Origin of the sequence: Natronococcus pandeyae, from assembly GCF_008122205.1 — an archaeon.
Taxonomy (GTDB): domain Archaea; phylum Halobacteriota; class Halobacteria; order Halobacteriales; family Natrialbaceae; genus Natronococcus; species Natronococcus pandeyae.
Map to the genome: position 1 here is coordinate 113,526 of NZ_PHNJ01000006.1, position 56,983 is coordinate 170,508.

General features: G+C 62.9%; 53 protein-coding genes and 2 pseudogenes (2 of these 55 only partly in view). 23 read left to right on the forward strand and 32 right to left on the reverse strand.

Annotated features, from left to right (window positions below; all coding sequences use genetic code 11):
* Nucleotides 1-796: the 3' portion of a tryptophan synthase subunit beta gene (gene trpB / locus CV102_RS12975; RefSeq protein WP_148858440.1), read on the forward strand. The gene continues 356 nt to the left of window position 1, outside the view; only the last 796 of its 1,152 coding nucleotides appear in the window; its start codon lies beyond the left edge, outside the window; its stop codon occupies nt 794-796.
* 37 nt (nt 797-833) lie between these two features.
* On the opposite strand, the gene CV102_RS25980 is transcribed toward trpB, so the two are convergent.
* Nucleotides 834-1,010: a hypothetical protein gene (locus CV102_RS25980; RefSeq protein ID WP_187432970.1), complete on the reverse strand. Its 177-nt coding sequence runs from the start codon at nt 1,008-1,010 to the stop codon at nt 834-836.
* A 99-nt stretch (nt 1,011-1,109) separates the two neighbouring features.
* On the opposite strand from CV102_RS25980, the gene CV102_RS12980 reads away from it, so the two are divergent.
* Both CV102_RS12980 and CV102_RS12985 read left to right on the forward strand, forming a co-directional pair.
* A complete protein-coding gene (locus CV102_RS12980) occupies nt 1,110-1,508 on the forward strand; it encodes a hypothetical protein (protein ID WP_148858441.1) in 399 nt (132 codons plus the stop codon).
* A gap of 220 nt (nt 1,509-1,728) precedes the next feature.
* Nucleotides 1,729-3,864: a hydrogenase iron-sulfur subunit gene (locus CV102_RS12985; protein ID WP_148858442.1), complete on the forward strand. Its 2,136-nt coding sequence runs from the start codon at nt 1,729-1,731 to the stop codon at nt 3,862-3,864.
* 34 nt (nt 3,865-3,898) lie between these two features.
* On the opposite strand, the gene CV102_RS12990 is transcribed toward CV102_RS12985, so the two are convergent.
* The 7 genes from CV102_RS12990 to CV102_RS25985 all read right to left on the reverse strand — a co-directional run bounded on the left by CV102_RS12990 (nt 3,899) and on the right by CV102_RS25985 (nt 11,051).
* Entirely contained in the window at nt 3,899-4,273 is a 375-nt protein-coding gene (locus CV102_RS12990) for a hypothetical protein (RefSeq protein ID WP_148858443.1), read from the reverse strand.
* A 162-nt stretch (nt 4,274-4,435) separates the two neighbouring features.
* Nucleotides 4,436-5,227: a DUF7124 domain-containing protein gene (locus CV102_RS12995; RefSeq protein ID WP_148858444.1), complete on the reverse strand. Its 792-nt coding sequence runs from the start codon at nt 5,225-5,227 to the stop codon at nt 4,436-4,438.
* A complete protein-coding gene (locus CV102_RS13000) occupies nt 5,220-7,001 on the reverse strand; it encodes an aldehyde ferredoxin oxidoreductase family protein (RefSeq protein WP_148858445.1) in 1,782 nt (593 codons plus the stop codon). The genes CV102_RS12995 and CV102_RS13000 overlap by 8 nt, the downstream gene beginning before the upstream one ends.
* Before the next feature lie 88 nt (nt 7,002-7,089).
* Complete coding sequence (gene yqeC, locus CV102_RS13005) at nt 7,090-7,830, reverse strand: selenium cofactor biosynthesis protein YqeC (protein ID WP_148858446.1); 741 nt, start codon at nt 7,828-7,830, stop codon at nt 7,090-7,092.
* 212 nt (nt 7,831-8,042) lie between these two features.
* Nucleotides 8,043-8,918, reverse strand: a complete 876-nt coding sequence (locus CV102_RS13010) for a twin-arginine translocation signal domain-containing protein (RefSeq protein WP_148858447.1) — start codon at nt 8,916-8,918, stop codon at nt 8,043-8,045.
* Between the two features lie 272 nt (nt 8,919-9,190).
* Nucleotides 9,191-10,252, reverse strand: a complete 1,062-nt coding sequence (locus CV102_RS13015; RefSeq protein ID WP_148858448.1) for a glycosyltransferase family 4 protein — start codon at nt 10,250-10,252, stop codon at nt 9,191-9,193.
* Between the two features lie 121 nt (nt 10,253-10,373).
* Entirely contained in the window at nt 10,374-11,051 is a 678-nt protein-coding gene (locus tag CV102_RS25985; RefSeq protein WP_187432959.1) for a hypothetical protein, read from the reverse strand.
* 273 nt (nt 11,052-11,324) lie between these two features.
* Here CV102_RS25985 and CV102_RS13025 point away from each other — a divergent pair, with 273 nt between their 5' ends.
* The 4 genes from CV102_RS13025 (at nt 11,325) to CV102_RS13040 (ending at nt 16,178) form a co-directional block, all read left to right on the forward strand.
* A complete protein-coding gene (locus CV102_RS13025) occupies nt 11,325-13,166 on the forward strand; it encodes a S9 family peptidase (RefSeq protein WP_148858449.1) in 1,842 nt (613 codons plus the stop codon).
* 107 nt (nt 13,167-13,273) lie between these two features.
* Entirely contained in the window at nt 13,274-14,215 is a 942-nt protein-coding gene (locus CV102_RS13030; protein ID WP_148858450.1) for an ABC transporter ATP-binding protein, read from the forward strand.
* The gene (locus tag CV102_RS13035; protein ID WP_148858451.1) at nt 14,212-15,060 is read left to right on the forward strand and encodes an ABC transporter permease subunit; all 849 of its coding nucleotides are present in this window, start codon (nt 14,212-14,214) and stop codon (nt 15,058-15,060) included. Before CV102_RS13030 ends, CV102_RS13035 begins: the two co-directional genes overlap by 4 nt.
* Before the next feature lie 89 nt (nt 15,061-15,149).
* On the forward strand, nt 15,150-16,178 hold the full coding sequence (locus tag CV102_RS13040; RefSeq protein WP_148858452.1) for a lysylphosphatidylglycerol synthase transmembrane domain-containing protein: 1,029 nt from the start codon (nt 15,150-15,152) through the stop codon (nt 16,176-16,178).
* 36 nt (nt 16,179-16,214) lie between these two features.
* Here CV102_RS13040 and CV102_RS13045 read toward each other — a convergent pair whose 3' ends face one another.
* A complete protein-coding gene (locus CV102_RS13045) occupies nt 16,215-17,276 on the reverse strand; it encodes an NAD(P)-dependent glycerol-1-phosphate dehydrogenase (protein ID WP_148858453.1) in 1,062 nt (353 codons plus the stop codon).
* Between the two features lie 103 nt (nt 17,277-17,379).
* Nucleotides 17,380-18,369: an NAD-dependent epimerase/dehydratase family protein gene (locus CV102_RS13050; protein ID WP_148858454.1), complete on the reverse strand. Its 990-nt coding sequence runs from the start codon at nt 18,367-18,369 to the stop codon at nt 17,380-17,382.
* Between the two features lie 60 nt (nt 18,370-18,429).
* Here CV102_RS13050 and CV102_RS13055 point away from each other — a divergent pair, with 60 nt between their 5' ends.
* The 4 genes from CV102_RS13055 to CV102_RS13070 all read left to right on the forward strand — a co-directional run bounded on the left by CV102_RS13055 (nt 18,430) and on the right by CV102_RS13070 (nt 20,881).
* Nucleotides 18,430-19,032: a hypothetical protein gene (locus CV102_RS13055; protein WP_222863694.1), complete on the forward strand. Its 603-nt coding sequence runs from the start codon at nt 18,430-18,432 to the stop codon at nt 19,030-19,032.
* A 41-nt stretch (nt 19,033-19,073) separates the two neighbouring features.
* On the forward strand, nt 19,074-19,499 hold the full coding sequence (locus tag CV102_RS13060) for a GIY-YIG nuclease family protein (protein ID WP_148858456.1): 426 nt from the start codon (nt 19,074-19,076) through the stop codon (nt 19,497-19,499).
* Nucleotides 19,500-19,541: 42 nt separating this feature from the next.
* Nucleotides 19,542-20,138, forward strand: a complete 597-nt coding sequence (locus CV102_RS13065; protein WP_148858457.1) for a peroxidase-related enzyme — start codon at nt 19,542-19,544, stop codon at nt 20,136-20,138.
* A gap of 272 nt (nt 20,139-20,410) precedes the next feature.
* The gene (locus CV102_RS13070; RefSeq protein ID WP_148858458.1) at nt 20,411-20,881 is read left to right on the forward strand and encodes a hypothetical protein; all 471 of its coding nucleotides are present in this window, start codon (nt 20,411-20,413) and stop codon (nt 20,879-20,881) included.
* Between the two features lie 261 nt (nt 20,882-21,142).
* Here CV102_RS13070 and gltB read toward each other — a convergent pair whose 3' ends face one another.
* Both gltB and proS read right to left on the reverse strand, forming a co-directional pair.
* Nucleotides 21,143-25,690 carry a glutamate synthase large subunit gene (gltB, locus tag CV102_RS13075; RefSeq protein WP_148858459.1) on the reverse strand — a complete coding sequence of 1,516 codons (4,548 nt, stop codon included), beginning with the start codon at nt 25,688-25,690 and terminating at the stop codon, nt 21,143-21,145.
* A 401-nt stretch (nt 25,691-26,091) separates the two neighbouring features.
* Nucleotides 26,092-27,573, reverse strand: coding sequence for a proline--tRNA ligase (gene proS / locus CV102_RS13080; RefSeq protein WP_148858460.1), 1,482 nt, complete (start codon nt 27,571-27,573; stop codon nt 26,092-26,094).
* Nucleotides 27,574-27,757: 184 nt separating this feature from the next.
* On the opposite strand from proS, the gene CV102_RS13085 reads away from it, so the two are divergent.
* Nucleotides 27,758-29,533 (forward strand): alpha-amylase domain-containing protein, encoded by a 1,776-nt coding sequence (locus tag CV102_RS13085; protein ID WP_148858461.1) that lies wholly within the window; start codon nt 27,758-27,760, stop codon nt 29,531-29,533.
* Between the two features lie 176 nt (nt 29,534-29,709).
* Here the strand turns inward: CV102_RS13085 and CV102_RS13090 are convergent, their stop codons facing one another.
* The 3 genes from CV102_RS13090 to CV102_RS25990 form a co-directional block, all read right to left on the reverse strand.
* Nucleotides 29,710-29,994: a hypothetical protein gene (locus CV102_RS13090; protein WP_148858462.1), complete on the reverse strand. Its 285-nt coding sequence runs from the start codon at nt 29,992-29,994 to the stop codon at nt 29,710-29,712.
* 50 nt (nt 29,995-30,044) lie between these two features.
* The gene (locus CV102_RS13095; RefSeq protein ID WP_148858463.1) at nt 30,045-30,890 is read right to left on the reverse strand and encodes a hypothetical protein; all 846 of its coding nucleotides are present in this window, start codon (nt 30,888-30,890) and stop codon (nt 30,045-30,047) included.
* 406 nt (nt 30,891-31,296) lie between these two features.
* Nucleotides 31,297-31,470 carry a hypothetical protein gene (locus CV102_RS25990; protein ID WP_187432960.1) on the reverse strand — a complete coding sequence of 58 codons (174 nt, stop codon included), beginning with the start codon at nt 31,468-31,470 and terminating at the stop codon, nt 31,297-31,299.
* A gap of 268 nt (nt 31,471-31,738) precedes the next feature.
* On the opposite strand from CV102_RS25990, the pseudogene CV102_RS26585 reads away from it, so the two are divergent.
* Nucleotides 31,739-31,849, forward strand: a pseudogene (locus CV102_RS26585) (IS5/IS1182 family transposase); the annotation flags it as partial.
* 95 nt (nt 31,850-31,944) lie between these two features.
* The gene (locus CV102_RS13100) at nt 31,945-32,916 is read left to right on the forward strand and encodes a quinone oxidoreductase family protein (RefSeq protein WP_148858464.1); all 972 of its coding nucleotides are present in this window, start codon (nt 31,945-31,947) and stop codon (nt 32,914-32,916) included.
* Between the two features lie 93 nt (nt 32,917-33,009).
* Here CV102_RS13100 and CV102_RS13105 read toward each other — a convergent pair whose 3' ends face one another.
* The 5 genes from CV102_RS13105 to CV102_RS13125 all read right to left on the reverse strand — a co-directional run bounded on the left by CV102_RS13105 (nt 33,010) and on the right by CV102_RS13125 (nt 40,921).
* Entirely contained in the window at nt 33,010-33,330 is a 321-nt protein-coding gene (locus tag CV102_RS13105; RefSeq protein WP_148858465.1) for a hypothetical protein, read from the reverse strand.
* 101 nt (nt 33,331-33,431) lie between these two features.
* Entirely contained in the window at nt 33,432-33,941 is a 510-nt protein-coding gene (locus CV102_RS13110) for an 8-oxo-dGTP diphosphatase (RefSeq protein WP_148858466.1), read from the reverse strand.
* Nucleotides 33,942-33,989: 48 nt separating this feature from the next.
* On the reverse strand, nt 33,990-37,664 hold the full coding sequence (locus tag CV102_RS13115) for a UvrD-helicase domain-containing protein (RefSeq protein WP_148858467.1): 3,675 nt from the start codon (nt 37,662-37,664) through the stop codon (nt 33,990-33,992).
* Complete coding sequence (locus CV102_RS13120) at nt 37,657-38,700, reverse strand: PD-(D/E)XK nuclease family protein (RefSeq protein WP_148858468.1); 1,044 nt, start codon at nt 38,698-38,700, stop codon at nt 37,657-37,659. The genes CV102_RS13115 and CV102_RS13120 overlap by 8 nt, the downstream gene beginning before the upstream one ends.
* Nucleotides 38,693-40,921: a hypothetical protein gene (locus CV102_RS13125; RefSeq protein WP_394349485.1), complete on the reverse strand. Its 2,229-nt coding sequence runs from the start codon at nt 40,919-40,921 to the stop codon at nt 38,693-38,695. The genes CV102_RS13120 and CV102_RS13125 overlap by 8 nt, the downstream gene beginning before the upstream one ends.
* 122 nt (nt 40,922-41,043) lie before the next feature.
* On the opposite strand from CV102_RS13125, the gene CV102_RS13130 reads away from it, so the two are divergent.
* Nucleotides 41,044-41,451, forward strand: a complete 408-nt coding sequence (locus CV102_RS13130) for a CBS domain-containing protein (RefSeq protein ID WP_148858470.1) — start codon at nt 41,044-41,046, stop codon at nt 41,449-41,451.
* A 45-nt stretch (nt 41,452-41,496) separates the two neighbouring features.
* Here the strand turns inward: CV102_RS13130 and CV102_RS13135 are convergent, their stop codons facing one another.
* Nucleotides 41,497-42,975: an APC family permease gene (locus CV102_RS13135; RefSeq protein WP_148858471.1), complete on the reverse strand. Its 1,479-nt coding sequence runs from the start codon at nt 42,973-42,975 to the stop codon at nt 41,497-41,499.
* 296 nt (nt 42,976-43,271) lie between these two features.
* Here CV102_RS13135 and CV102_RS13140 point away from each other — a divergent pair, with 296 nt between their 5' ends.
* Complete coding sequence (locus tag CV102_RS13140) at nt 43,272-43,886, forward strand: hypothetical protein (protein ID WP_148858472.1); 615 nt, start codon at nt 43,272-43,274, stop codon at nt 43,884-43,886.
* Between the two features lie 228 nt (nt 43,887-44,114).
* On the forward strand, nt 44,115-45,446 hold the full coding sequence (locus CV102_RS13145; protein WP_148858473.1) for a S8 family peptidase: 1,332 nt from the start codon (nt 44,115-44,117) through the stop codon (nt 45,444-45,446).
* A gap of 1,069 nt (nt 45,447-46,515) precedes the next feature.
* Here the strand turns inward: CV102_RS13145 and CV102_RS13155 are convergent.
* Complete coding sequence (locus tag CV102_RS13155) at nt 46,516-46,764, reverse strand: hypothetical protein (protein ID WP_148858475.1); 249 nt, start codon at nt 46,762-46,764, stop codon at nt 46,516-46,518.
* Nucleotides 46,765-47,114: 350 nt separating this feature from the next.
* Here CV102_RS13155 and CV102_RS13160 point away from each other — a divergent pair, with 350 nt between their 5' ends.
* Together CV102_RS13160 and CV102_RS13165 are read left to right on the forward strand one after the other, a co-directional pair.
* On the forward strand, nt 47,115-47,546 hold the full coding sequence (locus CV102_RS13160) for a type IV pilin (RefSeq protein ID WP_148858476.1): 432 nt from the start codon (nt 47,115-47,117) through the stop codon (nt 47,544-47,546).
* Nucleotides 47,547-47,548: 2 nt separating this feature from the next.
* Nucleotides 47,549-48,055, forward strand: coding sequence for a type IV pilin (locus CV102_RS13165; RefSeq protein ID WP_148858477.1), 507 nt, complete (start codon nt 47,549-47,551; stop codon nt 48,053-48,055).
* Nucleotides 48,056-48,125: 70 nt separating this feature from the next.
* On the opposite strand, the gene CV102_RS13170 is transcribed toward CV102_RS13165, so the two are convergent.
* Nucleotides 48,126-48,311 carry a hypothetical protein gene (locus CV102_RS13170; RefSeq protein WP_148858478.1) on the reverse strand — a complete coding sequence of 62 codons (186 nt, stop codon included), beginning with the start codon at nt 48,309-48,311 and terminating at the stop codon, nt 48,126-48,128.
* 88 nt (nt 48,312-48,399) lie between these two features.
* Here CV102_RS13170 and CV102_RS13175 point away from each other — a divergent pair, with 88 nt between their 5' ends.
* The 3 genes and pseudogenes from CV102_RS13175 to CV102_RS13185 all read left to right on the forward strand — a co-directional run bounded on the left by CV102_RS13175 (nt 48,400) and on the right by CV102_RS13185 (nt 49,790).
* Nucleotides 48,400-48,774, forward strand: coding sequence for a hypothetical protein (locus CV102_RS13175; protein ID WP_148858479.1), 375 nt, complete (start codon nt 48,400-48,402; stop codon nt 48,772-48,774).
* Between the two features lie 30 nt (nt 48,775-48,804).
* A pseudogene (locus tag CV102_RS13180) lies at nt 48,805-49,122 on the forward strand (hypothetical protein); the annotation flags it as partial.
* A gap of 74 nt (nt 49,123-49,196) precedes the next feature.
* Complete coding sequence (locus CV102_RS13185; protein ID WP_187432961.1) at nt 49,197-49,790, forward strand: PH domain-containing protein; 594 nt, start codon at nt 49,197-49,199, stop codon at nt 49,788-49,790.
* 222 nt (nt 49,791-50,012) lie between these two features.
* Here CV102_RS13185 and CV102_RS13190 read toward each other — a convergent pair whose 3' ends face one another.
* Together CV102_RS13190 and CV102_RS13195 are read right to left on the reverse strand one after the other, a co-directional pair.
* Entirely contained in the window at nt 50,013-50,267 is a 255-nt protein-coding gene (locus CV102_RS13190) for a DUF7692 domain-containing protein (RefSeq protein ID WP_148858481.1), read from the reverse strand.
* 327 nt (nt 50,268-50,594) lie between these two features.
* Entirely contained in the window at nt 50,595-51,005 is a 411-nt protein-coding gene (locus CV102_RS13195; RefSeq protein WP_187432962.1) for a helix-turn-helix domain-containing protein, read from the reverse strand.
* A 306-nt stretch (nt 51,006-51,311) separates the two neighbouring features.
* Between CV102_RS13195 and CV102_RS13200 the strand changes: the two genes are divergently transcribed.
* Complete coding sequence (locus CV102_RS13200) at nt 51,312-51,587, forward strand: hypothetical protein (protein ID WP_148858483.1); 276 nt, start codon at nt 51,312-51,314, stop codon at nt 51,585-51,587.
* 10 nt (nt 51,588-51,597) lie between these two features.
* On the opposite strand, the gene CV102_RS13205 is transcribed toward CV102_RS13200, so the two are convergent.
* The 7 genes from CV102_RS13205 to CV102_RS26590 all read right to left on the reverse strand — a co-directional run.
* A complete protein-coding gene (locus CV102_RS13205; RefSeq protein ID WP_148858484.1) occupies nt 51,598-52,563 on the reverse strand; it encodes a hypothetical protein in 966 nt (321 codons plus the stop codon).
* Between the two features lie 469 nt (nt 52,564-53,032).
* Nucleotides 53,033-54,652 carry a DUF7845 domain-containing protein gene (locus CV102_RS13210; protein WP_148858485.1) on the reverse strand — a complete coding sequence of 540 codons (1,620 nt, stop codon included), beginning with the start codon at nt 54,650-54,652 and terminating at the stop codon, nt 53,033-53,035.
* Nucleotides 54,653-54,892: 240 nt separating this feature from the next.
* Complete coding sequence (locus CV102_RS13215) at nt 54,893-55,186, reverse strand: hypothetical protein (RefSeq protein ID WP_148858486.1); 294 nt, start codon at nt 55,184-55,186, stop codon at nt 54,893-54,895.
* A gap of 166 nt (nt 55,187-55,352) precedes the next feature.
* Nucleotides 55,353-55,874 (reverse strand): hypothetical protein, encoded by a 522-nt coding sequence (locus tag CV102_RS13220; RefSeq protein ID WP_148858487.1) that lies wholly within the window; start codon nt 55,872-55,874, stop codon nt 55,353-55,355.
* 301 nt (nt 55,875-56,175) lie between these two features.
* A complete protein-coding gene (locus tag CV102_RS27010) occupies nt 56,176-56,304 on the reverse strand; it encodes a hypothetical protein (RefSeq protein WP_267903122.1) in 129 nt (42 codons plus the stop codon).
* Nucleotides 56,301-56,900, reverse strand: a complete 600-nt coding sequence (locus CV102_RS13225) for a J domain-containing protein (protein ID WP_148858488.1) — start codon at nt 56,898-56,900, stop codon at nt 56,301-56,303. Before CV102_RS13225 ends, CV102_RS27010 begins: the two co-directional genes overlap by 4 nt.
* Nucleotides 56,893-56,983: the end of a DUF7563 family protein gene (locus CV102_RS26590; RefSeq protein WP_148858489.1), read on the reverse strand. 149 nt of this gene lie beyond the right edge of the window; 91 of the gene's 240 nt are visible here — the last part of the coding sequence; its start codon lies off the right edge, out of view — the gene reads right to left on this strand; its stop codon occupies nt 56,893-56,895. The genes CV102_RS13225 and CV102_RS26590 overlap by 8 nt, the downstream gene beginning before the upstream one ends.

Here is a 56,983-nt window from a genome sequence, read left to right on the forward strand (position 1 = left end):
CGGCGCGCTGCTGGGCCTCGAGACGGAGATCTACATGGGCGAAAAGGACGTCGAGCGCCAGGAGATGAACGTCTTCCGGATGCGGTTGATGGGCGCCGAGGTCAACGAGGTCGAGCGCGGGAACGCCGGTCTGGCCGACGCCGTCGACGCCGCACTCGAGGACTTCGCCGAGAACGTCGAGGACACCCACTACCTCGTGGGCAGCGTCGTCGGTCCCGATCCGTTCCCCCGAATGGTCCGGGACTTCCAGTCGGTCATCGGCGAGGAAGCCCGCGAGCAGTTCCAGGAGCGGACGGGCGGACTCCCGGACGCCGCGGTCGCCTGCGTCGGCGGCGGGTCGAACGCGATCGGGCTCTTCCACGCCTTCCGCGACGATGACGTGGAGTTCTACGGTGCCGAGGGCGGCGGCGAGGGGTCGGACTCGAGTCGCCACGCGGCCCCGCTCGCGAAGGGGAAAGACGAGGTCATCCACGGCATGAAGACCCGCGTCATCGACGACGAGGTCGACGTCCACTCCGTTTCGGCGGGGCTCGACTACCCCGGCGTCGGTCCCGAGCACGCCATGTTCCGGGCCGTCGGCCGCTGCGAGTACACCGGCGTCACCGACGACGAGGCGCTCGCCGCGTTCCGGGAGCTAAGCGAGACGGAGGGAATCATTCCGGCACTCGAGTCCAGCCACGCGATCGCTCGAGCGATCGAACTCGCCGAGGCAGGCGACCACGAGACGATCCTCGTGAACCTCTCCGGTCGCGGTGACAAGGATATGGAGACCGCGGCGGCGAAGTTCGACCTCTGAGCGGTCTGGAACCTCTCGGTTGCGGACACGCTGGGCCTTACAGAATCGAGGGGCCGATGGTGGCGGCGGCGAAGCCGAGTGCGACGATCGCGAGCACCGCATCGCCCGCGGTTCCGAAGCCGCTAACCGTCTCTTTCGTCGTCGCGACCAGGGCGATCATGCACGCGCCCATCGCGAGCAACACGAGCGTCGCGTACACGAGATAGATCGACAAAAACCATATTTCGGTACAGTTTTCTTATCATACTAAACGCTTGAGGGCGGATGATCGGTGATCGAACGATTATAATGCGTTCGTTTGTTATAGACTTCCATGCGGATGGAACTGCGGGTGTGTAAGCACTGTTACAACGGCGACCACGGGAATCCCCAAAAAACGGCGGTCACGGAGGACATGGTCGCCTGCGCAAAGCGAATCCGTGAGTACAAAGACCTCATCGGCATCGACTCGCTGTACATCTCGATGGTCGAGGAGGGCGACCGCGGCGGCGCCGAGGCGCTGACCGTCTACGTCGCGAACATCGAGGACAATCAGATCCAGATGAACGACACGCAACTGGTGATGGAGGACGGCGACGGCAACACTCTCGTCTACCCCGAACCGGACGACATCCTCGAGGTGCTCACGCGAAACATCGACCAGATTTCGGAACAGACGCGACAGGACGTCACCGTCGAACTCTCGCCGGATAGCGCGGAGATCCTCTCCTGACGGTCCCGGCGCTTCGGTCCCGATCAGGAGCCGGTCCGAACACCATCGGTGAGCGCGAAACCGCACCCACCGGAGGCCGGCCGAACGTATCCGGATTCCGGGGCGAAAGGGCGACCGTGAACACACGTCTCGAATTCGTCCGGAATGATCTGGTTTCGGAAGTGGTATCTCCCGTTCATGCCGGAAAACATCTTTTATAATCGCCACAAATACGTACTCTGTGAACGTCGGGGCTTTCATCTGCTCGTGCGCCGGGACGTGCGATATCGACCTCGAGGAAGCGCGGGAAGGGATCGACGACGTCGAGGTCGCGGCCAGTTCCCGGCTCCTCTGCCAGGACGGACTCGACGGACTGGAACACGTCGTCGAGGAGTACGACCTGCAACAGCTCGTCGTCACCTGTCCGGAAGCGAGCGCCCAGGAGAAGATCACGGAGGCGGCGACGGAACTCGGGCTCCATCCCGACGCCGTCGCGTTCGTCGACCAGCGCGAGAGCGCCGGCTGGGTGCACGACGAACCGCAGGCGACCGCGAAGACCGCGCGGCTGGTCAACGCACGCAACGCCGGCCTCGAGGAGGAAGCGATCCACCAGTCGCTCAGCCACGAGACGGGCGACGCCGTCGCCGTCGTCGGCGACCCCGAGACGGCGGCCGGACTCGCCGAGAGCGCGGACGTAACGCTGATCGCCGACGGGAACGACTTCGCCGACACCGAGTACGATCTGGACGACGTGACGATCGAACGCGGTCGCGTCGTCGCGGTCGACGGGAGTTTCGGCGAGTTCGAACTCACGCTCCGGAGCCGCGTCACCGAGGACTGCATCTCCTGTATGAAGTGCGTTCACGAGGGGCCGCCGGGGAAGGTCACTCGACACCCGGTCGACATCGACCCCGACGTCGAGGACGAGTCGCTGCCGGAACTCTGTCCGACCGACGCCATCGACCTCGAGGGTGTCGAGCGAACGCTCGAGGCCGACCAGGTCGTCTATCCGGACGCGACCGACTCGGCTCGCGGCGGCCGGATCGGCTTCTACACCGCGCCGCTGACCGCCTCGAAGATCGCGGCGATCGAGCGACAACTGGGCGGAATCACGAAACCGGAGTTTCTCGACCTCGAGATGGACGTCTGTGCCGCCGGCGACTCGAGCCAGGCGGGCTGTAACGAGTGCGTCGAGGCCTGTCCACACGGCGCCGTCGAGCGCTCGCGGATCGACGAGGTCGAGTTCCACACCGAACTCTGCCAGAACTGCGGCGCCTGTACGAGTTCCTGCCCGACGGGCGCGACCATGCTCCGGGAGCCGAGCAACGAGCGCATCGCTCGCGAGGTCGAGGCGCTGCTCACCCCAGACGAGGTCGAGCGGAGCTGGATTCCGGGTCGATCCGGGTCTGGCATCGACGAGGCCGTCGTCGCCTTCGTCTGTTCGGAGAGCGCCGAAGACGCCCTCCAGGAGTACGGCCGTCTCGCCGCGGCCGGCAGGGCCGAGGTCGACTACCCGCCGATTCTGCCGGTCCGGGTCAACTGCACCGACACCGTCGGCGAAGCCCACGTCATGCACGCGCTGGCCGCCAGCGCGGACGGCGTCGCCATCGTCGGCTGCGGCGGGAGCTGTCTGCACTCCGGCCCGGACCCGAAGGCCGAACTCGTCGACCGACTGAATCGGGCCACCACGGATCTCGACCTCGGCCAGCGCGTCGAGTTCTTTGCGCCCTCGCCCGACGCCCCCGACGAGTTCGTCGACTCCGTCTCGACGTTCGTCGACGGCCTCGAGGACTCCCCCGTCCCCGCGGGCGAGCACGAGGCGACCGGCGGCATCGACGATCCGGACCGCGAGAACCCCGCTTTCGACAGTCACGGCTGGACGCTCGAGAGCGTCCGCACGATCCTCGAGCACGTCGAGCCCGAACGGGAGGTGATCCGCGGACTGAAGGACTTCGGCCAGGTCGAGGTGGACGACGCCTGTACGCTGACGCCGACGTGTTCGAACCTCTGTCCCACGGACGCGCTCCGCCGGACGAAGACCGGCCTCGAGTTCAACCACGAACGCTGCGTGAGCTGTGATCTCTGCGAGGAGGGCTGTATCGAAGACGCGATCACCGTTCACGACGGGCTCGACCTCTCGCTGCTCCCCGAAAACCGCCCCGACGAGGACGACCCCGCGTGGACGACCGTGTTCGAGGGGTCGATGCTCGAGTGTCGAAGCTGCGGGAAGGAGTTCACGAGCGAGCGCTCCGCGGAGCGAATCAAGGGCGAGGTCGGCGACCTCGTCGCCGGGATGGCGCCCCACGCCGACGGCAGCATCTTCGACTACTGTTCGGACTGTCGATCGAAGTTACTGTACCGCCGGAGCGGCGAGTGATCGCGCGGGGGCGGGGAACCGGCTCCGTCAGGCGTCAGGGGCGATCGTCCGGCCGCTGCGTATCCTCGTCGAGGAACGCGCGAGCGAACAGCTCCACGTGGAGTTTCAACACGCGCCCGGGCTCGAGGCCCGTCTCCGCGCCCTGGGCCTCGAGAAAGGCCGCGAGGCCGTCGCTCGGCTCGTAGTACACCGTCGTCTCCTCCTCTCCGAGTTCGAACTCGACGTCGACGGCGCCCGAGACGAGGTGTTCGATCTCGAGCAGCGCCTGCTCGACTTTCGCCTCGACCGCGGCCGACTCGGTCATGACGCGTGACTCGCCCCACCGCGCGGCGGCCTCGAGGAACCGATCGCTCAGTTCGACGGTCAGTGCGTCCGATTCGTCGCCCGCGTCCGGTCGTTCGTCGGACATGATTCGTACTCACCCGGTGGGAGTTCCGGCGACCGAGACGTCCGGCGGCCGCCGATCGTCGTTTCGCCGTGATCGTCGCGTTCGAACTTCCATTTCGATCCTGTAATCGGTGCGGACGGTATTAACGCTCCGACGGATCGAGCCGGACTCTCGCTCGAGCTGTCAGGACTCGAGCTCCCAGTCGGCCTTCTCGGCGGCGGTCTCGAGCGGGACGAACTCCCAGCCGGCGGACTCGGCGATCCACTCGTCCCCCTCGACGCCGACGACGACCATTCGTTCGGCGTAGAACATCGACGTGCGGTCGATCTCGCGCAGTCGCTCGGCTGGATTCGTCCCGCTGCCGGTGAAGAAGTCGGCGTCGACGGCGTGGGTTCGCTGGAACTTCGTGATCGCGTGGGTCTCGACGTCGCCGACGATCCCGATCCAGTCGGCCCAGGTGGAGGCGTCCGCAAAGGCGGCCGCGGGGGCCGCCAGCCGCCGGACCGCACGGTAGGTGAAGGCCATGGTCATGTCGTCGACGCCGCCGCCGTGCGGGCCCTCGGCGGCCGATCCCGCCGGTCGCGGTTCGGCGGTCGCCTCCCCGGATTCGGCCGTCGGCTCCTCCGACTCGCTCGAGTCGCCGGCGCCCGCGCCGCCGCTCTGCGTCGGAATGCCGACGGGTCGGTCCCTGTTCGCCCGCGGGACGTGCGGTGCGGGCTGCGACGACGGGTCGGTGTCGGCGTCGGTTTCGACGTCGTCGGACGCGGCCGGCTCGTCCGACTCCGCGCCCGCCGTCTCCGAATCCGTCGAATCCCGCTCCGACCGCTCGACCGCAGGACCGGTGGTCCGCGGCGGCTCCGGTTCGTCCTCGGGGGTGCCCTCGCCGCGCCAGAGCCAGTCGCCGGGGTTCGCGTCCTCGGTCTCCTCGTCGTCCTCCCCTACGTCGAGTTCGTCGAGGTCGATTCGGTCAGTCATCGTCGGATACGTCGTGTGTAGCCGGATCGAGTTCGAGGTTCTCGAGCCCGTGGCGTTCGATCGTCTCCCGGGTCGGGCGACCCTGTTCGTCCCAGCCGCGTCGCTCGTAGTAGCATTCGAGGGTCCGTTCGAACGACTCCGGGGTGATCACCGCACCCTCGTTCGGGCCGCCCTCGAGCGGTTCCGTCAACCGTTGTGGAAGCGCGTCGTCCTCGCGCGTAAAGCCCTCGCGGACGTTGAACAGCCGGATCAGCGTCCAGATGCGCGCGCCGGTCCGCCGGAGCTCCTCGGGTTCGTACTCGCGACCGATCGCCGCGAGCCAGTCCGCGCCGAGCGTCGCCGACAGCGCCTCGCCGAAGAAGTCGTCGGCGATGAGGCTCCAGAGCACCGCCCGGCGGTCCTGTTCGGCGATCACCGCCTCCACGCGGTCGGCGTGACTCCAGTCGGTCCCCTCGAGCGCCTCCACCTCGACGGGGCGGGCACGCCGGTGGCAGGCGCCGCGGTCGCTCGTCGCGTACGCGAGCGCCATCGCCGACGCACCCCGGGGATCGTACGACGGGAGCGCCATGCCCTTCACCGACGGAATCAGGTCGTCGCCGCCGTACTCGGCGGCCGCCGCGTCGGTCCCATCGGCGAGCGTGTCACCGAGCGGGCTCGAGCGCGTCGCGATCTCCTCGATAAGCCGGCGGGCGTCGTCCTCGTCGCCGAAGGAGAGGTCGCGCTCGATCAGGCCGGTTTCGCTCGCGCGAATCGCCCAGGCAACGGCGTTGCCGCCGGAGATCACGTCCAGCGCCAGCCGGTCGCAGATCGAGCCGAGCGTGGCGACGGCGTCGAAGTCGTCGATACCCAGCCCCGCGCCGAGCGAGATCGGCGTCGAGCCCCGAGGCACGCTCTCGCCGTCGTCGCTCTCGACCTGAAATCCTCCGGGGACGGGATCGTCGGCGCGTTCGCGGTCGTGGGCGGCGTCGCGAACCGCCTCGATGCCGATCCCGTCGGCCCCCTCGAACGTCCCCTCCTGCCAGCCGTGCGTCGGGAGGACGCCGACCTCGTTCGCGAAGTCCAGCGTCTCGACGGTCTCGCTGGCGGCGTGCCAGCGTCCGGTGTCGTCGGTGGCGAACGCCGCCTCGTACGTCTCCCGGAGTTCGCGCAGGTCCTCGTCGAACTCCGGCGGGTCGTCGTGGGCGACGAGCGCCTTCAGTCGCTTGGCACCCATCACCGCGCCCGCGCCGCCCCGACCGGCGTGGTGGTCGCCGCCGTCCGAGGCGATCGTGGCGTACGAGACGCCGTTCTCGCCGGCGGGGCCGATACACGCGACCGCGGGACCGGGGACCTGCTCGTCGGTCTCCCGGGCGTCGAGCCCCCACCACTCCTCGGCGGATTCGATCGAGACCTCGCCGTCGGCGACCGAGAGCGCGACGGGGCGATCGGCGCGGCCCGAGACGAGGATCCCGGCGTGGTTGCCGAGCGATCCCGCGAGCCGTCCGGCCATCGATCCCCCCGCGTAGGAGTCCAGGAACGCCCCCGTCAACGGGGACTTCGTGACGACGACGTACCGCTGCTCTCCGGGGAGGTAGCCCGTCAGCGGACCGGTGAGAAAGCAAAGAAGGTTCTCGTCGCCGAGCGGGTCGGTGCCGGCGTCCAGTTCCTCGTACAGGTAGCGTGCACCGAGACCCTTGCCCCCGACGAACTTCCGGCGCCACGCGTCCGGCACCGGTTCACTCCGCACGGACTCGTCCGCGAGATCGACGCGAACGACGGTTTCGCCCCTTGCCATGTCGTTCCGTGTGGGTACACAACGATTCACAAGTAAAAGTTTCTCGCACGCCGTTTACGGCTCGTGTTCGCCGCCGTCGGACTCGTCCTCAGACGACGTCGACGACGGGATCGTCGTCGATCAGGCGAGTAAGGACGATACGCGAAACGTCTCGCCGGTCGCGGATCGCCGCCGCGATATCGCGGGCCGTCTCCTCGAGGTCGGGCGTATCCACCATGTTGAGCAGCGGAATCACGGTCGCGCCGTCGGGAACGTCCTTGCAGCCGCCTCGCTCGCTCGTCAGGACGGTCGCGACGTCGTCGACCGAGATCCGATCCCCGGGCTCGAGATCGGTGAGCGCCGCGACCCGCTCGGGGCGGTGGACGTATTCCTCGTCCAGCCGTTTTCCGACGATCTTCGCGCTCGCGATCGGGACGACGGTGTCGGTCGCGGCCGGCAGTTGCGGCTCGTCCTCGTCGGGGGCCTTGAACCAGCGCGTCCGCGCGCCGTCGGCCTTGACGACGACCGAGACGTCGGCTTCTGCATCCGCTTCGAGGTCGCGTACGAACCCGTCGACTGTCTCGGGGTCGTAGCCGAGGTAGCGGTCCGAACCCTCGCGGCCCGCGACGACGCCGATCGGCCACGTCTCGGTCGATCGGACCGCCTCGAGCGGGCGATCCGTCACCGTCACGTCGGTAACGTGTTCCTCGAAGGGCGGGATCCGGACGGTCGCCGTCACGACCCCGCGCTCGAGGCGGTCGGCGAGCGCGTAGAGCGTCGATTTCTTGCCGCCGGCTCCGACGACGCAGGTCAGGTTACCGTCCGCGTTCAGCGCCTCGACGAGGTCCATTGCGGAATCTATCCGAATAGAACGGGTGAGTTCACTTGTAACTACGTATCCCGGACGCGCCGAACGGCGCGGCTCTGGGCACCGCTCGCCGGTGCGTTACGGAAGAGTTCGATGCGTTCTCGGTTCGGACTGTGAGCGATGCAGCGAGTTTCGCGTCGACGATCCGCCACGACCTGCTCCAGTCCGAACTGCTACCGACGATGCCGCCGTTCTCAGAGATCTCGAGTCCGGATCGTTCCCTCGATCGTCACGATCTCTCCGTCGATATCGTAGTCGACTTCGCGCCAGTCGTCGAGATCGTTCCCCTCTTCGGTGTACGCTTCGATGTCGCGTTCGATAACAGCGTTCTCGTCGATGAACACGGCGATTATCGTGATATCGGCCTCGTCCTCGCTGATGTCGATGGAGAGTCCTCTGGCGACCTGGTCCTCGAACCGTCCGGTTTCGACGTCGGTTTCCTCGAATCGCGAGTGGCTGCCGGCGAAAGTCAGGTGTCCGAGGGAGAGTTCGTCGGAGAGACGCTCGAAGTCCTGGTTGCGGTCGGCGTACCGCTCCGCGTCACCCTCGGCCGCGTCGACCACCAGTTGGGCCGTCTCGACGGGATCCTCGCGGCCGCGAACGGTGACGACGGTCTCGTCGGAGACCGCGTGTGCAGTCGCCTCGTTCGGTCCCTCGTAGAGCTGGTACCCCTCGTATGATCGGCCGGCGCTGAACTCGTCGTTCTCGAGACTCGAGCCGACGCGCTCCGCATCGAAGTCGCCGACGATAACGTCGTACCCCCTCGTTTGTATGTGTCTGGTAACCTCGTCTGGATGCGGATTCGCGAAGTCGACGTCGACGAAATCCTCCTGGTAACCCTCCCAGTCGCTCTCACCCATGTATTCGGCGACCTCCTCGACCTCGGCCGGCGACGTCGTAGTGACCTCGTAGTGCTCGGTATCGAGTAGCTCGGGCGCCACGAGCCAGTCTCCGACGTCGTCGAAATCGCTCCCGCCGACGACCGGCAGTGATCCGGTACAGCCGGCGAGCCCTGTCGTGCCCATCGCTGCAAGTACCCCGCTTGCTTTCAAAATATCCCTTCGTTCCATACTCGTTCCGGACATTTGGTTCTGTTGATAAAATCGTTTCTATACTATCCAACAGGTACTCGATCTGGAGCTAATTTCCCGTTAGAACGGGATTTGGAGGCTTTTCCTCGAACCGGGAACTAATTCCTATTAGTAACTCTATTAGATATGTTTGTCGTACTGGTTGAATTTACGGTAGTCGTCTTTCGCGACCCTGCCACCCGTCTTGCAAATGACCGGCTGCTCGAAGCCCGTTCTCGTGTCACGACTGCCAGCGATCGCATCGAGAGTAGCTATAGCATCCCACGTTCGTCCTGCAGGGTCCGGTACTGCTCGAGGTACCGCGAGGCGATCGCATCGCGGTCGTAGTCGGCGAAACCCTCCTCGAGAGTTCGGTGTTCGAGATCGCCCGCTGCGCGGATCGCGTCGGTGAGTTCCTCCTCGCTGGTCGTCCGAAAGCCTCTCTCCCACCCCTCGACGAGTTCGTGGGCGCTCGAGTTCGCGTGGTACTCGACGATCCCGACGCAGCCACACGCGAGGCCACGCAGTAGCTCCGTCGGGAAGACGCAGCGCTCGGCCGTCTGGGCGAAGACGTGTGCGCCACGGTAGGCCGCGATCCGGTCCTCGAGCGACAGGTCACCGGCGAACGTGATCCGGTCGTCGATCCGGAGATCGCTCGCGAGTCGCTCGTAAGCGTCGCGCTCGGGACCGTCGCCGACGACGGTCGCCCGCCAGCCGCGTCGTCGGAGCTCCGCGAGCGCCAGCAACAGGCTCTCGAGATTGGCACCCTCGTCGAGTCGCCGGGCGTAGATCACGTCGACGCGGTCGTCGGGTGGGACGGCTTCGATCCGTTCGAGATCGATCGGATTTGGCACGGCGTCGACGACGCTGCCGTCGGCGCCTCGCTCGCGGACCCACGTTCCTACGAGCTCCGAGGGCGTGACGATCCGGTCGGGGCGGCCCGTCGCCAGTTGCGTCCATCGGTCGTCGGCGATCCCGTCGTCTCCGTACCACTCGACGACGAACGGAGCACGGGCAAACGACGCGGCCACGCTGGCCGCGAGAACCTGTCCCGGCGGTCGTGCGCTCGCGTGGATCACGTCGGGTTGCGCCCTCGCAAGAACGAACGGCAACCGGAGAAGAAAGGAACGGCGCGCCTCGAGCCCGGTCGAGACGCCGTGATACGTGATCCCGTCGCGGTCGAGTGTCGCCCGCTCTCCGGGCCAGAACTGGGTGCAGAACACGTGAACGTCGTGCCCTCGCGACTCGAGGAGGTCGACGACGGTTCGGAAGCGTCGATTCGTCTCGGTGTCACGATGGTGAGCCGTTTCGGCCGAGACGAACGCGACGCGCATATGCCGTCAGAATGTCGTGGGAGACTAAAAAGTCACTTCTTTTGTCCAGTTCCTGGTCGGAACTGGGTCGCCTGGACGCGGCGCGCTCGAGGCGGAGTCCGCCGACCGGTTCGAGGAGACGCTAGTCGACGGACCCGAAGAAGCCGCTCGAGTCGTCGTCTTCCTCGTCGTCGTCGTCATCGTCATCATCGTCCTCATCCTCGTCGTCGCTCTCCTCATCGTCGTCCTCGTCCTCGTCGTCGCTCTCCTCATCGTCGTCAGATTCCTCGTCCTCGCCGTCGTCATCTTCGTCGTCGCTCTCGTCCTCGTCGTCACTGTCGTCGTCCTCGTCGTCAGATTCCTCCTCTTCGTCTTCGTCATCGGACTCGTCGTCGTCGCTTTCGTCATCGTCACTGGAGTCGTCGTCATCTTCGTCGTCGGCGTCCTCATCGTCGCTCTCGTCTTCGTCATCGGACTCATCGTCGCTCTCGTCTTCGTCATCGGACTCATCGTCGTCGTCCTCGTCGTCGCTCGTCGATTCGTTCCCCTCCGGATCGTCGTCGACCGACTCGTTTCCGTCCTCGTCCGACTCGTTGCCGTCATCGTCGTCAGACGTCGAGACGGCGTCGGACGGATCCTCCTCGGCGTTGGGCAGTTCGCCGACGGTCCCGCTGGATCCCGAACCGTTCCCGCCGAAACCCAGACCGACGCCGGCGACGGTCATCCCGATAGCGACGAGGACGACCAGTGCCGTCGCAAGAACGGCACCGGCCGAGACGCCGTCGTGCGGATTCCGCTCACGTCCTCGCTCGGTTGACATCGTACGACGATAGATGCAGAGAACCGTGATTGTTAAGCACACCAATCCGTCGAAACGGGATCGGTCACGCTGGAGGGCCGGATATCGGAACGGTCGCGTGCGCTCCGGGACGAATCGCTGGCGGTGGCTCGGTATCGTCTCGAGTAGGCGGTCGGTAATAACAGTGGGTCGATAGCGCCTCGAGTAGACGGTCGATAACGGGACCGTTCTCGAGAGCGAACGGTGGAAGCCGGAACCGAAACGACTACCAGACCGCGTTCGTACGGCTGTCGCATGGGAACCTACGACATCGAACGCTATCTCAATATCCGCAGCGCCTACGGCGCCTCGTTCGGCCCCTCGGGCGACCGACTCTCGTTTCTGATGGACACGACGGGCGTGTCGCAGGTCTGGACGGTCACCGAACCCCGCGAGTGGCCCGAGCAACGAACGTTCTACGACGAGCAGATCAGCTTCGCCTCCTGGTCGCCGGAGCGAGCCGAACTGATCTTCGGAATGGACGAGGGGGGTAACGAACGCGCCCAACTGCACCGCCTCGACGCCGAAACCGGAACGATAGAGAACGTAACGGCGATGCCCGACGCGAAACATCGCTGGGGCGGCTGGAGCCACGACGGCGAGCGGTTCGCGTTCGCCTCGAACCGCCGCGACGAGTCCGTCTTCGACGTCTACGTCCAGAACCGGGACGAGACCGGGGACGACGCGACGCTCGTCCACGAGGGCGACGGCTGGCTCTCGCTGTCAGGGTGGAGTCCCGACGACTCTCGGCTGCTCGTCTCGCAGGCCTACTCGAACTTCGACCAGGACCTCTACGTGCTCGACCTCGAGGCCGACGAGCCGGAACTCGACCATCTTACCCCCCACGAGGGCGACGTCCGCTACCAGAGTGCAAGCTGGGCACCCGACGGCGAGGGAATCTACCTGGTCACCGACGAGGGCGACGCCGACACGCTCTACCTGGCCTATCTGGACCTAGAAACCGGGGGACTCGAGACCGTCGCCGACGGAGACGGGTGGAACGTCGACGGCATCGCACTGGACGACGAGACCGGTCGGTTCGTCTACTCGCGGAACGTCGAGGGGTACACCGAACTCACCGTCGGCGAGTTCGACGCGGACGACCCCACCGAGTTCGAGACCTTCCCCGAACCGGACCTCCCGGGCGGCATCTCCGGTGGCGTGAGCTTCGACCCCGACGCGGAGCGCTTTGCCGTCTCGACGAGCGGCGATACGGTCAACACGAACGTCTTCGTGGTCGATATCGAGACGGGCGAGGCCGAACGCTGGACCAGCGCGCCGACGGCGGGCATCCCGCGGGAGACGTTCGACGAGGCCGAACTCGTCCACGTCGAGAGCTTCGATGGATTGGAGGTTCCTGGGTTCCTCACGCTGCCCGACGAGGACGAAACGGCTACAACCGAGAACGAGGACGGCGAAGTCCCCGTGATCGTCGACATCCACGGCGGCCCCGAGAGCCAGCGCCGGCCGTCGTTCTCGAGCGTCAAGCAGTACTTCCTCGATCGAGGCTACGCCTACTTCGAGCCGAACGTCCGCGGCTCGGCGGGCTACGGCGCCGACTACGCCGCGCTCGACGACGTGGAAAAGCGGATGGACTCCGTTGCAGACATCGAAGCCTGCGTCGAGTGGCTGCAGGACCACCCTGCAGTCGACCCCGAGCGGATCACCGCCAAAGGTGGCTCCTACGGCGGCTTCATGGTGCTGGCCGCGTTGACCGAGTACCCCGACCTCTGGGCGGCGGGAATCGACATCGTCGGCATCGCCAACTTCGTCACGTTCCTCGAAAATACCGGCGACTGGCGCCGCGAACTGCGCGAGGCGGAGTACGGCAGTCTCGAGGACGACCGGGAGTTCCTCGAGGAGATCTCGCCGACCAACAACATCGAGAACATCGAGGCGCCGCTGTTCGTCCTCCACGGCGAGAACGATCCTCGAGTCCCCGTCGGCGAGGCCGAACAGATCGCCGAGAAGGCTCGAGAGCAGGGTGTCCCGGTGCGAAAACTGATCTTCGACGACGAGGGCCACGGCTTCTCGAAGCTCGAGAACCGCATCGAGGCCTACTCGGCGATCGCCGACTTCCTCGACGAGCGCGTTTAGTCGCGCGATTCGGCCATCGAATCGCCCGACGGTGCTGACTCTCGTTTTTCCTTTCGCGAAAGTGTTATCGGTACAATAATACCGCGGAAGTTTCATTACCGAATCATATGCCCGCTATCGAAACGTCCGCCCTGACCAAGCGGTACGGCGAGGACGTCCTCGCCGTCTCGGACCTCGATCTGACGGTCGAGAGCGGAGAGATCTTCGGCTTTCTCGGTCCGAACGGCGCCGGGAAGTCGACGACGATCAACGTGTTGCTCGATTTCGTCCGACCGACCTCGGGAACCGCGACGGTCCTCGGTCACGACACCCGCGACGAGGCCGAACGCATCCGTGAGCGAATCGGCGTCCTCCCCGAGGGTGCGACGGTCTACGAACGGCTCACGGCTCGCGAACACCTCGAGTGGGTGATCGAGACGAAAGACGCCGCCGACACGCCCGACGAAATTCTCGAACGCGTGGACCTGCTCGAGGACGCCGATCGGAAGGCAGGCGGCTACTCGAAGGGAATGTGCCAGCGGCTGGGACTCGGGATGGCCCTCGTCGGCGACCCCGATCTGCTGATCCTGGACGAACCCTCCTCCGGACTCGATCCGACGGGGATTCAGGACATGCGCGAACTCCTCCGCGAGGAGGCAGCGTCGGGCACTACGGTGTTCTTCTCGAGTCACATTCTCTCGGAAGTCGAGGCGGTCTGTGACCGCGTCGGCATCATGAACGAGGGCGAACTCGTCGCCCTCGATACGATCGAGAGCCTTCGAGACGCATCCGCCGGCACCGCCACGATCGACGTCGAACTCGCGGCGGTTCCGGACTCCCTCGACGTGGGCTCGATCGACGGCGTCCAGCAGGTCACGGTCGAGGAGAACGTCGTCACCGCGACCTGCGCGGACACGAGCGTCAAAGTCGACGTCGTCTGCCACCTCGACGAGCGAGCGACCGTCACGGACGTCCTCTCGGCGGACACGTCGCTCGAACAGTTGTTCAACCGGTACACCGGTGAGTCGACCGAGACCGACGAATCTGCCAGCCAGGAGGTGATCGCATGAACGTCGTATCGGTCGCGAAGCGGGACTTCCTCGACGTCCGCCGGGCAAAACTCGTCTGGGCGCCCGCCTTGCTGTACGTGCTGTTCATGCTGCTCTTCTTCTGGGGCCAGAGCAACAGTGCCGAGCCGGAGTTTTACTGGGTGCTGTGGAACCTGGCCGGCCTCGGCGGCGCACTCGTGATTCCGCTCGTCGCCCTGGTCGCGGCGTATCTCTCGATCGCGGGCGAACGCGAGTCGGGCAGCATCAAGTACCAGTTGAGCCTCCCCGTCTCCCGAACCGACGTCGTGTTTGGAAAGCTGCTGGCTCGATCGGCCGTCGTCACCATCGCGCTCCTCGCCGCGTTCGCCGTCGGGATCGTCGCTGCCTGGGTGCTGGTCCCCGACATGAGCCTCGAGTACGGTGAGTACGCGGCTTTCACGGGACTGACGTTGCTGTACGCACTGGCGTACGTCTGTATCGCCGTCGGCATCTCCGCGGCGACGGCGAGTCGGTCGCGAGCGATGGCCGGCGCTATCGGGTTCTTCTTCGTCTTCAACCTGGTCTGGAACTTCCTGCCGGTCGGTCCCGTTCGGATGGTCGAGTTCGTCCTCGAACGCGCCGGAATCGACTACACCGAGACCCTCCTCGAGTTCGTCTTCAGTCTCAGCCCGACCGGAGCCTACCTGAATGGGATGGGACTGGTCTTCCCGGAAGATTTCGGACCGCTCCATGCCGCCGGTGCTGGCACCGGCGTCGGCGATCCGTTCTACGTCCAGGACTGGTTCATGCTGGTCATCCTGCTGGGCTGGGTCGTCCTGCCGCTCGCACTCGGCCGGTGGCGCCTCGAGCGCGCGGACCTCGGGTAGAACGGGTCATCTCCGATTATGGTTAGAGAGCTGACATCCTTGCGGCCCGGATCAGTGGAATTATCAGAGCCAGTCTGGTAGCGCTGGCCATGCAATGGCGACGAGCGGTTGCCGGACTCGTCGTTGCCGTCGGCGTCGTCGGCCTGTTCGTGTACGGCGTCGGCTGGGACGAGGTCGTAGAGAACGTCCGAGCGGCGCATCCGGCCGCGCTCGCTGCCGCCGCCGTCGCCGGCATCGGCATGCTCGCGCTGCGCGGATTGCTCGTGAAGCGATTGCTCACGCCGGTCGAAGGCGCAGCAGGGGGGACCGGGTTCGCGACGGCCTACCTCACGGGGTACTTCGCCCGCAGCGCCCTCCCGTGGGGTCGATCGACGGGAACGCCGGTGATGGCCTACCTGCTCGCGAGCAACTCCGACTCGGAGTTCGAGGACAACCTCGCCGTCGTCGCCGCCGCGGAGGGATTCAACCTCGTCGGCAGCCTGGCCGTCGCCGTGCTCGGCATCGCGGTGTACGCGACCGCGGCCGGCGGTTCGCTGGATACGCTCTCGACGGGTATCGCCGTCGCCGGTGGCGGTGGCCTCCTCGCAGCGGGCGTCGTCCTGGTCGTCTTCAACCGCGGGGTCGCACGAACCGCCTCGTACGAGTTCGCGGTGCGGTGTGAGACCGCCGTCGGAACGCTTCCCTGGCTCTCGCGGGCCGAGGGCGTCGTCACGGACCGTATCGACGGCTTCTTCGACACCCTCGGGGCGATCCAGGCCTCTCGAGAGACGCTCGTCGCCGCGTTCGGAATCGCGGTCGCCAGCTGGGTGTTCAACGCGATTCCGCTGTATCTCGGATTGCTCGCGCTCGGCGTCGACGTTCCGCTCGCGCTGGTGTTCGTCTGCGCGCCGCTGGCCTCGTTCGGCGGTATCGTCCCGCTCCCCGGAGGCAGCGGCGGAATCGAAGTCGTGCTGGCGAGCCTGCTCGTTGCGACCGCCGGCGTCCCGGCGGACGTCGGGACTGCAGGAGCGATCCTCTACCGGCTGTCGACCTACTGGTTGCACTTCGCGATCGGCGGCTGCGTCGCCGTCCTCGTTTCCCTGTTCGGAACGACCCTCGACGGAATTACAGAACGGTAACCTCGAGTCGTCTTCTCTCGCTCCGTCTCCTCTCGCTCAGTCGATGACGCCCGTCTTCGTCGCGACCTCTCGAGCGGCCCGCTCGTTCATCCCGTTGCCCAGGATCGTATAGCGGTCGCGGATCTCGTGACAGGTCGTCAGCGCCTCGATGACCGTCTCGTCGTCGATGCCGAGTTCGGCGGCGGTCGTCGGCGCGTCGATGCTCGCGAGGGCGTCCCGGATATCCCGCCAGATGCCCCGTTCGCCGCCGTGGAGGTAGGCGGTCAGGATCGAGCCGACACCGACCTGGTGGCCATGGAGGGCCGCGCCGGGCTCCAGTCGATCGAGCTGGTGGGAGAAGAGGTGTTCGGCCCCGCTGGCCGGCCGCGAGGAGCCCGCGATGCTCATCGCGACTCCCGAGGAGACCAGCGCCTTGGTGACGATCCAGGACGACTCCTCGAGTCCCGGCCGGACGAGGTCGGCGTTGTCGACGAGGATCTCGGCGGTCATCTCCGAGAGCGCAGCCGAGTACTCGGAGTATTCGACGTCCTTGAGCCGCTTCGCGAGCCGCCAGTCCATCACCGCGGTGTAGTTCGAGATGATGTCCGCACAGCCGGCCGTCGTCAGCTCCCAGGGTGCTTCCGCCAGGACCCCGGTGTCGGCGACGACCGCGAGCGGCGGTTCGGCCGCGACGCTGTGGCGGGTGTCGCCGTCCGGTACCGAGCCGCGATTGCTGACGATACCGTCGTGGCTGGCCGCCGTCGGCACCGAGAGAAAGCCCATGTCCAGGTGGTCGCTGGCCATCTTCGCGATGTCGATCGCCTTCCCGCCGCCGACGCCGACGAGGTAGGACGGATCCTCGGCCTCGGCCGTTTCGATCACCCGCTCGACCGCGTCGAACGTCGCCGACTCGATCGTGACGATCGCCGGTTCGATGCCGGCGGCCTCGAAATCGGCCGCGATCGGGTCCGCCGCGACGCGGCGCGGCGTCGGGCTGGTTACGAATAACGGTCTCCCCTGGAGGTGAAGTTCGTCGACGACGTCGACGACGTCCGACAGCACGTCGTGTCCGACGATCACGTTCCGGGGGAGTCGAATCCACGTCGACTTCTCGAACATACGTTCCCTGACTCACCAGCGAAATATACGTGTTGTTGCTCGGCGACACGATCGAACGGACGAACGGCAGGACAGTAACGCAACTTCGCCGCCGACTCGAGCCTCAGAAGGTGTCCAGAATCCCGAGCACACGCTCCTCGTTCTCCCGTCCAGGGTCGTGCTCGCTGCCGTCGCGGTCGCTCTCGAGGAAGTCCGCGACCGAGCGCGCCATCGCCTCCTCGAGCGGCGTCGACTCCCACCCCAGGTCGGCGAGTTTCGCGGTCGAGAGGACGTGTGGGTACTCCCGGTAGAGGACGTAGTCGTCGGGTTCGATCTCGCCGGCCTCGAGTTCGCGGGGGCCCGCAGTAACGACCTCGACAGACGTGTCGAGTTCGGCAGCGATGAGGTCGACCATCTCCTCGAGCGTAACCAGTCGCCGATCACCGACGTTGTAGGCCTCACCGGCGTCGCCCTGCTCGGCGACGACCCGGAGGGCGGTGGCAACGTCTTCGACGTACGCGCGGTGCCAGACGTTCGTCCCGTCGCCGGGAACCACGACGCGGTCGAAGCGGTTCACCCGGTCGATCCAGAAGTCCAGCCGTTCGGTGTAGTCGTGAGGGCCGTAGACGATGCACGGACGCACCGCCATGGCGTTGACACCGCGCTCGGCAGCGGCGAAGATGGCCCGATCGCCCTCCGCCTTGCGCGGACCGTAGGTTTCGCCGGAGTCGTCGGCCGCCTGATCGGCAGTACAGCTCTCGAGGGGCGTCTCGCCCTCTCGCTTGGGAATCTCCTCGCGACCGTAGGCGGCGCCGCTCGAGATGTAGACGTACGCCTCGCAGTCGTCGAAGATCCGGGTCGCCGCCTGCACGTCCTTCGGGTAGTAGGCCACGCAGTCGAAGACGGCGTCGGGGTCGGCTTCGATCGCGGCGGCCTCGAGCGCCGAGTCGTTCGTCCGGTCGCCCTCGATCCGGCTGACGCGGTCGTCGTCAGCGAAGGGATTCTCGTGTGTGCCGCGGTTGAGAATCGTCACGTCGTAGTCGTGTGCCAGCAGGTCCTCGACGAGGTGGCGGCCGATGAACCGCGTGCCGCCGATAACGAGTGCGTCGTCCATGGTCGACGGTCGTGGCTTCGGGAGAAAACGGTGACGGACGCCGGTCGCCGGCGGTACCGTGTGAGTGACTGCAAGCGAACGCGCGCCCTGGCCTTATCCGCGCCATCGGCCAACCCCCATCTGGAGCGCGTCAGCGAGTCACCCCATCCGATCATGACAGACCGAACCGACGACCGACGACGGGACCGTGATCGAGAGACCGACAACTCGAGCGACGGCGACGACGAACTCGGCAACCCCGAACGACAGGAACGCACGGCCCAGCGCCAGGGTCAGGAGGGTCGACGCGACTCCTCGAGCGAGGGACAGGCCGACCACGACCCCCGCGAGGGCGATACACATCGTCAGCGATCCGACGGCAGCGAGGCGGGGCGCCAACACCGATCCGAGGGGGCGGAACCCCACGGCAGCGAAACCGAGGGCGTCGACGCGACGGAGACCGCAGCGACCTCCGGCGGCGCGGGAGACGAAGCCGGACAGGAACCGACGCGCGCACCGACGGACGACGAGGAAGCGGACGAAGACGACGAGGACCCGGTTTCGGACGCCGAAACGGGAGACCGGTCCGGCGGCGGACTCGAGCACGACCAGGACCGACTCCGCGACGAGTCGGGAAACTGGACTGATGGCGAGGGCGAGCGGGACGACGAGCGCGAGCAGTAGGGATCGCCGTCGTTTTCGTTGCGCGCCGGATAGCGTCCGGTATGAGCGGTACCTACGTTCTCGCGGTCGACGTCGAACGGCCGATCAGCGTCGTGGTCGGCGCGCTGGGTGAGCGCGAGTTCGCGGCCGAAACGTACGCCTACGTCGGCAGCGCGTTCGGCCCCGGCGGTTTCGCTCGGCTGGATCGCCACCGGGAACTGGCCCGCGGCGAACGCACTACCCGCCACTGGCACGTCGACTACCTGCTCGGCCACCCGGAGACGCGCCTCGAGTCCACCGTCACGTTCCCCGGCGCGGATCGGGAGTGCGAACTCGCCGAGCGACTCCCCGGCGAGCCGGTCGCCGACTTCGGCGCCTCCGACTGCGACTGCGGGGCGCACCTGCTCGAGACGCCTGGCGTCAAGGCGCTGCTCGAGGCGGCCGAAGCCGCCGGTGGCGTCCTCGAGGCCGAGACCGAACTGGGGTGAACGGCACCGCGAATTATATCGATCGGCTTCGAAGTCGCGCGTATGTCCGACTCCGGACCCGAACCCGAACTGGATGGTGACGCGATGGATCGATTCCCCGTCCCCGATTTCGACGACCTCCCCGAGGACCTACAGGACCGAATCGCAGAAGAGACCGAACGCGCGGGATTCACCCCGAACGTGTTCTCGGCGCTGTCGTACAAGCCCTCGCACTTCCGGGCGTTCTTCGAGTATCACGACGCGCTCGTCGAGGACACGGCCTTAGAACGCGAGGAGATCGAGATGATCGTCGTCGCAGTGTCGGGCGTCAACCACTGCTACTACTGCAACGTGGCCCACGGCGCGCTCGTGCGGATTTACGCCGACGATCCGCTGCTGGCCGACCAGTTAGTGGCCAACTACCGGACGGCGGATATCAACGAGACCCACCGGACGATGCTCGACGTCGCCGTGATGCTCACCGAACGGCCGACCGAGATCGAAGCGGCGGATCTCGAGGCGCTGCGCGAGGCCGGCTTCAGCGAGGAAGCACTCTGGGACATCGCCTCGGTCGCCGCGTTCTACAACCTGAGCAACCGGCTGGCGATGTTCGCCGGCATGCGACCGAACGACGAGTTTCACACGCTGGGTCGCGAGTAGCCGCGATCTCTCAGTCCGCGGCCTGCGTCCCAGTCCCGGTTTCGGTCTCGGCCTCGCCCTCGATCCGCTTCGACGGCGCGTCGCCGTGAGCGCGATCCACGGAGACTCGCGCGATGACGCCGTCGATCTCCGCGGCGGCGTCCTCGAGCAGTCCCCGCGACTCCTCGAGATCACCTTCGTAGGTGACGAGAAACGGACCACATTCGAGAACGCGTCCTCGACGACCGCGAACGGAACATCATGGCAGATAGCCAACGACTCGAGGGCGAAGCGTGGTCGATAGCGTCCCCACGCGAGCGGAACGGATCGCAGCGGTCGTCGGGATCGGAGCGGCCCTCTCGCTGGTGCCGGCCGCTGCGGCCGGTTCCGGACTTGCCGTCGTCCTCCTGCTGTTCGTCGCCGTCACTTGCGGGACGGTCGCGAAGGTGCGCGTCGGCCTCGACGAACTGCTTCCCTTCGGGCTTCGCTCGGTTTCCGACGACGACCCCGAAGCAGAACGGTACCGAGAGCGACGTCAGAAGCGGGACGAGCAGGTTCGATCGTCGCTCTCGTTCGACTACGATCCGCGGATCGATCGCCTGCTGGCGGTCGCACCGACCGTCGTCGCCGGAGGGGCCCTCGTCGTCGCGATCGGATCCGGCGGCGACGGTCGAAACGCCGGCCGTCTGCTGGTGGTTGCCCTGATCGCGTTCAACGGCGCGCTGATCGTCTACGCGGCGTCGTACGTGGAAATACTACCGTGAGTACTCAGCATCCGGTGAGACCACAACGAAAGCCCCTGGTCCGCTCAAGTCGGGGGGCTCGCTGCGCGCTCGCTGCGCTCGCGTGCTTGCGTCGCCCGCCGTCCCCGAGCGGCCCAGCCCCTTTCAGTCCCACCCGCGGTGGCTGGCCAGGCAGCCGACTCAGGTGGGAGTTTCGTGGTGTTCGATTCTCTCAGCGAATCGATGTACTCCGAACACCGTCCGTACGTGGGAACGAACGATTAAAACGAAACTCGAGGAGTATCAGTCGTCGCTCGCGGCGAATCCGGTCGACTCGACGTCGACGTCGGCGCCGGGCGTTCCCGGCAGTTCGCTGCGAACGTCGTCGCTCCCCTGTTCGGTGATCGCCTCGTGGTAGGCCTCGGGCATGACCTTCACGAACGACTCGAGCGCGCGCTCCCAGTTCTCGAGCAGTTCCTCGCCGCGGTCGGAGCCCGTGTAGGCGACGTGGTTCTCGACGAGTCGGCGCAGCATCTCGACGTCGGCCTCCTCGAGGTCGTCGTGGAGCGTGACCATGCCGGTGTTGGCGCGATCTACAAAGTCCTCGTCGGGGTCGTAGACGTAGGCGACGCCGCCGGACATGCCGGCCGCGAAGTTCTTCCCCGTCTCGCCGAGTACGGCGACGACGCCGCCGGTCATGTACTCACAGCCGTGATCGCCGACGCCCTCGACGACGGCCTTCGCACCGGAGTTGCGGACGGCGAAGCGCTCGCCGGCGACGCCGTTGACGTAGCACTGGCCGTCGGTCGCGCCGTAGAGCGCGACGTTGCCGATCGCGACGTTCTCGGTGGGATCGTAGGCCGCCGTCTCCGGCGTCCGGACCGTGATCTTCCCGCCGGAGAGTCCCTTGCCGACGTAGTCGTTCGAACTGCCCTCGAGGTGGAGCGAGACGCCGCTGGCGAGGAAGGCGCCGAAACTCTGCCCGGCGGTTCCCTCGAGGTCCACAGTAATGGTATCCTCGGGCAGCCCGGGCTCGCCGTAGCGATCCGTGATACGGTTCGAGAGCATCGCACCGACGGTCCGGTCGACGTTCGTCACGTCCGTTGCGAGCGAGACCGGTTCCTGGTCTTCGATCGCGCTCGCCGCGGCCTCGATTATGTCGCGATCGAGGTGGTCCTCGAGTTCGTGGTCCTGCTCGCGGATCTTTCGGCGCACGTCACTGCCGGGGTCGGCGAGCACCGCCGAGAGGTCGACGTTGCGCGCCTTCGGGTGGTCGACGTCCGTTCGCTGGGAGAGGACGTCGACGCGGCCGATCATTTCGTCGACGGTCTCGAAGCCGAGTTCGGCCATGATTTCGCGCAGTTCCTGAGCGATGAACGTCATGTAGTTGATGACGTGCTCGGGCTCGCCGGGGAAGCGCTTGCGCAGGTCCTCGCGCTGGGTTGCGACGCCGACCGGGCAGGTGTTCTTGTGACACTGCCGGGCCATCACGCAGCCGGCGGTGACGAGCGAGGCGGTGCCGAAGATGTACTCCTCGGCGCCGAGCAGCGCGGCGACGGCGACGTCGCGGCCGGTCTTCATGCCGCCGTCAGCGGAGACGCGGATGCGGTCGCGCAGGCCGGTCTGGCAGAGCATCTGGTTCGCCTCGGCGAGGCCGAGCTCCCACGGGAGGCCGGCGCTCTTGATCGAGGTCCGGGGCGAGGCACCGGTACCGCCGGAGTGGCCCGAGATGTGGACCACGTCGGCGTTGGCCTTCGCGACGCCCGCTGCGATGGTGCCGATGCCGGCCTCGCTGACGAGCTTGACGTTGATGTCGGCGCTCTCGTTCGCCGCCTTGAGGTCGAAGATCAGCTGTTTGAGGTCCTCGATCGAGTAGATGTCGTGCAGCGGCGGCGGCGAGATGAGCCCCACACCGGGCGTGGACTTGCGGACGTGGGCGATCATCTCGTTGACCTTCTCGCCGGGGAGGTGACCGCCTTCGCCGGGCTTCGAGCCCTGGGCCATCTTGATCTGGAGCTCGTCGGCGTTCGAGAGATACGTCGACGTGACGCCGAAGCGGCCCGACGCGACCTGTTTGACGTTACACTCGCGCTCGGTGTTGAACCGTTCGGGGGGCTCGCCACCCTCGCCCGAGTTGGACTTGCCGCCGATGCGGTTCATCGCGATCGAGTTGTTCTCGTGGGCTTCGGGCGAGAGGGAGCCGAGACTCATCGCGGCCGTCGAGAACCGCTCGACGATGTCCGTGACCGACTCGACCTCGTCGATCGGGATCGGGTCGCGATCACCGTCGAACTCGAGCAAGCCGCGAAGCGTCTGCAGGTTCTGCTGTTGGTCGTTGACCTGGGCGGCGAACTCCTGGTAGCGCTCGTAGTCGTTCGCGCGAACGGACTGCTGGAGCGCGCCGACCGTGTCGGGATTCCACTGGTGGTGGATGCCACTCGAGCGGTGTTCGAACTCGCCGTGACGATCGAGTTTCGAGTCGTCCTCGCCGAACGCGGCTGCGTGGCGTTCGCGAACGTCGTCTTCGATCTCTGTGAGACCGATCCCCTCGGTTCGGTTCTCGGTGCCCTCGAAGTACTCCTCGACGACGTCGGAGTCGAGCCCGACGGCCTCGAAGATCTGGGCGCCCTGGTAGCTCTCGACCGTCGAGATTCCCATCTTGGCCATGATCTTCAACAACCCGTCCTCGACCGCGCCGACGTAGGCGTCGATGGCGACCTCGGTCTCGGCGCCGTCGGGGCCGGCGGTGATATCTTCGATCGTCTGGTAGGCCAGGTACGGGTTGACCGCGCCCGCACCGTAGCCGACGAGCGTCGCGAAGTGGTGGACGGTGCGCGGGTCGGCGGACTCGACGACGAGGCCGACGTGGTTGCGCAGCCCGTTGCGAACGAGGTGGTGGTGGACGCCGCCGGTCGCGAGCAGGCTCGGAATCGCCGCGCGATCTTCGTCGACGTTCCGGTCCGAGAGGATCAGGACCTCGTGGCCGTCTTCGATCGCCTCGACCGCGTCCTCGCGGACGCGTTCGATCGCGGCCTCGAGGGCGGCACCCGACTCGTCGCTCGTCGGTTCGTACGTGATATCCACCGTCGCAGCGGTGATTCCGTTGGCACTGCAGTCGCGGATCGAGCCGAGTTCGGCGTCCGTGAGGATCGGCGAATCGAGGACGAGCTGGCGGGCGTGATCGGGCGATTCGTCGAGCAGGTTGCGCTGGTAGCCGAGGCGGCTCTCCATCGAGGTGACCAGCTCCTCGCGGATGTAGTCGAGCGGCGGGTTCGTCACCTGCGCGAACAGCTGTTTGAAGTACGAAAAGAGCGGCCGATTGAACTCCGTCAGGACCGATAGTGGCGTGTCGTCACCCATCGAACCGACCGGGTCTTTCCCCTTCTGGGTCATCGGCTCGATCAGGTTCTCGAGCTCGTCGTGGGTGTAGCCGAAGGCGGCCTGCTGGTCGCGCAACGCCGACACGGCGTCCCGCGGCGAACTATCGCTCGTGGTGGTCACGTCGTCGAGGTGGACCTGTCCGTCTTCGACCCACTCGCCGTAGCGGTCGTCGGTGAGGTCCTCGAAGACCTCGTCGTCCGGAATGACGCGGCCCTCGTTCGGGTCGGCGAGAAAGAGCTGTCCGGGCTGGAGGCGACCGCGCTCGTCGATCTCCTCGGGATCGGTCTCGAGCGCGCCGGCCTCGCTGGCCATGATCAGTCGGTTGTCCGTCGTGACGTCGTAGCGGCACGGACGCAGGCCGTTACGGTCGAGGACCGCACCGACGCGTTCGCCGTCGGTCGCCGCGACGAGGGCGGGGCCGTCCCACGGCTCGACGAGCGAGGCGTGGAAGTCGTACCAGTCCTTGCGGTCCTGGTCCATCGACTCGTCGCCGCGCCACGCTTCGGGAACGAGCATGCGCAGGGCGTGCTCCAGGTCGCGTCCGTCCTGCATCAGCAGTTCGAGCGCGTTGTCGACGCTCGCGGTGTCCGACTGGTCGGGATCGTCGATGATCGGCTTGACGGCCTCGAGATCCTCGAGAACGTCGCTCTCGAGGTCGGTCTCGCGGGCGCGCATCCAGTTGATGTTGCCTCGGATCGTGTTGAACTCGCCGTTGTGGATGATGTTGCGGTAGGGGTGTGCGAGGTGCCAGGCGCCGAGCGTGTTCGTCGAGAACCGCTCGTGAACCATCGCGAACGTCGATTCGATGCGGGAGTCGGTCAGATCGGCGTAGTAGGAGGCGACCTGTTCGCCCTTGAGCAGCCCCTTGTAGACGATCGTCTTCGAGTCGAGCGAGCAGACGTAGAAGCGGTCCGTCCCGTCGAGATCGCGGTCCTCGATCGTATTCTCGAGTGCGCGTCGCGCCACGTAGAGCCGTCGATCGAACGTCTCCCTGGAGATGTCGTCTTCGGGAGCGACGGCGACCTGCCAGACGTCGGGTTCCGAGTCGAGTGCGGTCTGACCGAGGTCGTCGTTGTTCGTCGGGACGTCGCGCCACTCGAGAACGTCGAGTTCGTACTCCGCGAGGACGTCTTCGACGACCGCGGTGAGCGCTTCGCGGGCCTCGTCGTCGGTCGGCAAAAAGAGCGAGCCGACCGCGTAGAGTTCTGGAAGGTCGGTCTCGAGAACGTCGGCAAAGAACGCAGCTGGCGTCTGGAGCATGATGCCGGCGCCGTCGCCGGTGTCTTTCTCCGCACCGGTCGTTCCGCGATGCTCGAGATTGACGAGTAGTTCGAGTCCGTCGGCGACGACGTCGTGTCCTCCCTCCCCATCGAGGTCCATGACGACACCGACACCGCAGTTCGACCGTTCGTCCGCGGGGTCGGCGAGTCCCCGTGGCTGATCGGTGGATGACACGTGTGGCTGTGACATACCACCGCTTAGCGGGAACAATCATAAGAGGTTACTCCATAATGGCTAAGTGTATTATATACACATATAGACCTCATTAAGGTGTATTACGGAAACTAGTACGCGTGGGACGAACTCCAGCGTCTGACACAGGTTAGCTGGTGGAGAGGATAGCAGTTCGTTCTCTCGTCTCGTTTCGTGAGCGTCGTTCTCGTCGCCACTCACCGAACTGTAGTTGGTTTCCCAGGAAAGGTGTCAGAGGCACGTAGTGTTCACCCACCAGAGTGAACACCACACTCGTACATCGTTCTCTTGCGGTAAGCAATCTTCGGTTAAAGAATTAGGCAGTGGTTGAGACTATCTGTCGCACACTCTGGTAGTGGTTCGTCCATCGACGGCCGAACGCGGAGAAAGAGTCGGAGTCAGTAGGATTTCGCGAAGTACGCGAGTTCGTCGGCCGGTTCCCCGCAGACGCCACACTCGTCGTGGTCGGGTTCGACGACCTCACCCGCTGTCGAACCACCCTGTTCCTCGAGTGGCTGCATGACGATCTCGGCGGCGATCTTCTCTTTGATGGCCTCCTCGCAGGCCTGGTCGCCACACCACGGCGTCTTCACGTAGCCGCCGTGTTTGCCGATTGTCCCGAGGATGTTCTCCGGACTGTGGGCTTCGCGAACGTTCTCTTCGAGGTTCTCCTCGGCTGCCTCGTACAGCTTGTCGAAGATGGTCTCGAGGTGTTCGTCGACGGTGTCGACGATGCCCTCGCGGTCGGCAACGCTATCCTCGTTGTCGGGGCGGTGGACGAGGGTGACCTCCTCGTCGTCGACCTCGTTCGGGCCGATCTCGAGGCGCAGCGGAATGCCGTTGAGTTCGTGCTCGTTGAACTTGAAGCCGGGATTGCGCTCGTCGCGGTCGTCGAGTTCGACGCGGAAGCCGGCCGCCTCGAGTTCGTCGGCGATCTCCTCGGAGTAGTCGAGCACCTTCTCCTGCGTATCGGCCTGCCAGATGGGGACGATGACGACCTGGGTGGGTGCGATCGTCGGCGGCAGGACGAGTCCCTGGTCGTCCGAGTGGGTCATGATGAGCGCGCCCAGTGCGCGCCAGGAGAGCCCCCACGAGGTCGTGTAGGCGGTCTGTTCCTCCTCGTCCTCGTCGGCGAAGGTGATGTCGAACGCCTCCGCGAAGCTCTGGCCGAGGTGGTGGCTCGTCGCTCCCTGGACGGACTTCCCGTCGGGCATCAACGCCTCGACGGTCGTCGTCGTATCGGCGCCGGGGAACTTGTCGTGATCGGGCTTCTTCCCGCGGAGAACGGGAATGGCGAGGTGTTCCTCGAAGACGTGTTCGTACTGGCCCAGTCGGGTCCAGACCTCCTCCCAGGCACCCTCGTCGCTCGCGTGGGCGGTGTGGCCCTCCTGCCACATGAACTCCTTCGTCCGGAAGAACGGCTTCGTCTCCGTCGCCTCCCACCGAACGACCGAACACCACTGGTTCAGCCGCAGCGGGAGATCACGGTGGCTGCGCGTCCAGTCGGCCATGAAGGGCGCGATGATCGATTCGCTGGTCGGGCGGACCGCGAGTCGCTCTTCGAGTTCCTCGTGACCACCCTGGGTCACCCACGCGACCTCGGGGTCGAACCCCTCGACGATGTCCTTCTCCCGCTCGAGGTAGCTCTCGGGGATGAACATCGGGAAGTAGACGTTGTCGACGCCGGTCTCCTTGAACTGACCGTCGAGCGCGTCCTGGAGAGATTCCCAGAGCGCGTAGCCGCGCGGCTTCGTGACGATGAATCCGCCCATCGGTGCGTAGTCCGCGAGTCCCGCCTTCTGGACGACCTCGGCGTACCACTCGCCGGGCTTGTGCGATTTCGACTCGGTGATCCCGAGTTCCTGACTCTCGTCGCTCATACATCGACTCACTGCTACCGCACGCTTAAACGATACGAAGGGACGACGGAGGTAGAGAACCGATCGGATCCGAACGATTTCCGCGCACGTTTCGTTCACATTTCAGAGTATCTATACTATCGAATTTCGACCGTGCGTTAAAATCGTTATGTTTTATTACTTCATAGATTACATTAGGATAGGCATGGTTGATAACGACAACCACGGTTCCGATTCCGACGGTGTCGGCCGACGAACGCTCCTGAAAGCCAGCGCGACGCTCGGCGCGCTCACGCTCGCCGGCACTTCCTTCGGTTCGGAGCGCGCTCGGGCGGCGCCGGAGGGCCCCGACACCGACGAAGGCGGCGAACCTGTGCTGTACCAGTACTTCCATACAGAGTGGAGCGACGTCGAAGCCGACATGCAACGCCTCGCCGACGTCGGAGTCGACGGCATCTGGGTGCCCCAGCCCGCGGAACCCAAACTCGACTGGGAACACCAGACCACCGAGGACCAGGAGGGATACTACGGGGAGGCACACCCGTACTTCGGCTACCTGGAACCGCACCCGCCGGTCGGGTATCAGCCGGTCGACTACCGCGACTTCGACTCGCCCTACGGGACCGAGACGGAACTCGAGTCGATGATCGACGCGGCCCACGACCACGACATCGAGGTCGTGCTCGACATCGTTTTGAACCACATGGCCACGGAAGACGGTCCCGACGGCGAGGTCGAACTGCCGCGGTTCGACCGCGACGAACACTTCCACGACTACGGTACCCTCGGCGACGACTGTTACTGGCAGGAAGAAGCGGACGACGAGGAACGCGCCACCTACGAGTGCGACCTGCTCGGACTCCCGTCGTTCGACGTCGAACACGACTACGTGCAGAGCGAACAGGCCGAGTACGTCCAGCGGATGGCCGACGTCGGTGCCGACGGCCTGCGCATCGACGCCGCCGGACACGTCTGGCCGTGGTACTTCCAGTACGAGATCAACCCGCTGGCCGACGACCTCGGACTCTGGCGCGTCGGCGAAATCTGGGACGGCGACAAGGAGACCGTCATGGAATTCGCCGACACCGGGATGACCGTCTTCGACTTCCCGCTGTACTACGCGATCATGGATGCCTTCGAGGACGGGGACATGACCGCACTCGCGCGGGACGAGGCTCGAGGGATCGTCCACGAGGATCCGGACGCCGCCGTGACGTTCGTCCAGAACCACGACGTCTCCGGACCGAACGTCGGCGTCGACGACGAGGACGATCCGGACGAGTACGAGGAGGAGGGAATCGAAGTCGACCTCGCACACGCCTACCTCCTCTCCTACGAGGGGACGCCGATGATCTTCCTCACCGCCGAAAGCAGTGCGGCTATCGACGACCCGCACCTCGAGGACCTCATCTGGGTCAAGCGGAACCTCGCGGCCGGTCGGGCGATCGACCGGTACGTCGACGGGGGCCTCTACGTCTTCGAACGCGAGACGAACCTGTTGGCCGGTATCAACAACGACGAGTGGAACGACCGAACCGAGTGGGTCGAGACGTCCTGGACGAACGAGACGCTCGTCGACTACACCGGTAACCAGGGCGAGGTGACCACCAACGACGACGGCTGGGTCGAGATCACGGTCCCCTCGCAGGGCTGGGTCATGTACGCACCCGAGGGTCACGACGACGGGGACGACGAAGACGACGGCGAGGGCGAAGTCACGCTACAAATGACGGTCGAGGTCGACCACGGCGAGTCCGTCTACTTCACCGGCGACGCTGACGAACTCACCGACTGGGGTGGTGGCGTCGAAGGGACCTGGACCGACGGAGACGTCTGGGAAGTCACCGTCGACGATCCCGGCGAGTTCGAGTGGAAGACCCGTCGCGGACCGGCCGACGACACCGGCGACGTCTGGGAGAGCGGCGGCAATCATAATCACACCGATCTCCACCCCGACCACCAGGGCTGGGAAGACGAGTGACTCGCATCTCCGTTCTCGGTCGCTGCCGGACGCATCGCCGACCCCCGTCACGAGTCCGGTGAACCCCGTCACGAGTCCGGTGAAGCACCGTCGTGCCCGCGCTTTCCGGCCCGGTCGGTCAGGCTGGGCGCGATAACAGGGTGTCATGGAATACGTCTCACACCCACGCCTGATGATTAGTAGGGATAATCACCACAGTTGAGATCGTATGGTAACCATACGTCTTGTTCTACATCATTAACCCAACTAAATCCAGATAAACGAATCCCCCATTCGATGTCCGCTTCAATTTCAATGATTCGAGTAGAACCTCCACAGTTATCATTATATTTGGCAGCAGTTCCTATTTCAAATTCTGCCGAATATTTTGCGGAATCACCACTAGAAGATAATGCCTCCCATTGGTGATGCGTTCGTTGATCGCCAGTCGTTGTTCGTTCTGTTAATTCCGACTCTTCCATTGTCAGACTGGTTTCATAACCAATGGTCGCAGAGGGGTTGCGAGACAAATTCAAACCGATTTCGGCCTGCGAGTTCTTGAACCTTCTGAGGTATTACCGGATGGATCAAGCCCGGTAACATCTCCTTCGCTATTTCCACCCTGATTCCAGTCGTGATAAATGTGGGCTTCTTTATTTCGCCAACCTGTATGGACACTGTTGTCGTCCTTACAATATTCATCATTACCATCTAGACAATGTTCACGACCAGCTTCAAGCCGTACTCCTGTCCGCGCAGCAATCCGTTCATCGTCCCAGTTACTCCTCACTCTATTTTGGAATATAACCTTGCCGGGGCGAGCATCACTTGTGTAGTCACTTCCAGTTCTTTCAGCTTCCCAATGAACAGTGTCGTTTGCTACGCTATCCCAATCTGTCCAATCGATGTCCCAATCTTGTGCAGACACATCGTTAGAACTTATAGATTCGACAGCGGCATCCTCTAAGTACTCATCAGCTTTTTCTGTTAAACGATTTGGATCCGAAGTTGATGCCGACGGTTGAGAATCCATCCCGGAACCCACAACCACAAATTGTTCCCGAATATTTTCTCTGCTATCCGTGAATATATTGTACCCATATACCTCATCATCTTTGAACGCTTCTAAATTAAGATATGCTTCCCGTGATTTACCACGGTCAGATGTTGCAACACTACTCACAAAGTCCGTTCGTACATCTTGAATCATCCCATCCGTGATTGGCTCATCGACAGAACCTCGAAGTGTACTATAATCGCTTGGGGTTGCTTCGAGCTCGTCTGCAGAACCCGAAGTAGTTAGGAGGGCGTATCCTCCAATTACTGCACTGGTTTTCAAAATTGATCTCCGTGTCGGACCATTACTATTTCCACTCATATTACAATTATATATTGATTAGTTAGAATATAAGTTTTTCTTTCTATTTGATATTATCCAATTCAGTACCCCCTCAGACAGTTCTCGGCTATTGAGCGCTTGATTCGGTCGATTGTGATTGTAATAGTATCTGAACCAACTGAGCCAGCGCCATACACTGGTTAGACTGTCCCCCGCGGCGGGACGCCGCCTCTGGAGAGGTCGTTCGGAGAATTCTGTGAGATGGTTGTTCACGCTGCCTGGACAGCCCTTGGTGTCCGCAGGGCTGTCTCAGTGAATCAACCACTGGTCAAGATATTCGATTGCGCTGTCGCCTGCCTCCCCAAGTTCGAGCGTCCCGTAGCGTGTGCTCCAAGCCCGTTTGGTGCTGCTCACCGTGTCACGTGTGATTTCAGAACACAACCAGCTATTCGGACAAAAAGTGCTGGAGACCGATAGCGACGAGCGTGATCAGCACACCCACCCAGATCAGGAGGTAGCCCGGCCCCTCAGGGGTAGGGCCAATTTCCCGGAGAATCAGATCGATTGCAGCGACTATCGAAATTTGAAAGCCGAGTATTCCGAGTAATACCTCATCCATATTTGAAATAATATGAGTATACCGTTAAAATAGTTGCTATTATATTTGACTAGTCACTCGGGTAGAATATCACGAGTCCGCTTATCGAAGTTTTTTGCCTCTGTCGTATCCTTCCTATGGGTCGAAATACATTCTCGAAAGTACACTGGAAGGTGAGGGTGTCATAGAACTCTTATCACACCGTGATGATTCTTCCCGGTTGTCTCCGCGTTCGTGGTTGGTGACCGCAGCGACGAGGCGCAGACACAACGCAAGGAATGCCTGGCTCGTCCATGCGCGTGTACAAGCGTTCTTTGGACTCTGTCTCCGAATGATCGTCGCAATCACGAACTACGAACAGGGCGAAGAAAATTCGGGCCGAACGAAACTCGTGGTATGAGATGAATTGTATGACACCCTCCGCAATAAAGAAACCTCGAGCACGTCCTTTCCAGTTCTCGAGTATTTATGATGCGTGATTACGAACGTAAAGGTATGAAAGCCATCGAGGTAACGGAGTACGGCGACAGCGATCGACTCGAGTTCGTCGACCGCGACCTGCCAGAACCGGGCCCCGGCGAGGTTCGACTCGAGGTCGAAGCTGCGGGCATCAACTTCGCGGACGTCATGCAACGGCGGGGCGTCTACCCGGGCGGTCCGGAGGCGCCGTACGTTCCCGGACTCGAAGCCGCGGGGACGATCGACGCGACCGGGGAGGGCGTCGGCCTCGACGAGGGCGACCGCGTCGTCGGAATGCTCAACGGCGGCGGTTACGCGGAGTACGTCACCGCGGACGCCCAGATGCTCTTTCCGATCCCGGACGGAATGAGCTTCGAGGAGGCCGCGGGCTTTCCCGTCCAGTACCTCACCGCCCACAGTTGCCTGTTCGAGTGGGGCGGACTCGAGGAGGACGAGACGGTGCTGATCCAGGCCGCAGCGGGCGGCGTCGGCACTGCCGCGGTCCAGTTGGCGTCAAACGCCGGCGCGGAGGTATTCGGCACCGCGAGCACCGAGGAGAAACTCGACCTCGCCGCCGACCTCGGCTGTGATCATCCGATCAACTACACCGAGACGGACTTCCGAGAGGTCGTCGACGAGGAAACCGACGGCGAAGGCGTCGATCTCGTCCTGGAGAGCGTCGGCGACGACGTCTTCGAGCGGAGTCTCGACGCTATGAAACACTTCGGGCGGATGGTCACCTACGGCGTCGCCAGCGGCGTCCCCGCGAGCGCCGAGAACAGGCGCCTGCTCTTCGAGAACAAGACCGTGAAAGGGTTCCACCTCGGCCAGGCCTCCTACCACGATCCGAGCAAGATCATGAAGGCCGTTCCCGAACTCACGCAGGGGCTGACGAGCGGCGACCTCGAGATCATTCTCGGCGAGTCGTTCGCGCTCGAAGACGCGGCCGAGGCCCACCAGTACATAGAGGACCGCAAGAGCTCCGGAAAAGTGCTGTTGAAGCCCTGAGCTAATCGAACGGACGTTCAGTCACGCAGCCGGTACCGCACCGATCGGTCCGAAAGCCGTTTCGAGCCGTGTTCGCCGGCAACTTGCGGGAATTTACTCGTCGTCGTTCTCGTCGTTGCCGTTTTCATCGTCGCCGTTCTCGTTCTCACCGTTCTCGTCGTCGAGACCCTCACTACCGCCGATATCGTCGTCGCCGTTCTCGTCGTCCTCGTCGTTAGTCTCGGCTGTCTCGTTGCCGTTCTCGCCGACCTCGTCTCCCTCCTCGCCGAGTCTGTCGTCGTCATCGTCCGCCGTTTCGTCGGTGGGTTCCTGCTCCTCGGCCTCCTCCCCCTCGTCGTCCAAACAGCCGGCAATCGATCCGACCGCTCCGGCGGCAGCGACAGTCAACAGCCGTCGACGGCTTTTGTCAATCATCGGGATGATCGTCGTTACCCGCTGGTAACCGAAGTGAACTGACGTTGCGATAGCAACACGGACGATCGGAGAGCCGTCGACTCGCTGCGCTATCACGGTCCTCAACAGTTCGACGGGAAGGTGACGTCCCACTCGAGCACGTGATCCGCGAAGTCGGCCTCGTCGAGCGGTTCGCCACCGACGAACCGGAACTCGCCGATAACCGTGTCTCCCTCGAGGATTCCGGGGAGCCAGAGCTGGTCGTCCTCCCACATCTGGTCGTAGGGAACGTCGTCGACGGCGACCCACTCCGGACGCGCCTCCTCCGACGCCCGCGGCTCGCCCGCGAACGTCCGGGCACGGAACACGTGACAGAACGTGTGAGCCTCGTCGTCGAGCACGAACGAGAGTTCACCCACCTTCTCGAGGTCGGCCGGATCGACCTCGAGGCCGACCTCCTCGCGCGTCTCGCGGACGGCACACTCGCGAGGCGTCTCGCCGTCCTCGAGCTTCCCGCCGGGGCCGTTGTACCACCCCTCACCGAGGCCGCGGCGTTTCTCGATCAGGAGCACCTCGTCGTCGCAATCACTGCTTCCGTCACGGAGCAGAAAGCAGAGCGTCGCCTCGATCATACCGTCGCGTTCGTCCGGAGTTAAATAAACGCGTTCGATCGTCGACCGTCAGTCGTCGTCCGCGGGCTCGGCGTACTCGTCGGGTGCACAGCCCAGCGACCGGTGCGGACAGAATCGACAGTGCGCCCCAGGGGTGGTCTCGCGGTAGGACGGGTCGTCGACCGCCTCGAGCGTCTCGTGGACCGACGCCCACGCCGGTAGCTCGTCGGGATCGAAGAGGTCGACGCGAGGGCCGTCGACCGCGCCGACGTAGACGTAGCCGACGGCCGAGACGGGTTCGTCGAACCGCCGGCGGCAGGCGCGGGCGTACAGCGTGAGCTGTGAGGCGTCGACGGCGTCGATGCGATCTGCGGTCGCCTTGTAGTCGAGGACGGCGAGGCCGCCTCCGTTCCCGTCGGTCCCGCCAGCCAGGGGAAGCCGTCGAACCGAGTCCACGTAGCCGACGACGTCGCCGGTGACGCCGTCGACGTCTTCCAGCGTGAACGGCAACTCCGCGGCGAGTGCGTCCCAGTCGGCGACCGGCCAGTCGTACCCCGGCGCCGTCGCCTCGAAGTAGCGATCCACGCAGGCGAGGACGGCCTCGCGGTGCTCGAGCAGATCCCGCGCGGTGAGCTGTCGAACGGCGGCCTCGCGCCACTCCGCTCGCGTCTCGTACTCCTGGTGGAACGCCTCCTCGGCGACGTCGTGGAAGACGGAGCCGACGACCCGTGCACCGAGACTGGGCTCGGTCCCCACGTCTCGGATCGCCCCTTCCTGGTCGCCGGTGACGACCGGGTCGTCGACCGCTCGCACGACGTGATCGAGGTAGTGTTTGCGCGGACAGCTGTCGTGGGTCTCCATCGCCGTGTAACTGTGGCGCATCGCGATCGGGAGTTCACCGGCGGTAGAGAGCGCCTCGACCGGGAACCGGACGGTCTCCGCGGACAGGGCGGACGGTCGTCGACCGCCGGGCACCCGACGTCGCGGTTCGACCTCGCCGCGAGCGTGACTCGCCGCGTCCGCCGCCGGGAGCAGGCTTCCGTCCCGGAGCAGCCGACCGAGCCGGTGGACCGTCTCGATCGCCTCGCGGGTCTCGAGCGGTTCGACGGGTCGGTCGTCGTAGCCGGCGTAGTAGGTGATCGTTCCCGGCCGCTCGTCGGCGGCGAGCGCGACCTCGTCGGTCCGGTCCACGACGGTCCGCGGGTACGTCTCGCGCACTCGGTCGAAGCTCTCGGTCAGCGTCGACCAGAGATCCATCCGCTGGCCGGTCACCGACCAGTCGATCGACGGCGCGAGACAGGCTTCCGCGGTCGAGGCCGCGAGTTCGGTCTCGTCGCCGTCGTACTCGTACTCGGAGCCGAACAGGAAGAGGTGGTTCTCCGCCCGGGTGAGCGCGACGTGGAGCACGCGCCACTCCTCGCCGACGGTCTCGGCCGCGAGATCGGCGAGCAGGGGCGACTCGACGTCGTCGTCGAGCGTCGCGGCGAGCAGCCGGTAGCGGGCGCGCTCGGCGTAGTCGCCGTCGACGCACCACTCCTCGTCGGAGAGGTAGGGAGCGAGCACGGTGTCGAACTCGAGGCCTTTCGCCTGGTGGACCGTCATCACGTCGACGCCGTCGGTCGACTGTGTACCCCGGGTTCGGTCGCTCTCGCCACCGCGGAGTGTCCCCTCGAGCGCGTCGACGACCTCCACTGAGAGCGTCTGGACCACGGTCTCGGGATCGTACCGCTCGACGAACCGTTCGATCCGCTCCAGGTTGGCTCGCTCCTCGTTCGTGAGGAACCACTCGAGCCGGGTGAGTTCGCGAAACCGGGCGAGAAAGCCCGAGAGCGGGTAGACATCGCGCAGCGTCTCGAGTTGCTCGAGGTGGTCCCGGGCCCGCTCGAGTCGGTCACCCGCCTCGAGCGCATCGCTGTCGACGTCGAAGACGGCGTCGTACAGCGAGCCCGACTGCCCCTGGAGGGTCGCGAGATCTCCTTCCGGGAGCCGGTAGCGGTAGAGGAGGACGCGCCGGAGGTGGGCGTCCGCAGCCGGATCGACCAGCACGCGAAGATACGAGAGGAGCGTCCGGATGCCAGGCGAGATTTCGCCGCGCGGGGAGCCCGAAATCTCGTAGGGAATCTGCCGTTCCCGGAGTTCGTCTGCGACCGCCTGGGCGTGTCGGTTGGTTCGAACGATGACCGCGACGTCCGCGAGCGCCCGCTGTGGGACGTTCTCGCACGCTCCGTTGAGGAGTCGCGAGACGGTCGTCGCGACCTGCTCGGCAGTCGAGGGAGCGATCTCGTCGCTCTCGATCTTCACGACTCGATCCGGCGGCTCTTCTTCGTCGTACGCGCCCGGCGTCCGGCCGTCCTCCCGGAGCGTCTTCGCGGACTGCGGTCCGTAGTCGCAGTGATTCGTCAGGTCGAGGATCTCCTGCCGTGATCGGAAGTTGAGTTCGAGTTCGATCCCCCGATGGTCGCCGTAGGTCTCCGCGAGCCGATCCAGCCCCTCCCGGTCGGTGCCGCGCCAGCCGTATATCGCCTGGTCCTTGTCGCCGATCGCCAGCAGGTCGGGCCGGTCGGAGCCGGCCGTCAGCTCGGTGATGAGCGAGAACTGCGTCTCGTCGGTGTCCTGGAACTCGTCGCAGTAGACCTGTTCCCACTGGCCCGTGATCTCGTCTGCGACGACGTCGTCGTCCAGCAGTTGCGTCGCTGTCCGCACCAGTTCGTCGAAGTCGAAGACGCGTTCCTCCTCGAGGTAGGCGTGGTAATCCGCGTACACCTCGGTGTAGTGGCGGGCGAGTCGGAGGAACTCGACGTAGTGTTTCAGGCGGCCGAACGGCGTCTGCTCGATGCGGCCGGTCGCCGTCCCCCAGATCTGATTGCCGAACAGCGCCCGCGGCAGGTGTTTCGTGGTCGGTTCCTCGAGCGAGAGGGCGTCGATCGTGTTCGTCACGCAGGTCTGGAGGACGCGCAGGTAGCGGTCGACGTCCTGGACCACGTCGTCCTCGCGGAACGGCGCCGGGGCCTCGGCGATCTTCTCCCGACAGTAGGTGAGCAGCGTGCCGTACTCGACCAGCGACTCGCGGGCGGCGTCGGCGTGCTCATCCTGGTTGAAAAAGCGCAGCGCCTCGTTGTCGAAGGAAAGCTCCTCGTCGGCGGTGCGCTCGAGCCAGAGGACGAACTCGTTACACAGTTCGAGCGTGCGAACGTCGGGCAACCGCTGGCGGAGTTCGTCGGGCATGACGTCCTCCTGGCTCATCGCCTGGACGAATCGGTCGACGGAGTCGGCGAACTCGGCCGGTGAGCCGTCACCCCTCGTCGAGGCCGCGAAATCGTACTCGTGTTCGGCGAGGAGCCGGCCGACGATCCGGCGGCGCTTTCGTTCGGTGACGACCTCGAACTCGGGCGAGTAGCCGAGGTAGTAGGCGTACTCGCTAACGAGGCGGTAACAGAGAGAGTGGTAGGTGGAGACGTCGATCGCCGCCGCGGCCTCGGGGTCGAGTCGCTCGGTGACCGCCTCCCGGATGCTGGCCGCGGCCTCGTTGGCGAACGTCACCACCAGCACGTCGTCCGGGTCGACGGCGTCGCGCTCGATGGCTCGCTCGAGTCGCATGAGCATCGTCGTCGTCTTCCCGGTTCCGGCCCCCGCGTCGACGGAGGTACAGGCCCGCCGGCTGTCGATGACCGCGCGCTGGTTGCCCCGCGGCTCGAGTTCCTCGGGAACGTCGTCGGGCACACCGGGGGCATCGGGATCACCCATCGAAGCGCACCTCCGTCGAGAGATAGTCCTGACAGCAGACGGTGTAGCCACAGTTCGGACAGGCGTGGCGCTCGATCTGGTCCCACCGTGCGCTCGGATCGAACGATCCCGCGATAACGTCGCCGGCGACGTCGTCGAGTCGGGAGTCGACCGTCTCGTTGCGGTGCTCGTGGGTCATTCCGTAGGTGTGGTGATCGATGTAGACGTCGGTCAGGTCGATCGACTCGAGCGTCGTCTCGACGGTGTTCTGTACCCAGTTGACCGCGGTCCCCGACCGGTCGGCGAGCGGAATCCGGACGTAGCGGCAGGTCCGATCCCCGAGATCGAGGTCGTCGCGCAGGTTTCGGAGGCCGTCGAGGACGACGGCCGTCTCGAAGAGCGCGCCGACGACCCGTGGTTCGAACGCCTCCGCGTCGGGATCAAAGTGGTCGACGAACAGGCCGGCGACGTCTCCCTCCCACTCCGACCGGTAGCGCAGGAGGCCGAGCGGCGCGAGCGTCGGTACGAATCGGACACCCACGAGTGCGGCGCCGTCGCCGTAGACGTAGTCGACGGGCGCATCGATTCGAACGCGATCCGGGTTCGAGTTCGTCTCCCCCTCGGTCGCCCCGGGGAGCGAGCGCGTACTCGCGAGCGGCAGTTCCGGCCCGACGAACTCGCCGTCGGGAGCCGCCTCCTCGAGGCGATCGATCCCCGCTGCGTGATCGGCGCCGAAACGGTCGAGGTACGCCTCGAGAGTCGCCTCGAGGATCGCTAGTTCGTGGCGGCGCTGGGCCCGCGAGTGGAACCGCTCGTCGTGTCCGCGCCACAGCTCCGAAAGCCGGTCCGAGGCGGTGGCCTCGAGTGCTCTGGGCTCCGTCTTCCCGCGCCGCAACGCGTCGCAGATGACCGTCCGCAGGAGGTCGACGCGGCCGCGCGTCGGCCGCTCGTCGTCGCTGTCCTCGAGGTCGTGGACCTGAGCGAACTCGTACCGCCGCGGACAGTGGAGGTAGGTCTCGAGACCGTCCGCCGTAAGCGTCGGGAGGTCGTCAGTCATCGCGGAGCACCTCCCCTGCGGCGAACTCGAACTGCGAACGGACCGCTTCGGCGAGTTCCGGATCGATCTCTCCCTCCTCCAGGACGACCGCGATCTCCTGGAACAGCTCCTCGGTCTCCGCGAGATCGGCCGTTCCGCCGGTGCTCGCCTCGCGGAGGACCCGCTCGAGTTCACCGCGCGGTTCCTCGAGCAGTGCCTCGATCGCGCCGGCTTCGCCGTGGATCGCCGCGGCTGCGTCGGCGTCGACGTCCTCGAGTGTGAGCCCTGGCGTCGACTCGATCAGTTTCAGATACCGCGACTCCTCGTAGGTGCGCCGGAGTCCTCCGGAGCCGCGCTCGTAGGAGCAACAGTACAGGACCTCCGTCGCTGCACGCGAGGCGAGGGCGAGCCGTCGGCGCGCGCGCTGGGCGTGGTAGCTCTCGAAGGGGTCGGCGACGTCGGTCGCGTCGGCGACCGGCGCGAACGTCGACCCGATTTCGGCGGTCGACGGATCGGTGACGGCGGGATAGTTCGGCATCTCCCGGAGCCACGCCTGCGGGAACAACTGCGTGAGGAACTGCTCACCCGGGTACTGCTCGTCGATCAGATCCAGCAAGAAGACGGCCGAGCGGGAGTCGTACTTGAGGTCGTCGGCCGCACAGACCGTGATGCCGCCGGTCGGCGGTCGGGTCTCGACGGCGTGGACGTACGGCGCGTCGTACTGGATCGTCCGCCGGAGCATTCGCCGCAGCCCTCGCCAGTCGGGGGCGACCAGGTCCGTTCCCTCGACGAAGCGAGCGATCTCGAGCACGCGGCGGACGCTCTCGAACTGCTCTCTGGCGTCGACCCACGTCTCGTCACGGGCGATCCGTCCCTTCAGATCCGTTCGTCGGATCCACCGCTCGAGCGAGCGCTCGACGCTCGCGTCGGTACACGCCTCGAGCAGCGACGGGGAGAACTCGGGGACGCGGGCGCGAAGGCGCTCGAGCGAGTCGTCGGCCGTATCCTCGAGACCGTCCGGTTCGTCGCCGCGCGTCCGACGGCTCTGGAGGGTGACGAACGCGTAGAGTTCGTTGACGACGGGATCCTCCGCGAGCGAGGAGGTTCCGACGGTCGCCGTCGGAATTCCGACCTCGCGGAGTCGGCGCCTGGTCTCCGGAACCCGTTCGATCCGCGGGACTGCGACGGCGATCTCGTCGTACGACCAGTCGCGACGGTCGGTAAGCGATTGGATCTCGGCGGCGACGGTCCGGACCTGCTCGCGTGCGGTCCGAGCGCGGATGCGGCGGGCCCGTCCCGCTTCGGAATCGGGTGGCTCCGCACCCTCGTCCATCGACGGCGTCGTTCCGGTGGCGAGGTACTGCGTGATCGCGTCGTGGGGCGGCCGAGTCGCCGCGTCGGATGCGTCGGCCGCATCGATCCGCTCCGCGTCGGGTTCGAGGCGCTCGACCTCGAGTCCCGCGTCCGTCGCGATCGACTCGATCGAGCCGGGTTCGACGCGGGTTCGTTCGACGCTGCCGTGGCGTTCGGCCAGACAGACCAGATCGGCGTCTCGGGTGAGCGCGGCGAGGTAGCGCCGGTCGAGCCGCCGGTACTCCTCGAACTCGACGGCGAGGACGGCGTCGAACGAGTCCGTGACGCGGCTTCGAACGCCCTCGACGTCGTCCTCGAGGAGCGAGACGGAACTGGGAATCACGTCCGCCCGTTCGACGAAGCCTCGGTCCTCGAGGACCCCGTGGAACCGGTCGTTCATCGCGTACAGGAAGGCGAGACAGTCGTGTGGCTCCTCGAGGTCGGCCAGGCGGAGCCGCTGGCGCGTCGCCGCGAGCAACAGCTGTCCGACGTCTCTGGCGAAGCTCTCGTGACGGGCGGCGCGCTCGAGATAGTCGGGAACGTCGCGACTCGCACCGTCGATCACCAGCGAGATGAGCTCGATCCGTTCCTCGTACTCGAGTCGGTCGAGTGTCGGATCGTACGCCTCGATGGTCTTCGAGGCGTGTTCCGGAAGCGATTCGACGCGAGGCGACCGCGCCACGCCGGCGGCCGTTTCGACGTTCGCGAGCGTCTCCGCAAGCGCGTCGAGCCCCGCGGGGTGGCGCTTTAGCACCAGCACGCGCGAACCGTGCGTCGCGACGAGACGTTCGTACGCCTCGCTGACGGCCGCCAGTAGATCGTGCCGGGGTCCCGGGAGGAGTTTGCAGGTGCCCTCGAGCGAGGGCGGGGTTGTACCAGTCAACGTCACCGACTATGCCGGAATCTGTACTTAAAGGTGCGCAATAGGGTGGGCTCGAACTGGTAGTGTGGAGTGATGACGAATTGCACCGCTTCGCCAATTCTTATATCAGAGAAGCGAAATCGTATAGTATGGAGGACATTTTCGTTGCTCGAGTGATGTCGACGGATCTGCAGACCGTGACACCAGAGACGCTCGTCGAAGACGCGGGACAGGTGATGCTCGAACGAGAGATCGGATCGGTCATCGTCGTCGGCGAGGAGAACCAGCTCGAGGGGATCCTGACGACGACGGACTTCGTCAACATCGTCGCCGAGAGTTATCCGAAGGCCGAAACTTCGGTCTCACGATACATGAGCACGGACGTCGTTACGGCGTCCGCACAGGACACCATCCGCGACGCGGCGGACCTCATGATCGAACACGGCTTCCATCACTTGCCCGTCGTCGACGAGGACGAGGGCGTCATCGGCATGATCACGACGACGGATCTCGCCTCCTATCTCTCGCGCGTGAAATCACCGAGTCCGGAGTCGTAGCGCTTTACTGGGAAGCCGTCGGCCGGTGATCTGCCGTGGCGCGTGTCAGTCGTCGGCTCCGCTCTCGCCGCCGCCGATCGTCTCGTGTTTGTGGAGCAGCGACATCTGCTCGCGGAGGTCGACACCCTGGCGATCGTACGCGCGGATGCGGTAGACGTAGGCCAGCGACGTCAGGACGATCCAGCCGATCATGAACGCGAGCGCCGTCGGTGCGCTGGTGGCGACGAGTAGCGTGAAGGCGAACGAGACGACGACGTTGCCGACTGCGACCACCTTCAGCACCGGCATCGGGAGCTTGTAGATCGAGTACTCGTAGCGCTGTGGGAACTCCTTCGGGAGGTTCCACAGCGCGACACCACCGATCATAAAGGAGATGAAGATGCCGGTCACCGTGAGCGTCACCAGCCAGTCGAGGACGTCGTCGACCAGGACGACGCTCTCGAGCACACCGGTGAAGGGCGCGACGAGCAGCGGCGGAACCGCGAGGAGAAGCACGGCCCGGTGTGGTGTATCGAACCGCCCGTGGACTGCGGCGAAGACGTCGGGGATCACCTGATCGCGGCTCGCACGCATGATCGTGCGCGAGTAGGAGGTGAGCAGCGTGTTGATCGTCGTCGCCGCAGCGATCAGCGCGGCGATCCCGATGAACGCGACGAGCCAGGTCGGCAGGAAGCTGGCCCCGACGGCCGCGAGTCCGCCGTCCATGGCCTCGCCGGTCGCGGGATCGATCACTCCTTGCCAGGACGCCGCGCCGATGAGCGCGACGATAACGCCGATAGTGAGGACCGCGACCAGCGACATTCCCACGGCGAGCACGCGCGGGATGTTCCGTACGGGGTCGCGCAGTTCCTCGCCGATCTCGATGATCATCGCGAACCCCTGGAACGGGATGTACAGCGTCACGACCGCCAGGAAGAACGGCGCGAGTCCGTCGGCGAACGGTTCACCGTCTCCGGCGGGGAACATCGGTTCGAAGTTACCGGTGTCGAAGTGCGGTACCGAACCCGCAATAAAGGCGAGCATTCCTGCGACCAGGAACGCCACCATCGCGATCTGGACGTTCGCAGCGATCTTCACGCCGACGTAGTTGAGCACGCAGAACAGTCCGATGAGGAACCACGCCGCGAGCAACGCCGGAACGGAGACCCCGAGTGACAGGGCCCCGGTGACGACCGGGAGATACTGTGCGAACCCGAGTGCGGCGAACAGAATATACGACCAGACTGCGACGACGGGAACGACCATAGAGAGCATTCCCCAGTACGGTCCGACCAGTCGTGAGCCGTAGACGTAGATCCCACCGGCGACGGGAATTGCTCCGCCGAGCTGTAACAACAGGAGCACCCCGAGAACCATCGGAACTATCGAGATTAGAATTGCGACCGTGACCGAGGGTCCGGCGATCGCGGCCATCTGTGTCGGAACGATGAAAATACTCATTCCGACTGCCGTTCCGATGAGCAACGCGACTGCGGCGATGGGACCGATCTCTTCGTTGATGAGCTTGAAATCTTCTGCAGGCACGTTATGTCACATGTCACCGTGATCCGCGGCGCCTCATTAATATACCCCATACATCACGGTTTTTTCTCGTTATTTTTAGCCAATTTCACCACCGGTTACGTTCAGCAATCTCTCGATGGGAGCGCGAGTTGCTGGATCTCAAACAATCACAGTAATAGATATATCTGTCGCAGAATTATCGTGCGGTGGACTGAATGCCTACTATAGGTCGTGTATAACTGGGTAAACGATCTTAATCCTCTCCATAAACATTCACCGAAGGAAACAAGTCCGCCGGGCGACGTGCAGAACATATCATGAATGGTGAACGTCGATCGGTTATCGTGGGCGCCGGGACGACACTGCTCACAGCTATCACCGGCTATCTCAGTACTGATATAGATGACTCGAGTGACGACGGTGAACGCGCTGCGGCCGACGAGAGGGCGGATCCTGACCCGATTATCGTTGATCGGATAGCTCCTGATCCGTCACTCGTCTGGGTCGACGACGAACCCGCCGACGGGCAACACGAGTTCTCCGCCGAGATCTACAACGCCGGGACGCCGGGGACCGTCGGCATGACGCTGCTCTGGCTGGACGACCCGGAGACGGCCTCGAACGGCGAGCCCGCGAGGCGCCGGGAACGATTCTTCGAGGCGAACGAACGCGAGGAACTGTCGGTTACGGCCCTGATCCCCGAGGAGTACGGCGCGTACGATCTCCAGCTCTGGGTGGCAGAGTTCGGCGTCGAGATCGAGAACGACGGTGCCGGCGGCCGTATCGCGGTTACCCTGGTCGAGGAGGAGCGAACCGTCGACGAAACCGAACTGACGATCGACGCCGGGGAGACCGTCTCACTCTCCTTCGACGGCGAGTACACCGACGTCGATCCTGCTGCCCTCGACCTCGAGGCGCGTCCGGTATCGTAACCCCTGCAACGAGTCACTCACGGGGACGATCAGCCGCAGGTGGCCGAGACGATGCTCGAGAGACTCCACGACGTCGTCCCTTTGACGGTTTGTATAAATCCTGGTACCTATTTAAAATACGGACAAAAACAGTAACATGTATGTCGTCGCTCCCGACTGGTCTTTTCAGGGAGAGATCGACGACGCGACGGCTCGACCTTCGCCGTCGTCCGTTCCCGGAACCCGACTATGAAACGACGAACCTTCATCACGGCAAGTGGTGCATCGCTCGGAGCCCTCACGCTCGGCTCCGCGACGACCGCGGCTGATTCGACCGGCAGATTCCTCGTGGATCGCTCGAGCCTTCGGAACGAGGACGACGTTGAGGTCGTACACGAACTCTCGCCCGTCGACCTGCTCGTCGTCCAGGCGTCGGAGTCGACGCTCGAGGATGCGGGAGCGGAGTACGCACCCGATATTCGAATCGAGCCCGACGGCTACAGTCCGACGCGCCAGAGCCGCGTCGACTACCCCGAGGAGGGAGACGAACTGTTCGACTACCAGTGGGACAAACAGGACCAGGGGATTCCGGACGCCCACGATATCACGCGCGGCGAGGGCACTCGCGTCGCGATCATCGATACGGGAATCGCGGCGGACCACCCCGATCTGGAGGGACAGGTCGACCTCGAGGACTCGAAGAACTTCGCCGACGACGAGTACGGTATCGGCGAACCCTACGGCGGAGCCCACGGCACGCACGTCGCGGGGATCGTCGGTGCGAGTGACGCGGGTGATTCGGGCGTCGTCGGCTCGGCACCCGGCACGGAGCTCGTCGACCTGCGCGTCTTCGGGGTGTCGCTCGAGAGCGCGGACCGCGGGGAGCTCCCGCCGGCGTACTGGGGTGACACGTACATGGGATCGGTGCTGGCGGCGCTCGTCTACGCCGCCGAGATCGGCTGTGACGCCGCCAACCTCAGCCTCGGCTGGACGTGGACGATGCGATCCGAGGGCTGGGGCAAGTTCTGGGGGAAGGCCCACCAGCGCGTCGGACGATACGCGAGCCGTCAGGGGACCCTCCACACCCACGCCTCCGGAAACTGGGGCGAGAGCCTCCAGTTCAACCAGGACGAGACGGACTCCTCGGAGACCGCGGGCGGGATCACGACGAGTTCGACGGGTCCGGTCGGGTTCGATCCCGAGACCGGAGCGTACGACGAACCGCCGTACTCCCCGTCGACGTACACGACTCACGGCGTCGGTGCGATCGACCTTGCAGCCCCCGGCGGGAAGGGTGGCGACTCTACGTACGACGACGTCGTGAACGCGATCTCGATCCCCGAGTTCGGCGAGGACGGCGAGTATCTGGGTGCCGAACACGGCTACGGCTGGCTGGCGGGCACCTCGATGGCAGCCCCGCAGGTCGCGGGCGCCGCCGCGCTCGTAAAGAGCGTCAACGAGCGGTACAACGCGAACCAGGTTCGAAACGCCCTGCAACGGACCGCATCGGTCCCCGACGAGTACGAACGCAAGTACTACGGCCGCGGGTATCTCGACACCCTGGCCGCAGTACAGGACTGATCGCGCTCGAGCGATTCCGAGGCGGCTCTCGAGGAGTTCGAGAACGTGGCGGTCGGCGACTCGATCGTGATCTTTGGAACGACACTCCGGCGAGCGGTCGACCGTACCCGTTCGCGGTCTGCCGACGATGCGGCCGGTCTGGAGGGGTGACGAGCGGCTGTCCAGGAGCTTTCGCGTCCGTGACAACAGCGCAGGCGACCACCGAGAGCGACGACAGCGAACGGAGGGCTATCGCAGACGGGCTCTACTCGAGCGACGAGAACCCAGTCACGCACCCACACCGCGAGCGAACGTCTCGGCCGACTCGAGGGTCCCACACTGCAGACAGCGGTATCCCCCTCGAGTGCTCCAGACGGTCCGACAGCACGATCGGCAACAGCGAGTCATTGGCGGATTCAGCAGTCTGATAGGTATGTGTTTTGGGGTTTCGTTCCGAAACACGAGACGGATCCTGGATCGGTCGAACCGACGGCTCGCTTTGCAATCTCCCGCTACTCCGGGATACGGTGGCGGTCTCCGAAGAACCGTTCAGGTGACGCCCTCGAGTAGCTTTCTTTTATCGGTACTCGATCTCGACCGTCGACACACCCTCGAGACCGTGCCCAGCCGCGACGCTCACCGCGACCTCCCGGACGAGAACGCTATATTCGCTGGCTGCCTGACGAGGCCAATGAACGGAGACGAAGAGTCCCGAAAAGTAGCGGCAGTCTGTGACTCGTGTGGGACCGTGTACGCGGCTGTCGAACGCCAGGACGGAGACGTTCGCCCGATCGGGAGCCCGGCAGGCTGTTGCAGCGGTTCCAAGTTGACGGTCGTGGAAGACGAGTCTCCCGGATCGGATACCGTCGAAAGCTGGTAAACAGTCGCAGTTCCGGCCGTCCTGATTCTCACGCCGACTCGCCCCCGTCTCGAGTCTATTGCCTGGAGTGAACGGAAGCTGATGGGTCGACGGACGAGTGACCGATGGGCGAGAGTCCGCCTCGGCGATCGATTCGCCGGAGAACACGTTCGCGACGAGCGCGTTCAATGCCGAGAGTCCGCGGTCGTCGTAGCCGATGTCGATCCGGCCCTACTCGAGCGCGGTTTCGACGGCTCGAGCCGCGTCGGGTGCGCTACCGTCGTCGATCCACCCGCGGAGTCGTCCGCGCGGGAGATCTAACGCCTGTGAGAGGGCGTACGAACCCTTATTAGGGTGTTTGGTCGCGTACCGAGTCGCAGCCCTGTAGTCCTGGACCGCGTCCCACGGATCCGCGTACGGGCCACCGTCATCGGTCCGTGCGAGAGCTTCGGCGCGAATCGCGGAGTCCGAAGTGGTCATACCGATTCAGTGTGACCCTGATCCTATAACCGTTCGTGTATTATCCGAGAACGTATGAAACGGCTACTATCGGCAGTTATGAACCGTCCAAGGGGTACCTGTAGGCGTTCTACACCCGCCTAATTCTCACATCTGAAAACCCTAGCTGTCACTGATACTTCTTGTTTTCATTATTGTCAATAAGATTTATTAGTACAGACTTAACTGTCCTAATTAGCACCCGAAGAACGCGGAACGGAAGGCGATGCGAACAGGCCGGGTGGATTCCCCAATCCCACTGTACGCGTCATTGTGAACGACCACGATGGTCACAAAAAGCCTTCCGCCGCTGTGGTGGTGCAGATCAAACTATGGACGGAAAATCAATCGTACGGAAGCTCGTCGGCAACGACGAGGAACGGGCAGTATCGCCAGTCATTGGGGTTATCCTAATGGTAGCTATCACGGTTATTCTCGCGGCTGTGATCGCGGCATTTGTACTAGATATGGGCGATAGTATTAGCAACGAAGCACAAGCAGGAGTTTCTATCGACATAACGGATACGGAGGATGTCCAGGAAATCGAAGTTTCTGTAACATCTATGGGAAACGCTGAGACGATTCACATCCGCGGCGATGGGGATCATGATGATGAAAATGAAGAAGACGCATTGACTGAGTCTGGATCTGTATGGACGTACGACGCAGACGGGGATGATTCGGGTACGATTACTGTAGTTGCAGAAACGGACGATGAAGTTGAAACGACAGTAGCGTCAGAAGACTACGAGTTTGATAGCTAATAATGAAATCTATAAAAAATAAACTCGTTGGCGATAAGGACGAACGTGCAGTATCACCTGTGATAGGTGTTATCCTAATGGTAGCAATCACTGTGATCCTTGCAGCTGTGATCGCAGCATTTGTACTAGACATGGGTGATAGTATTAGTAACGAAGCGCAGGCAGGAGTTGAAATTGATGTCACAGATACTAGTACCACACAAGAAGTTCAAGTCTCAGTGACGTCAATGGGGAACTCCGAGACGATTGACATTCGTGGTGATTGGGTTGGTGATGAAAGCTTGAGTCAATCTGGTGATACAGTCACTTTCGTTTGGGACAATAGCTCAGGAGAGATGGCAGATCCACACCATGACCACAATGATTGGGTAGATGATAATTCTGATAATTGGGGTGATCTCATCGAAGATGATGAATTCAGTGGAACGATTACGGCAGTCGGGATTACTGACGATGAGGTCGAAACACAGATAGCGTCAGAGGACTTCGCATTCGAAGACGACAGCTAACTACCCATATCTATAAATTATTCTATCTTTCCCAGAGCGCGAGGAGTTCTATTCATATATCAGATTGTAATTAAAATTTCATATCTTCAGTTAACTCGAGCGTCCATTCGCCGTCGTCGACGTGCCGAATATGGACGTGGTGATCACCGTCGATCTCGCCGTTCTCGTCGAGCAGTCCCTCAATTCGGAGATCGTCTTTCGGTACCGTGACGCCGGCCGAGTTCTTGTCGACCTTCCGGAGTTTGTTCAATGCCATGTCCCTGCCGGCAACCCGCCTTGGTATAAAATTTGTTGACCCTTGGTTTTGCTGACTTTTTCGGCAGATGGGGGCGACGGCCGAGCGTATGGCACTCAACTTGCCTGCGAACTGGGTTCCTTCCGGGTTCAAACGGGAGGACGGAATCGACTTCACAGACGCTGTACTCGCACCGGTGTTCGTCGCGTGTTCGCTCGCGATGGCGTTCGTCTTCGAGATCGGGATGGTGCAGCCGGCGGAGTACAGTCTGAACTACGCCATCTGGGCGGGGAGCGGCGTCGACATCACGATCGCGTTCGTGCTCGGGATGGCGATCATCTTCACCGCTTGGATCACGAACGGACGGACCACGCGGGAGGATCTGACCGACCTCGTGTTTGTCGTCGTCTTGCTCGTGATCATCCTGAACATCCTGGCAGCCTCGTCCCACTCGCTACGGACGCTGTCGCGTTGTACTGGATGATCGGCTACTTCCTCGTGCTGCTGAACAGCCCGGTTCGAACTCGAGCGCTCGAGTTGGCACGACGCCAAGTTCGGGAACGGGACGCTGGTCGAGAGCAAGAGCACGATGCTCGAGCACAACGATGGGCAGTCGGGGAACGTCAAGGTCTATCGGAAGTACCACGAGAAACTCCGGCGAGCGGGCGGCTGGTACTGTTTCGTCGTCTACCGGCCGCACGGACGATCGGGTTGTACGATCGTTCGGGATAAAATGGTCCGCTCGAGCGATCTCCCGCTGCTCCGGTGGCACGGTGGCGGTGATCACCGTGGGACCGCTCAGGCGAAGGTTTCGATTAGTGCTATCTTCTGAGAGTACCAGTCGATTCGTTACGTATATGATAGAACCACTAATTATATCCGTTTTCCATTATGTCATCACTAGATATGGTCACCTTGAACGAATATCATTCGATCGATGACTTCGATAGTAAACGTCGAGAAGCCATTGAATCACTACTATACAGCGACGAACAGTTCATATACGGCATCGACGTGTATGACGCAATCTTGCTCACTGGAAAGCGCGCCTCAAAGCTCGTGTTGACAGATCAGCGTGTAATTGAGTTCAAACGTGGTTTCATCAAAGAGAACTCCAAAGACTACTCGTTAGATGAGATCGCGAGTATCGAGCACAAGAAAGGATACGTCATGCGAAAGATTACACTCCAAGGTCACGGTTTCGACGAAGATTACCAAACACTCGAGGACTTTGGACGCCAGTTCGTAACAACAGTCCGTGAGCAAATGCACAGAAACGAAGAAGGTCTTGATCCGCTCACTACGGCTGATATCCGAGGCGAAGAGGGAGATGTTGACGGATCTGGTAGCATTGAGTCGAGCCAGTCGGTATCGGACGGCAGCGGGAAATTCGGCTCTCTAAAACTACACGTTGTAATCGCTCTTCTGACAATTTGGTGGACGTTCGGATTAGGGAACCTCGCCTATGGCGGATACAAATACTACAAATTCAAGCGATAGGAATCGTAGTCTGCTGAATAAAGGGAGCGCACCACAGTTTTTGCTCCTAGCGGTTCCGCGCTTCGCGCGGAATCCCGAGGCAAAAAACTTCGATGAGAGGGGCGCTTGCTTTCAGTAGCCGCTTACGGATGCTGCGCTCAACTGATTATCGCAACGGCATTTCGCATCCGCCTGTACGCAACAGATGTTCCACAACTATTCTGACACAGAAATCACTGCCAGCTACTCAGAATCAACCTTGATCTCGTTGTGAATATCGAAGGTAACTGCTCGAGTGCTCAGCGTCTCGGCGATCTCCCGGCGCTGCTCGAGGGTCAGATCATCACGCTCGAGGACCTGGCGAGCAGCGCGGACGAAGTGGGGAACGTCATCACAGGCGCTCACCACAGCCTTCGTCTTGTTACAGTCGTACAACTCAGCTGCTCGTTCGATCGCGTCTCGTCGATAGGCATAATCGCCGTCGGTTCGGATTCGCATGCTCTCGTACACACGACCCCCGATATCCTCGTTTTTTCGACTCACTGAACGGCCTATTTCGGCCCAAAACCGGCCGAACCTCTTGCCCCATCGTAGAAGAACGGTGGCTTGTATGACGGATCGACTCGAGATATGCACACGGCGGTTCGCGTCTCGTGTGCATACTCGGGGAACCGGATTTGTCGACGTGCAACCCCTGCCGGTTGCAACGAAACCCAGTTCTCGGAATTCTATTCAGATAGATCTCGATTGAGAACGTGCTCTGATAACCCGACGAAACCCTCTATGATTGAATTGATTGTTCAGTAGTATTTATTGTATCCAAGATTACTTCTTTCGTCTATATACTCCATTTTGAACTTTTGTCAGTTGGCTCTTTTCAACAAGTTGTCCGAGTGATCGGCTAATACTTGATTTCGGGCGATCAATCTGGTCAGCTATTTCAGCAGTGGTGAGTGTTGTTTCTTCAGAAGTACGAAAGCACTCAAGAATTTGCGTTTCAACACGACTGGCGACTTTTTGTAGGAGATCATATTCATAGGCAAGTTCCCGTATTGCCTGAAAGTTCATCTGAACACGTTCTATTCGCTGACCCTTTGCTCCACCTCTATTTCTCATCTGTTTATTTTCTAAGACACCCCACTGTTCAAGTCGATCAATATCTTCTGAAGTGAGGTTCACGGACCGAAATTGAAATTTCGTTTCATTATCAATTCTATAGACAGTCTCCTGTGACATAGTTAGAAATAGTAAACCCATCCCATATAATTATCGCTTCTGTATTGCAGTTAAACTGGATTTGAAACACTGTTACCGTTAATGTTTAGAGAATAGCCAGGTCCTGAAATAAAATATTATATTTCCGACAGCTATAGTCGATTTGGCCGCATTCATGAATATATAGATCAGAACTTTTCACAACTACGGTAATGCAATTCCCAAATGGGTAAACGAAGATGAGATAGTCCCCATATATTAATTACAACCCTGTGAATTCCTGATGGAAGCGCTTATCAACAATGAACGGGTACATTCTAGACAGATATGCCGGAGGTCAAAAACCGCTTCAAAATCAGCGATGAGTCTACTGACTACCTCTGGCTCCAGGTTGATCAGGACCAGGAGAGTGGTATAGAAGTTCCTGTTCCAAAAGAGAGCCCCAACTACGATGCTAGAATATATGAACAATTAAGAGATGTTGACCAATCGACGACTATCAAAGCAACACTGGTCAGCGAAAACGAAGAAAACACAGCCTGGAGGGTGAAAAGTATCCAGGATATCGACGGTTTATCTCCTGCCTCGGCAGCAATGATTTGATTGGACTGAGTCATTCTTTTCGTTTCGTTTCTTTTGTTTTCCACCCATTTTCCTCACGATCTTGCTCTCTCGAAACTCGGTAATCACTAAAGAGATATTCTGTGAATTGGATCTCAAATTTTATTGCGATACGCTGAAATATGAATGTAAGGATTCCAAATCCAATAATAAAATGCCAATTTGGCCCCCAATACCCAAACAATCCTGGCTCGCTATATTCTAACCCGACAAGTTCTAATAATATTTGAAGGGATGAAAAGTTATCTAACATCACAAAAATAGTAACCAAGATAAGACTATACCAGGAAGTTAACCACATCGCACGATGGAAATTTCGGATCGCTTGAAACCGTGTGGATCGAGCAGGAGATGTAATATCGTCAATCTCGCTCGAGATAATATTCGTAAGCCTATGATAGTCTCTAGTCCCTCGATCAATGTCGTATCGAGTCACAATATCTTTGAGAACTTCAAATGCCCCCTGTTCATTATCCAACACTCTCCCCGCTGGATCTCGCTTCCAACAGATCATGGGTTGATAAATCGGAGAAAATAATAACTGCAGTTTCAATATATCCAAAAAATATCTTACCAATCCATATACCGTTTCTCTATTTATATTTTTGATGGTTATAACGAATCTATCTAACCATGTCAGATTTGACTTAACATTCTGGTTCTGTTTGAAGGAGGATAGTCCAGAATTAGCGTCTTCTGACTTACTTCTAAGCGGGTATTCACGAACAGAGTCTAGTGTAGCTTCAAAACAGTTACCGGTTGCTATTGCTGCGTGAAACTGCAGAAAGTGGCCGAGTGAGTACCCTAAGAGACCAGAAAATAAAATTCCTACAGTACCAGTTGGGATTGGGGGCTCAGAAAATAGCGTGATTAGAACAGAGAGGGCAAATATGCCCGGAAGAAGATTTCCGAGTAAGTCATAGGAAGTTAAAACACGAAGATACCGTCCTTCTGTCATTGGTATTTGAATTGGTGTGTATAGTATATAAATAACTTGATGACATTATCATATATCAAGCAAATAATGGATATACAGATATGATTATAAGTCATCTATTGAGTCATTATTTTGAATTTTGACTGCAATATTGTGACAAGGATAAACAAATGGTTTTTAATACGCTTGATTGACGTGATCGACCCTTCTCTCCTGGTCTTATGGAACCTGCATTTCGTGTGGATCAACTGGAGATCGTGCGGAGGTGGGGGCGGGGCGGTGTAATTTTTTGGCTCTGTCCCCTTGGGGACACCCAGCAAGGGGCGTTTCGCGCACAGCGCGAAACCGACCCGCAGCCTCGTGGCGCGATCGCGGCGCCGACCCCGCCTCGAGGCGAGAACTACAACTGAAATTGCACAGTCACGGCTATAGTACAATCTGAATTGCTGAAAAGAGGGTCCAAAAGAGCGTTGCCACTACCGAGGTCGGTTTAGCGATCGGCGACAGCGCCGACGAATCCGAGCTCGGTTCCACCGCCGGGCGTCTTCCAGGTCAGCTCTGCTCGCCGGAGGACGGCCGGATCGTTACCCGACTTCGACCACTTCTCGAGCGCTTCCGCGGCGACGGCCCACACGGTCTCGAAACTGCTCGCCTTCAGATTCGAGAGAATCGTGTCGATCCGCATCCGCTTCGGTTCGCCCTCCTGGTCGAACTCGATCTCGGCGCCGTTCTCCGCTAACCACTGCTGGAACGGCGACGACTCCGCAACGTGATCAGCGAGGCCCATCACGTGCTGGATCCGGTCGGCGTAGTTCTCGATCGCGTACTCCGCGTTCTCGACGAGCGCTCGGAGTTCGTCGCGATACTTCCGCACTCGGAACGAGACGTCGCCCTGGTCGAGCTCGAGGATGTCGCCGAGGTCTTCGATCGCTCGGTAGATCGTTGCTGGGTGCTTCCCCAGCTGGTCGGCGAGATCGTCGACGGTCGAACCGCCGTCGGTCGCGACCGACTCCGTGACGTCGCGGGCGGTCTCGCCCATATCCCGAAGCGTCGTCATCAACAGGTGATCGGTCTTCGCCTCGAGGCGCGGCGTCGGGTCCTCGTACAGTTCGACAGGATCGTCTCGACCGACGGCATCGAAGTGATCGTCCGGGACGTAGACGCCGTTTCCGTCGGGCGCGAGCGGGATGTCTTCCCAGTGCAGCGCGTTCAACAGCGTCTCTTCGATCTGCTCGGTGACGTGGTGGCGATCGGCCCACGCCCACGCCTCGCCGTCGTTCATTTTCTTGTTGACCAGTACCTCCACCTTCGGGTGGTAGGACGGGTGATCTTTGGAGACCGCGTCCGGATCCGCCAGCTGGTAGATCTCAAGCTTCCGGCCGTAGGTGTGACCGGGGAGGAGTTCACCGGCCGACGCCGGGTTCAAGAAGAGCCGGTTCTGGTGGTTGACAACCTCCTCGTTGTCGATGTGCAGTTCGGCCTTGACGCCCTCGAGGTCGGCGAGGTGATGCACGACCTTCTGGAGGACGCCGGCCGACGAGAGCTTTTCAGCCCACGATCGGCGGATCCGGACGTAGCGCTCGTACGCCCACATCCGACTCGCCGAGTGCGGATCCGTCCGGAAGTACTCCGAGTGGATCCGCTCGCCGGCTTCCTCGAAGATCCCCGCGAAGAACTCGGGCAGTAGCTCGAGTCCACGATCGGGTTCGACGTTACTCGTGTGGAACTCGACGTCGACGCCGTCGACCTCGCCGACCTGATTCTCCCACGGGAGGTTCACCGGATCTCCGGTCTCCCAGTGGCGCATGTTCGGGAACCGCGGCGAGATGTTGTACGACGCCTTTCGCTCGCCGCGCCCACGGCCCACGATGTCCCACTCGTACAGCCGTTCGGCGTTGATCCCGTCCGACAGCCGCGGTGCGAAGCCGGACTTGCTGTAGCTCACTTTGACGTGCCAGGGCTCGCCGTCGATCTCGACATCCAGTTCGAGGTAGCCCTCGAACGGCGGACCGAGCATCACCGACGACAGCGCGTCGTACGGACCGCGGCCCCAGTTGGCCCACTTCCAGCGGCCTTCGACCTCGTGGGGCGTCGTCTCGACCTGCGGCACGCTACTCGCCCTCCTCGCGAACAGTACGTACTACTGATCGATCACCGTCTGTCGTAGAGGGTGGCAGAATTTGACAGGGAGTTATCTTTTTATGGGATTCCGTAACGTGGTGAATAGTGGTCCTCAGGGCTAGAGGCACGTACCCCGGACCACCTACCGAGCTAAAGGGGAATTCACCCACCCCTTTCCCGCTGCCTTGTGAGCTATCCTGATCAGTTCCGTTCGGCCACGTATCGTCGCTCACGCCGATTCACCCTCGTTCTCGAGCAGTCCCGAGAGGACTGCTACCGGGTTCCACCACGTCGCACCCTCGCACGGGTAGCAGACGTGCTTGAACGACGTGAGTTCGGTCGCCTCGAGGGATGCCGGATCAGCGGTCGGCTCCTGGTCGACCTCCTCGAGGCGCACGCGCTTGACTCGGATCCGCCCACAGCCCACGCAGATCGCGTCGACCGGGATCCCGACCTGACCGGCGGCCGGGCTCGCGAGTTCGCCCTCGAGGTCGCGATCGCCGTGGTGGACGTCGGAACTCATCGCGAATCACCGCCGTCGAAACACTCGTGACGACGACCGTCGGCGATCGTGTAGAGACGCTGCCGGCAGAACCGACAGTTTCGAATCCGGTCGGCTCGGGCCCAGTTTCCGGAAATGTCCCGAATCTGAGCCAGACCGTCTCTCACCTCGAGGTCGGTATCGGAACTCACAGCCGACCACCCACGGGTGCCTCCGGATCGACGAACTCGGGATCGATCACGTGCGACCACCCGAGTTTCGCGACCTCGGATTCCGAGCGCGACCCGCCGACGTCGTACCACCGACCGCGAAGCAGCTCGTCGAACAGGCTCGCCGGCACGATCGCGCGGGCAACCTGGGGCAACCCCGGCCGCGGAAGGTACACCGTGAGCAGGTACATCCCGCCGGCCTCGAGCAGTTGCTCGTGGGCCGCTCGCTTCACGTAGAATCGACCGCGCGTCGATCCGCTTCCGTTGGCCGTCCGGATCTGACAGCCCTTGATTTCGACCGGGACGTCCGGTTCGACGAGGACGATTCCGAAGAACGGCAGCGACTCGCTCGGCTCGAGGACGACCGACGTCCGCGCGTCGTGCCAGGTCGCGGTTCGGTCACCGACGTACTCCAGGGCGTCGACGGTCTGGACGATCTCCGCCTCGAGGGCATCGCCGCTGGCCTTCGAACTCTTGAGCGCCGATGCTCGAGAGCTTATTACCGACCCCCTCTATTTCGCGTAGAATTCTCAGACTGTGCTAATTTCCGAGTCTTGACCGGGATACCACACCAGTAAGGGTATACGGTAATTTCTCTGCTCGGCCCTCCGAGAAACATGAAATGGGCAGAAGACGCAGATCGAATAGCAGCCATTTGTACCGACTGCGGCTCACCGCACGCCGCCCGCCGTTTTCCGGATGGAAAAATCCGGATCATTGGAACAGGCGATGAATGCCCGTGTGGTAGTTCCGAATTTCGAACCACCTGATGATCCGCGCTGTTTGCGCACACACGGCCGCTCATGCGGTCTCACCCTGATTCTCGAGCGACTGCCGGACCTGCTCATCAGTAGCCTGCTCCGCGGGGTGGGCTATGGGCGTCCGACTCCCGACGTGGTACAGCCGACTCGCCGGGACGAACTCCGTCATCGGCCACCTCCCGACCCGTCGGCCGTCATCGCCTCTTTCGCGTCCTTGATTCGCCGAAACTCCGCCGTGCTGCCGCCGGTATCGGGATGGGCGTCTTTGATTTTGTTGCGGAACGCCTGGCGAACCTCGGACTCACTCGCGTTCGGAGCGACGTCCAAGATTTCGTGCGGCGGAACCTCGGCGGCGATCGGTTCCTCGTCGGCCGACGGCAGTCGCGCGTTCGCGAACTCCGACTCGCCGGTGACGACCGGCCGCTGCTCCATTTTCCGCTTCTCGTGGACGTACAGGCCGACAGTTCGCACGTTGTCGCGGAGCCGCGAGAATCGGTCGCAGGCTACCGCGTACTGCTCGCCGTCCATGCTCCAGCGGAGCACGAAACCGGAATCGTCAGGGTTTGCACGGGCGTACGGCCGCTGATCCTTCTTCCGCTTCCGGGCGTCGAACGAATAGCGGAACTCGTCGACGTCGAGTCGCGACAGCTCCGCCTCGAGATCGTCGAACGCCTTCGACAGCGAGACGTCGAAGTTCTTGTTTCGGGTTCGTTCACCCGGTGGCGTTCGGTCGAACTCCGGCGGCCACTCGAGGCGTTCAGACATCGGCCTCACCTCCGTGACGGCCGGGCGACGTCTCCGGATCCGGGATCGGGACGTCGACGCCAGCGGCCGAACCGCGGTTCAGT

Bases quoted from the DNA above. Each gene is read 5' to 3' on its own strand.
- CV102_RS13155 (WP_148858475.1), bottom strand. From the start codon at position 46,764: ATGACCACTTCGGACTCCGCGATTCGCGCCGAAGCTCTCGCACGGACC.
- CV102_RS13025 (WP_148858449.1), top strand. From the start codon at position 11,325: ATGGGAACCTACGACATCGAACGCTATCTCAATATCCGCAGCGCCTAC.
- CV102_RS13140 (WP_148858472.1), top strand. From the start codon at position 43,272: ATGAATGGTGAACGTCGATCGGTTATCGTGGGCGCCGGGACGACACTG.
- CV102_RS13050 (WP_148858454.1), bottom strand. From the start codon at position 18,369: ATGGACGACGCACTCGTTATCGGCGGCACGCGGTTCATCGGCCGCCAC.
- CV102_RS12980 (WP_148858441.1), top strand. From the start codon at position 1,110: ATGCGGATGGAACTGCGGGTGTGTAAGCACTGTTACAACGGCGACCAC.
- CV102_RS25985 (WP_187432959.1), bottom strand. From the start codon at position 11,051: ATGTCAACCGAGCGAGGACGTGAGCGGAATCCGCACGACGGCGTCTCG.
- proS (WP_148858460.1), bottom strand. From the start codon at position 27,573: ATGAGCGACGAGAGTCAGGAACTCGGGATCACCGAGTCGAAATCGCAC.
- CV102_RS13190 (WP_148858481.1), bottom strand. From the start codon at position 50,267: ATGCGAATCCGAACCGACGGCGATTATGCCTATCGACGAGACGCGATC.
- CV102_RS13085 (WP_148858461.1), top strand. From the start codon at position 27,758: ATGGTTGATAACGACAACCACGGTTCCGATTCCGACGGTGTCGGCCGA.
- CV102_RS13185 (WP_187432961.1), top strand. From the start codon at position 49,197: ATGGTCACCTTGAACGAATATCATTCGATCGATGACTTCGATAGTAAA.
- CV102_RS13045 (WP_148858453.1), bottom strand. From the start codon at position 17,276: ATGTTCGAGAAGTCGACGTGGATTCGACTCCCCCGGAACGTGATCGTC.
- CV102_RS13095 (WP_148858463.1), bottom strand. From the start codon at position 30,890: ATGAGTGGAAATAGTAATGGTCCGACACGGAGATCAATTTTGAAAACC.
- CV102_RS13120 (WP_148858468.1), bottom strand. From the start codon at position 38,700: ATGACTGACGACCTCCCGACGCTTACGGCGGACGGTCTCGAGACCTAC.
- CV102_RS13225 (WP_148858488.1), bottom strand. From the start codon at position 56,900: ATGTCTGAACGCCTCGAGTGGCCGCCGGAGTTCGACCGAACGCCACCG.
- CV102_RS12990 (WP_148858443.1), bottom strand. From the start codon at position 4,273: ATGTCCGACGAACGACCGGACGCGGGCGACGAATCGGACGCACTGACC.
- CV102_RS13115 (WP_148858467.1), bottom strand. From the start codon at position 37,664: ATGGGTGATCCCGATGCCCCCGGTGTGCCCGACGACGTTCCCGAGGAA.
- CV102_RS13215 (WP_148858486.1), bottom strand. From the start codon at position 55,186: ATGAGTTCCGACGTCCACCACGGCGATCGCGACCTCGAGGGCGAACTC.
- CV102_RS13165 (WP_148858477.1), top strand. From the start codon at position 47,549: ATGAAATCTATAAAAAATAAACTCGTTGGCGATAAGGACGAACGTGCA.
- CV102_RS13015 (WP_148858448.1), bottom strand. From the start codon at position 10,252: ATGCGCGTCGCGTTCGTCTCGGCCGAAACGGCTCACCATCGTGACACC.
- gltB (WP_148858459.1), bottom strand. From the start codon at position 25,690: ATGTCACAGCCACACGTGTCATCCACCGATCAGCCACGGGGACTCGCC.
- CV102_RS13010 (WP_148858447.1), bottom strand. From the start codon at position 8,918: ATGGAACGAAGGGATATTTTGAAAGCAAGCGGGGTACTTGCAGCGATG.
- CV102_RS13175 (WP_148858479.1), top strand. From the start codon at position 48,400: ATGGCACTCAACTTGCCTGCGAACTGGGTTCCTTCCGGGTTCAAACGG.
- CV102_RS13145 (WP_148858473.1), top strand. From the start codon at position 44,115: ATGAAACGACGAACCTTCATCACGGCAAGTGGTGCATCGCTCGGAGCC.
- yqeC (WP_148858446.1), bottom strand. From the start codon at position 7,830: ATGGACCTCGTCGAGGCGCTGAACGCGGACGGTAACCTGACCTGCGTC.
- CV102_RS13170 (WP_148858478.1), bottom strand. From the start codon at position 48,311: ATGGCATTGAACAAACTCCGGAAGGTCGACAAGAACTCGGCCGGCGTC.
- CV102_RS12995 (WP_148858444.1), bottom strand. From the start codon at position 5,227: ATGACTGACCGAATCGACCTCGACGAACTCGACGTAGGGGAGGACGAC.
- CV102_RS13160 (WP_148858476.1), top strand. From the start codon at position 47,115: ATGGACGGAAAATCAATCGTACGGAAGCTCGTCGGCAACGACGAGGAA.
- CV102_RS13205 (WP_148858484.1), bottom strand. From the start codon at position 52,563: ATGACAGAAGGACGGTATCTTCGTGTTTTAACTTCCTATGACTTACTC.
- CV102_RS13130 (WP_148858470.1), top strand. From the start codon at position 41,044: ATGGAGGACATTTTCGTTGCTCGAGTGATGTCGACGGATCTGCAGACC.
- CV102_RS13000 (WP_148858445.1), bottom strand. From the start codon at position 7,001: ATGGCAAGGGGCGAAACCGTCGTTCGCGTCGATCTCGCGGACGAGTCC.
- CV102_RS13110 (WP_148858466.1), bottom strand. From the start codon at position 33,941: ATGATCGAGGCGACGCTCTGCTTTCTGCTCCGTGACGGAAGCAGTGAT.
- CV102_RS13065 (WP_148858457.1), top strand. From the start codon at position 19,542: ATGTCCGACTCCGGACCCGAACCCGAACTGGATGGTGACGCGATGGAT.
- CV102_RS25990 (WP_187432960.1), bottom strand. From the start codon at position 31,470: ATGGATGAGGTATTACTCGGAATACTCGGCTTTCAAATTTCGATAGTC.
- CV102_RS13100 (WP_148858464.1), top strand. From the start codon at position 31,945: ATGAAAGCCATCGAGGTAACGGAGTACGGCGACAGCGATCGACTCGAG.
- CV102_RS13040 (WP_148858452.1), top strand. From the start codon at position 15,150: ATGCAATGGCGACGAGCGGTTGCCGGACTCGTCGTTGCCGTCGGCGTC.
- CV102_RS13090 (WP_148858462.1), bottom strand. From the start codon at position 29,994: ATGGAAGAGTCGGAATTAACAGAACGAACAACGACTGGCGATCAACGA.
- CV102_RS13195 (WP_187432962.1), bottom strand. From the start codon at position 51,005: ATGTCACAGGAGACTGTCTATAGAATTGATAATGAAACGAAATTTCAA.
- CV102_RS13200 (WP_148858483.1), top strand. From the start codon at position 51,312: ATGCCGGAGGTCAAAAACCGCTTCAAAATCAGCGATGAGTCTACTGAC.
- CV102_RS27010 (WP_267903122.1), bottom strand. From the start codon at position 56,304: ATGACGGAGTTCGTCCCGGCGAGTCGGCTGTACCACGTCGGGAGTCGG.
- CV102_RS13105 (WP_148858465.1), bottom strand. From the start codon at position 33,330: ATGATTGACAAAAGCCGTCGACGGCTGTTGACTGTCGCTGCCGCCGGA.
- CV102_RS13030 (WP_148858450.1), top strand. From the start codon at position 13,274: ATGCCCGCTATCGAAACGTCCGCCCTGACCAAGCGGTACGGCGAGGAC.
- CV102_RS13060 (WP_148858456.1), top strand. From the start codon at position 19,074: ATGAGCGGTACCTACGTTCTCGCGGTCGACGTCGAACGGCCGATCAGC.
- CV102_RS13035 (WP_148858451.1), top strand. From the start codon at position 14,212: ATGAACGTCGTATCGGTCGCGAAGCGGGACTTCCTCGACGTCCGCCGG.